Genomic DNA, 54,893 nt, shown 5'->3' with positions numbered 1-54,893 from the left:
ATCTCTGGAGCTTTTAATGTTTTCGGTGTTCGTTCCCTCCGAGACCTCCCTCAAGAAGGCGGTTATCGAGGATCTCACAGCACTGCCGGAGAACGCAGTGTGGATCGACCTCGTCAACCCCTCGGCTGCTGAGGACAAAGCCGTGGAGCGGCTGGCGGGTATCGCCATCCCGACCCGGGAAGACATGCAGGAGATCGAGATCTCCAGCCGGCTCTATATGGAGAACGGCGCGCGCTACATGACCGCGACCCTGATGTGCCACTCCGATACCGACATGCCGCGGACCACGGCGGTGACCTTCATCCTTGGCGACCACCGCCTGGTTACGGTCCGCTACGACCTGCCCAAGCCCTTCGCGCTAGTCGAGGCCAAGCTCGCCCGCTCCTGCACCCCGTCGATCACCGGCGAGATGGTGCTGATGGAGCTCCTGGACGCCGTGATCGACCGCTGCGCCGACATTCTGGAGCGCTGCGGCGCCGAGATCGACCAGGTCTCCCACGAGATCTTCGAGCCGGAGAGCGAGCGCCACGGCCACGCCAAGCGATATTCCCAAATCCTGATCTCGATCGGCCGCAAGGGCGATTTGACCTCGAAGGTTCGCGAGAGCCTGGTCTCGATCGGCCGTGTCGTGACGTTCCTCTCCGCGGTGGTCGAGGGCGTGAAGTGGTCGAAGGACATGCGCGAGCAGCTCAAGACCATGCAGCGCGACGTCGCCTCACTGACCGATCACGCCTCCTATCTCTCCAGCAAGATCACCTTCGTGCTCGACGCCATGCTCGGCGTGGTCAATCTCGAGCAGAACAACATCATCAAGTTGTTCTCGGTGATGGCCGTCGTCTTGATGCCGCCGACGCTGATCGCCTCGGTCTACGGCATGAACTTCAAGGTGATGCCGGAACTCGAATGGGTGCACGGCTATCCGATGGCGCTGGTGATGATGCTGATCGCCGCCATCGTCCCGTACTGGATCTTCAAGTTCAAGAAGTGGCTGTAGGAACCGTGCGCGAGCAAAGATACCTACCGAGACCTTACGCCGCTCGCACAGACACGATGAATCGTGTCGCAGAATAGATCGGCATTGCGGCGACGCGGTGATGTCCGTGTCACGCCGCAATTCCTCCGGTAAAATTTGAGCGGTGGGCTGAACGTTTGCGCGAAACTTGTCTGCGATAAGCAGGGCGTAGCCGCGAGGAACAGCCATGGTTGAGAAACACATAACGTCGCCCCGCAACGTCATCGATCTGGCGAACTACCGTCAGGTCCTGGCGAGCGGCAAGGCGCCGTCGATGTCGGCACGCATGTGCCGGCACTGTGGTGCTCCGCTGCTCGATGGTGAGAACGACGACGACTGCTCGACTGCATTCAGCACGGCCGCTCCGCGGCCGCGCGAGCGGTCACGTCGGATTCGACTCGATTGAGGAACGGAAGGTAAGGGCGATCCAGGTCTTGCGGCGGCGTTGTCTGGATCGCCTTGCTTCCGTCATCACTTGTCTCCAATTCGTCATTGCGAGGAGCGAAGCGACGAAGCAATCCAGACTGTCTCCGTGGAGGCAGTCTGGATTGCTTCGCGGAGCCTGTCATCGGGCCGCGCTTCGCGCGGACCCGTTGGCTCGCAATGACGAGAAGAGAGAGCCTATACGTGCTGGCCGCCGTTGATGTGGATCTCGGCGCCGTTGACGTATGAGCTGGTGTCCGTGCACAGCACGTAGATGATCTTTGCCACCTCGTCGGGCGTGCCGAGGCGGTGCATCGGGATCTGCTGCTCGACGATCTTCTCGGTGCCCGGCGACAGGATCGAGGTGTCGATCTCGCCCGGGGCAATCGCGTTGACGCGCACGCCGATGCGGCCGAAGTCGGAGGCCATCTCGCGCGTCAGCGCGGCGAGCGCCGCCTTCGAGGTGGCATAGGCGGCGCCTGCGAAGGGGTGCACGCGCGAGCCCGCGATCGAGGTGACGTTCACGACCGACCCCTTGGCCGCCTTCAATTCCTCGATCAGCCCGCGCGCCATCATGATCGGCGCGAAGAAATTGACATGGAAGACGTGGGTCCAGGTGTCGAGGTCGGTGTCGACCGAGCCCAGCCGGGAGCCGCCCGGGCCCTTCGGCGAGATCGCGGCGTTGTTGACCAGCGCATGAAGCGTGCCGCCCTCGAGCCGGTTGCGGATCTCCGAGATCGCGCGCGCGGTGTCCTGGGGATCGCCGAGGTCGACCTGGATATGGTCCTCCGGCCCGGCGTCCCAGGGGCAGTCCTCGGGGAAAGCGTGCCGCGAGCAGGTGATGACGCGCCAGCCCGCCGAGGAGAAACGGATCACGGTGGCGTGGCCGATGCCGCGGCTGGCTCCGGTCAGGAGCAGCGTACGGCGCGGCGCATTGGACGAATGCGGCATGGACATCTTTCAGGTCGGCCCAAAGCTTACGGATACATCCGCGTCTTGGACCACGGTTGGCCGGCCGCGTCACGGCGAAATTCGATGCGGTCGTGCAGGCGGAACGGGCGGTCGTGCCAGAACTCGATGCGGAGCGGCGTGATGCGCCAGCCGCTCCAGCCCGGCGGCCGCGGCACTTCGCCGATGACGTATTTGGCCGCGACCTTGGCGATGGCCTGCTCGAACGCGAACCGGCTCTCCAGCTCTTGCGATTGCTTGCTCGCCCAGGCGCCGATCTGGGCCTGCTTCGGTCGCGTCGCGAAATAGGCATCGGCCTCGGCGTCCGTCACCGGCGTCACGTTGCCGCGGATGCGAACCTGACGGCGCAGCGACTTCCAGTGAAAAAGTAACGCGGCCTTAGGATTTGCGGCGAGTTCGCGGCCCTTCTGGCTGGCGATGTGGCTGTAGAAGACGAAACCGTCGGTATCGAAGCCCTTCATCAGCACCATGCGCACATCGGGCATCCCGTCGGGATCGACGGTTGCGAGCGCCATGGCGTTCGGATCGTTCGGCTCGCTCTTGACCGCTTCGTTCAGCCAGGCCTCGAACAACGCAAATGGCTCGTCGGCGGCGGTGAAATCACCGGATGTTAAGGGTGTCTGGTGTTTCATCGAGGTCGTGTCGGTCATGTCCGGAGTCCGAGTTGCGTCCCGCGGCCCAAAACGCGTTGTTGTCCGCTACCGCCCTATATAGGGCATGGGGACGCGTTGGCCTATCGGCGATCCGGCCGTCCGGGTTCGTCATGACGATGATTCTGATCGGGCTCGGTGCCGGCGGCTGCAGCTTTTCCCGAAACGACGGCAGCGCCTATGCCAAGGCCGAGGACAGCGACCTCACCGGTTCGATCGCGCGGCCGGCGAAGGACGCTCCCCCGACGGAGACCGATCTCGCCTTTACCCGCAACGCCGCCTCCGACGTCCTCAGCAAAGGCGACAAGGATTCCAGCCAGCATTGGGAGAATCCGGAGACCGGGGCGCGCGGCTCGGTGACGCCCATTGCCCAGTCCTACGCCGCCGAGGACGGGCGCAAATGCCGCGACTTCCTGGCGAGCTACGTCAACGGCAATACCGAAAGCTGGCTCCAGGGCGCCGGTTGCCAAAGCAGCCGTGGCCGTTGGGAGATTCATACGCTAAAGCCGTGGCGGAGCTGAGCCTGATCCGGACCCGAAGGGCCGCGTTCGCGAAAAGTGGGAACCGGTTTTCCGATAAGGCCATGCTCCAAACTGAGCTTCAGCTCGCGTTCCGAGTTGCAAAAATGCCACTCTCTTCCCACATCACCAGCAGGTGGGGCGGGGAGCCCTTTGAACAATTCGATTTCTTGAAGGAGACGTGACGAATGCGCGACCCCTATGAGGTCTTGGGGGTGCCGCGGAGCGCCAGCGCTGCCGCGATCAAGAGCGCCTATCGCAAGCTGGCTAAGAAGCACCATCCGGACAGCAACAAGGGTGATCCGAAGGCGGCCGAACGCTTCGCCGAGATCAACTCGGCCAACGAGATCCTCGGCGACGAGGACAAGCGCAAGCAGTTTGACCGCGGCGAGATCGACGCCGAGGGCAAGCCGCGCTTCCAGGGTTTTCCGGGCGGCGGCGGTCCTCGCGGCCGCGCGGGCCCTGGCGGGTTCGAAAGCTATACGTTCCGAAGCGGCGGTGCGGGCGGCCCGGGCGGCGGCGCGTTCGAGGACATCCTCAACAGCATGTTCGGCGGCGGGATGCGCGGCGCGCGGCCCGGAGCCGGCGGCGGTGCCCAGTTCGAGTTCGACACCGGCGGTATCGGGCTCGATCTCGACGTCAACGTCGCCATGAGCGTCTCGCTGGAAGAGGCGGTCAAGGGCGGCGAGAAGCGTGTCCGGCTGCCGACGGGCAAGGAGCTCAACGTCAAGATTCCGGCCGGGGTCACCGAGGGCCAGCAGATCAGGCTGCGGGGGCAGGGGGAAAGCGCGCAGGGCCATCCGCCCGGCGATCTCCTGATCACCATCAACATCGCGCCGCACCCGTTCTTCAAGGTCGAGGGCTCCGACCTCAGGATCGACCTGCCGGTCACGCTCTACGAGGCGGTGCTCGGCGGCAAGGTCCGCGTGCCCACCCTCGGCAATGCCGTGGAACTCTCGGTCCCCAAGAACACCTCCAGCGGCCGGACCTTCCGCCTCAAGGGCAAGGGCCTGCCGAAAGCCGGCGGGACCGGGGATCTCTTCGTCATCATCAGGATTATGCTACCGGACGGGAACGACGCCGAGCTTGAAGCATTGATGGAGAAGTGGCGGGACCAACACCCCTACAATCCACGTAGCGGGCTTGGCTAAAGCATGATCCCGACCCGGAGAGTCCCGTGAGCGCAAAGTGTGTCGCGGTTTTCCGGAAAGATCATGCGCAAAACAAAGAGCTAAAGCGCGAGCCAACGCGCTTTAGGGCGCGATCGAATTGAAGGGGTTCTCCAAAAGGCCCAAGGCGTCATCCTCAATGCATCGTCCTGGAGATGATGCTGATCATATGCCTGAGGCGTGGTAGCGCTTCACGGCTTCGACGTGTCGGCTGCCCGGCGGGACAGCCGATAAAGAGGTGCGGCCTCGAGAGGGGGACCAGCGCGGTACCAAAAACCCCAATCGAGGCCGCCCGCGTCGATCGGCGGATCGAACGCCACTCATAATCGCGTGAGCACCCGGTGCGATAATGAGACGCGTCGATGTCTTGATTCCAAATTTTCGATGACGGAATCTGGGCACTGCGCTTGTATGGTTGTCTAGGTGCCGTTTTTCTCTGCTTGGTCGTAGACGGCCTGCGCCACCTTGGTCAGCCGCTCGCGATCGCTGCTGCCGCTGACGACGTAGCCGACGCCGCGCTCGGCCCAGAACAACGCGCCGTCCTTGTCCGTCTTGGCGTAGCGCATTTGCGTTGCACCATTCTCGGTCTTGGCGCTGTAGATCGTGTACCGCTCGCCCGAGGCGCCCTCGTACATCAGGAATGACGCCGGACCGTTTGGTCCCGGCAGAAGCCGGCCGCCGACCAGCTTCAGCCCGCTCGCCTCCAGGTTCGGCGCGAACACGGTCCAGCCGCAGCGCCGGGTCAGCCAAGCCTGCAAGTGATCGCGCTCGTTGCCGCCGACCTCCACGGGGTGGCGGACCTCGACGACATACAGGCGGTGCGCGTCGAGCGCGTCCGCCGTAAAGCTCCGGAAGGTCGAGGGCGCGTTGGCGGCGCCATGCGCCACCCAGCCGGCGGTGCCGCCGGCGACGAAGGCAACCAGCACGGCCGCGGCGGCACCATAGAGCCATTGCCGCGGGCGGCGCTCCAGCCGCTCGAGCTCGAGCCGTGCGGGCACCGGTTCATGGGCAACCGAATCGTAACGGGCGTGCAGCATCTCGGCCATGGTCCGCCAGGATTGCACCCGCTCGGCGTCCTCGGGGTGGGAGGCAAGAAACGCCTCGACGTCGGCGCGTCGCTCGGCCGGCAGCTCGCCGTCGACATAGGCGTGCAGTTCGTCCTCGGTCACGGGGATGTTGCGGTCGTTCATATTGATCGTCTCTGGCTCTGCGGCCCAAAATATCTTTTGCGAGTTAGCTTCGCGCAGCTCACCGTCAGGCTGCGGGCGGACATTATTCGATGCATGGATCCGGTCATCATTTCACTCGCCTGAGCGCCGTACGCTCGCCCTCCAGCGAGGCTTTGACGTGGGCTCTTGCGCGCGCCAGGCGCGACATCACGGTGCCGATCGGCACACCCTGGATGTCGGCAACCTCGCGGTAGCTCATGCCTTCCAGCATCACCAGGAGCAGCACCGAACGCTGCTCCTCGACGAGGGTGGCCAGCGCCTTCTCGATGTCGCGCCCCTCGGCCTCGGTCCCGCTGGCATCCGGGTTGTTCTCCGTCAGCGGCATGAATTGCGGTCGCCTTGCCAGCGAGCGCCGCCGGTTCTTGTTGAGGTTGGTCAGGATCGTATAGAGCCAGCTCCTGACGTCGCCTCCGAGAAACAGCCGCTCCGAACGTAGCGCGCGTACCAACGTGTCCTGGACCAGATCGTCGGCCGCATCCGCATCGCGTGTGAGCGCGCGGGCGTAGCGGCGCAACGCCGGGATCATGGCTTCCACACTCTGGCGAAACGCACTCATTGCAGTCCTGACATCCCTGGCGTTCGGCGCGCGCCTCAACGATCATAACACCCCACCGGAACGGCTATTCCGGCACTCGAAACAGCGTTAACGCCGCGGATTAGGGCTGTACCGCGGGGGAGGGCTGGTGTACCTCCAGACCTCAACGAGAGTTCGACGGGACGTGCAAAAATGGCGCAGAATTCGGGTCTGATGCAAGGAAAGCGCGGGGTCATCCTCGGCGTCGCCAACAACCGCTCGATCGCCTGGGGCATCGCCAAGGCATGCCACGCCGCGGGCGCCGAGCTCGCCTTCACCTATCAGGGCGATGCGCTGAAGAAGCGCGTCGAGCCGCTTGCCGCCGAGATCGGCGGCCTCGTGCTCGGCCATTGCGACGTCACCGATGCCGCGACCATCGATGCCGCCTTCGCTGTGCTGAAGGAGAAGTGGGGCAAGATCGACTTCCTGGTGCATGCGATCGCCTATGGCGAGCAGCTCGACGGCCGCTACGTCGACACCACGCAGGAGAATTTTTCGAAGTCGATGCTGATCTCCTGCTATTCGTTCACGGCGGTGGCGCAGCGCGCCGAGAAGCTGATGACGGATGGCGGCTCGCTGATCACGCTCTCCTATTACGGCGCCGAGAAGTGGATGCCGCACTACAACGTCATGGGCGTGGCCAAGGCGGCGCTGGAAGCCAGCGTGCGCTATCTCGCTGCCGATCTCGGCGAGAAGAACATTCGCGTCAACGCGATCTCGGCAGGTCCCATCAAGACGCTGGCGGCGTCCGGCATCGGCGACTTCCGCTATATCCTGAAGTGGAACGAGACCAACGCGCCGATGCGGCGCAACGTGTCCACCGAAGACGTCGGCGGCAGCGCGCTGTATTTCCTCTCCGACCTCTCGCGCGGCGTCACCGGCGAGGTGCACCACGTCGATTCCGGCTATCACGTGCTCGGCATGAAGCGGCCGGATGCGCCTGATATCTCGCTTGGCGGGAAGGACTAGCCTTGAGCTGAAATGCCCAAGCCTACGATCTACTATCTTCGCCACGGCGAGACCGAGTGGAATGCGCTCGGCAGGCTTCAGGGCACCAGGGACATTCCGCTGAACGCGCGCGGCTGCAGCCAGGCCGTGCAGGCCGGCGGCGTTCTCGCCGAACTGCTTAAGCGCGACGGGCGCGACAAGGCCGCGCTGGCTTACGTGTCGAGCCCGCTCTGCCGTGCGCGCCAGACCATGGAGCTCGCGCGCGGTAAGCTCGAATTGCCGCCTGCCGATTACGCGCTCGACGATCGGCTGCGCGAGATCGGCTACGGCACCTGGGAGGGGCTGACGCTGGCCGAGAGCGAGGCGAAGGATCCGGACATCTATGCAAGGCGCCTCGCCGACAAATGGACCGTGGCGCCTGCGGGCGGGGAGACCTACGCCGACGTGCAGGTCCGCGTGCGTGCCTGGTACGAGCAGCTCCGGGCCGACACCGTCGCGGTGGCCCATGGCGGGACCTGCCGGGCCCTGATGGTGTCCCTGGGGCTGGAGACCCCCGCCAGCGCCGCCGAGCTCTATATCGAGCAGGGCGCCGTCTACGTGTTCCGCGGCGGGTGGCTGGAGAAGTTTAGTTGAGCCGGAGCGCTGCCTCGCCCTCCGCCGTCATGCCCGGGCTGGTCCCGGGCATCCACGGACTTTCGTGCTCGCAGCCACTAAGAACGTGGATGGCCGGGACGAGCCCGGCCATGACGGCTTTGCGGATATTTGACCCCTATTTCAGGGCGAGTTAAGTCAGCGTTGACTTACGAACCCGCGAGCAGCGATGTCCTTCAACACTTTCGGCCACATGTTCCGCGTCACCACCTTCGGCGAGAGCCATGGGGTGGCGATCGGCTGCGTGGTTGACGGTTGCCCACCGATGATCCCGCTCACCGAGGCCGACATCCAGCGGGATCTCGACCGCCGCCGTCCCGGCCAGTCGCGCTTCACCACGCAGCGCCAGGAGCCGGACCAGGTGAAGATCCTCTCCGGCGTGATGGCCCATCCCGAGACCGGCGTTCAGGTGACGACGGGCACGCCGATCGGCCTTCTGATCGAGAACACCGACCAGCGCTCGAAGGATTATTCCGAGATCAAGGACAAGTTTCGTCCCGGTCACGCCGACTTCACCTATGAGGCGAAGTACGGCCTGCGCGACTATCGCGGTGGCGGGCGCTCCTCGGCGCGCGAGACGGCGATGCGCGTTGCCGCCGGCGCCATCGCCCGGAAAGTGCTGCCTGATGTCAGGGTGCGGGGCGCCTTGGTGCAGATCGGCCCGCACAAGATCGACCGCGACAAGTGGGACTGGGACGAGGTCGCCAGGAATCCGTTCTTCTGCCCGGACAAGGACAAGGCCGCGTTCTTCGAGACCTATCTCGACGGCATCCGCAAGAGCGGCTCCTCGATCGGCGCCGTGATCGAGGTCGTCGCCGAAGGCGTGCCGGCAGGTCTCGGCGCGCCGATCTACGCCAAGCTCGATTCCGATCTGGCGGGTGCGATGATGACCATCAACGCGGTGAAGGGCGTCGAGATCGGCGCCGGTTTTGGCGCGGCAGAACTGACGGGTGAGGAGAACGCCGACGAGATACGTTCCGGCAATGACGGCACGCGCTTCCTCTCCAACCACGCCGGCGGCGTGCTGGGCGGCATCTCCACCGGACAGCCCGTGGTGGTGCGTTTCGCGGTGAAGCCGACCTCGTCGATCCTGCAGCCGCGTCGCACCGTCGATCGGCAAGGCACCGAGACCGAGATCTTCACCAAGGGCCGCCACGACCCCTGCGTCGGCATCCGTGCCGTCCCCGTCGGCGAGGCCATGATGGCCTGCGTGCTGGCCGATCACTTCCTGCGCGATCGCGGGCAGGTAGGACGTTGACGTTTTCAGCTCTCCCTGGGGGAGAGGTGATCTTGTCGACGCGGCACTAGCTCTCCGCGCAGCTTGACGATTCCGCAACTTCGTCTGCAAATGCAGCCATGAACAGCTCCGAGCTTCGGCGCATCTGCAATTGGCTGATCGACGGCGCCTGGTCGGCTCAGGAGCCGGCGGTAGGGATTGCCGATTTCTGCGAACGTCTGGTCGCGGCCGGCTTGCCGCTGACGCGTTTCGGCATCTTCATCCGCACGCTGCATCCCGAAGTCTTCGGCCGCAACTTCATCTGGCGGCAAGGTCAGGAGGTCGAAGTCGGCAGCGTCGATTTCGAGATCCTGGACACGCCCGAATTCGCCCGCAGCCCGCTCCGCGTCGTGTTCGAGCAGGGGATCGAGGTCCGGGGCCGCGCAAGCGATCCCGACAGCAAGCGATTTCCGTTCCTCGAAGAGATACACGCCGAAGGCGCCACCGACTATATCGCGGTGCCGGTGCCTTTTCTTGATGGCTCCATTCACGCGACGAGCTGGATCACGCAGCAGCCCGGCGGTTTCAGCGACGACGACATCGCGGCGATCCAAGCTGTCATAGCGCCGCTCGGCCGCATCAGCGAGATCATCAGCCAGCGCCGTACCGCCGAGATGCTGCTCGACACCTATGTCGGCAACCGCGCCGGTGCGCGCATCCTCGGCGGCCAGATCCGCCGCGGTCATCACGACACCATGCAGGCGGCGATCTGGCTATCGGACCTGCGCGGCTTCACCGCGCTGTCGGACCGGCTGCCGGCCGAGACGGTGGTCGAGATCCTCAACCAATATTTCGACTGCCAGGTCGCTGCGATCCGCGGCCATGGCGGCGAGGTGCTTAAATTCATGGGCGACGGCCTGCTCGCGGTGTTTCCGATCGACGAATATGTCGGCGATGCCGCCCATGTCTGCGCGCGCGTGCTAGAGGCGGCACGCGAATCCCGCGCGAGCGTCGAAGCGCTCGCCTTTCCGGTCGGCGACGTCGTCGAGCGCTTCCGCTTCGGCGTCGCGCTGCATGTCGGCAACATCCTTTACGGCAATATCGGCGGCGGCAACCGTCTCGACTTCACCTGCATCGGCCCGGCCGTCAATCTCGCGGCAAGGCTGGAGAAGATCACGGGGCGCCTGGGGCGAACCGTCGTCGCCTCGGAAGGTTTTGCCAATGTCTGCCGCCATGATTGGCACCAGCTCGGCGAGTTTCCGATCGCGGGATTTTCCAAGGCGCAGCGCGTGTACGGGCTGGCGGAGGAGACGCACGCGCAAGTCGGCTGAGCCTCACTCCTCCGGCTCTGTCGTGAACAGCAGCGGATAGCCCTTGGCGCGGCCGGCGTCGGTGGCGCGCGTTGCCTTGGTTTCGGCGACGTCCTTGGTGAAGACAGCCACCACGCAGGCGCCCAGTCTGTGCGCGGTGATCATCACCTTGTAGGCCTGATCCTCGGTCATGCGGAATTCGGCCTTCAGCACCATGGTGACGAATTCACGCGGCGTGTAGTCGTCGTTGATCAGGATGACCTTGTGCAGCTTCGGCCGCTCGACCCTGGTCCTGGTCCTGGTTTTCGGTTTGGTGACGGTATCGTTCATTCCGCCTCCTGACACGGCGGCTTTGAGTTCCCTGCCGGAGCAATCAGCCCGCGGCCTTCGCACCATATTGCAGGACCTGCACTTTCTCCAAGGTGATCAGTCCGCTCGACATCATGCCGTCCAGGATGGGCAGGAATGCGTTGATGTTATCCTCGCTGTCGACGATCTCGATCACGAGCGGCAAGTCTTCCGAAAGCCGCAGGATCTTTGAGGTGTGCAGCCGGCTGGACTTGCCGAAGCCCATGGGACCGCGCAGCACGGTGGCACCGGCGAGATGTCGCTCTCGCGCGGTCATCACGATCGCCTCATAGAGCGGCTTGCCGTCATAATGGTCGCTCTCGCCGATGAAGATCCGGAGCGAAACTGCCTGATCGGGGATTTGCATGCTCAGCTCCTTGTCAACCGATTGTAGCGGCTTGCCATCATATGCCCGGCCCACACCGACACCAGCCAGCAGATCACGGACGCTGCGACATAGGCGAGCGCGGTGTACTTCATGCCGCCATGGAGCAGGCGGAAGGTCTCCAGGCTGAAGGCCGAGAAGGTGGTGTAGCCTCCGCAAAACCCGGTCATGACGAATTGTCGGTGCTCGGGCCGCGCCAGCACGCGGCCGTCCGGGCCGGTCAGCGTCGCGTAGAAGCCGATGATCAGGGAGCCCGTCGCGTTGATGAACAACGTCGCGAAGGGAAAGCCCGGCCCAGTGTCGAGCACAAGCCCGACCAGGTAGCGCGTCAGCCCGCCGACGATGCTGCCGGCGGCAACCCAGGCGTAGAGCACAAAGCTACGCCAGCGTTCGGCAAAAGGTGAGCTCATCAGCCTCTAGCCTCCCAGACGATCCGCAAGCAGGAAGCCGCAGCTGACGGCGGCGAGGCACAGCCCGACCGAGCACGCGACATTGCCGAGCGCCGAGAGCGGCTCGCCGCCACGCGCGAGTGTCAGCGTTTGCAGGCTGAACGAGGACACCGTGGTGTAGCAGCCAAGAAACCCGGTCACCGCGAACAGCCATGGTGTGGGTGAGGCGAAGACCGAGCCCGGATGCGTCGCCAGCGCGCCGAAAATGCCGATCAGGAAGGCGCCGGTGACGTTGATGGTCATGGTGCCCCACGGAAACGTTTCACCCAGCCGCCGCGCGATCGCACCGGAGACGAAATAGCGCGCGCAGCCGCCCAGCGCGCTGCCGATCACGATCGCAATTGCCCCGCTCAGCAAGACGAACAGTCCCCCGTCATCACTTGCTCCCTACCGCAAGATCCTTGCCGACGGCGAGCAGCCCCACCAGCGAAACCAGCGCGAATCCAAGACCGGCAAGAAACGTTCCCGCGGGTCCATAGGCGTCCCACAGCGCACCCGCGATCACGCTCGCGGCCAGCAAGGCAAGCCCGGTGAACAGGTTGAAATAGCCGAAGGCGGTACCGCGCAGGGCGGGCGGCGCGGCGTCGGCGACGAGGGCGGAGAGCAGGCCTTGCGTCAGTCCCATATGCAGTCCCCACAGCACGACGCCGAGCGCGAGGCCCGCAAGGCTCGGCAGCAGTGCCAGGGCAAGGTCGGCGCAGGCCAGGAAGGCGAGGCCGAGGGCGAGCAGGCCGGTCCGGTTGATCCGGTCCGACAGCACGCCGGCCGGATAGGCCGAGAGGGCATAGGCGATGTTCATCAGCACCAGCACAGCCGGTACCCACATCGCATTGAGTCCGATGTTCTGCGCGCGCAGGATCAGGAAGGCCTCGCTGAAGCGCGCGAGCGTGAACACGACGCCCACGGCGACGACGCGCCAATAGACCGCTCCGAGCTGGCGCATCGCGGCGAGATTGAGGGGATTTTCCGCGGGTTTCCGGCTCGGATCGGGCTGCGGCTCCTTCACCGCGAACGCGATCAATCCAAAGGACAGGAAGGCCGGCGGCACCGCCACCCAGAACACGAGGGCAAAATTGTCTGCTGTCCACCACATCAGGCCGATTGCCACGAGCGGCCCGACGAAGGCGCCGATCGTGTCGAGCGATTGCCGCAGGCCAAAGCTCGCGCCGCGCAGGCCGACCGGGGCGATATCGGCGATCAGCGCATCGCGCGGAGCGCCGCGGATGCCCTTGCCGACACGATCGACGAAGCGCGCCGCCACCAGCCATCCGACGCTGGGCGCGAGCGGGAACAGCGGCTTGGTGAAGGCGGCCAGCCCATAGCCGAGCGCGGCGAGCAGCTTGCGGCGGCCGAGCCAGTCCGACAGCGCACCGGAGAAGATCTTGGTGATCGAGGCTGTCGCCTCGGCAATGCCCTCGATGAAGCCGACGGTGAGGGTGGAAGCGCCGAGCACGGTGACGAGATAGAGCGGCAGCAGGGCGTGGATCATCTCGGAGGAGATGTCCATCAGCATCGAGACAAAGCCGAGCACCCAGACCCCCCTGGGCAGCGCGGCACGTACGGCATTCGGTGTCGTCATCGTCACGTCTTCGTCGTCCCCTCGCATTCGCCCGCCGGCCGCCATCAGGCAACAAAAAACCCGCCATCGGCGGGTATCTCCATGCTCCCGCCAAAGGCAGAGGCCCAAGATTGCCTCTCCTCAAGCAGGAGTCATCAGCCCATGAGGTCATCGACCGGCGGGCGGTTGTCGGGGGACTCCATCCCCATCTGTGCGAGCAACCCTAGCATGGAAATCGTGCCGGACAAGTGGGCGGGGTGGTCTCCACCGCCGGCTGTCATTCCGGGGCGATGCGCAGCATCGAACCCGGAATCTCGAGATTCCGGGTCCTCGCTTCGCGAGTCCCGGAATGACGGCTTATTGGGATCGCGCCTGTTCCAGTCTGTCAGCGCTATGGCCAAACGACGGCAACACGCAGCAGCGATGCACTCGATTGTGAAGCACAAGCGATCTTCGGCCTTTGCGGCAAGCCGATTGCATGTCACCATCGCGTCATACGACGGGAGACTGCGATGCGATTGCTGTTCTCGATCGGGGCTGTGCTGGTGGCCGGCATGTTTGCCGGAGGGGACGTCGCGGGCATCGCGGCACCAGGACCCAAATTCGAATCGCCCAGGACTCAACCGCAGCGGCTTGCGGCCGACAAGGACGCGCAGAGCGTCGATGTCGAGCTGGTCCTCGCGGTCGACGTGTCCTACTCGATGGACATGGACGAACTCGCGATCCAGCGCGAGGGCTATGCACAGGCGATCCAGTCGAAGGAGTTCCTGCAGGCGCTGAAGCTCGGCCCGAACGGCCGCATCGCGGTGACCTATTTCGAGTGGGCCGCCTCCAGCGACCAGAAGATCATCATTCCCTGGCGGCTGATCGATGGTCCGGAGACGGCGGACGCGGTTGCCGCCGAGATCATGAAGACGCCGATCCGGCGCGCTTCGCGCACCTCGATCTCCGGCGCGATCAACTTCGCGATGCCGCTGTTCGACGAGGATCCCTATCGCGGCCTGCGCCGTGTCATCGACGTTTCCGGCGACGGTCCGAACAACAATGGCGGCCCGGTCACGATGGCGCGTGACGCCGCGCTGGAGAAAGGCATCGTCATCAACGGCCTGCCCATCATGGTCAAGGAGCCGTCCTATTCGACCATGGATATCGACAATCTCGATCTTTATTACGAGGACTGCGTCATCGGGGGGCCGGGGTCCTTCGTCATCACGATCAAGGAGCGCGACAAGTTCAAGGAAGCGATCCGCACCAAGTTGCTGATGGAAGTCGCCGGCCGCACGCCGGAGCGCCCGGTGATGCGTGTCGCGGACAAGGAGCCGCGCGTCAATTGCCTCATCGGCGAGAAGATCTGGTCCGATCGCTGGGGACGGTGAGGGAGACGGGTTTTCCGGCGAGATCATGCCCGCTGGTTCCGGCTGAGACCTTTTGCCCGCCCGGCCGATGCGCGCGCTTAACGGCTCGTTAACGGGTGCGTGGCCCTAATCACATGGTTTCCGTTCGTTCCAGCCGGCATCCTGACCTGCCTAAGCCAGCGAAAGCGGGTTTGTCAGGCCCGTCCGAGCAATCCAATGGCCATCGTCACATCGAGCACCAGCCAGATTTCGCCCGCCAACGAGCGGCTGTATCGCCAGAGCGCTCTGCTCGGTGACTGGAAGGGCAATTGGGTGGGCAACAACCAGCCCGTCGGCTTCAAGGTCGTCAACATCCGCGGGGCGCGGGCGCAGGTCGAGTACACCCACAACGGACGCACCGAGCGCGGCTTCGGCGAAGTCAGGGGTACGCTGATCACTTTTGGGGGCGTTACGGTCGGCACCAAGGACGGCAAGAACATGGTGCTGCTGTTCTCTGTGGGCGGCGCCGGCAAGCAGACCGCGAACCTCGAAAAGCAGCAGCCGCCCGCTTCCGACAGCCGCCTCATGGGAAGCTGGGGCGGCTATTCCAGCGAGAACGGCAAGAGCGCGAGCTTCAAGGTGCTGTCCGTCAATGGCAAGGAAGCCGAGGTCAGCGTCACCACCGACGGCGTCACCCGCAAGGGTACCGGCTTCGTCTACAAGAACGTCATCATGTTCGGACAGGCGCAGATCGCAAGCGACGACGGGCAGAACGGCAAGATCATCTACCAGGTGGGCACCAAATCCTTCATGGTGCCGGTGACGAAATATCCGCCGGCGGATTCGTCGTCGTCCGTCGATAGGACGGCATAGCGTTCACGGTGCGGTCCCGTCGGGTCGCGTCAGCGTCATCAATTGCTGGTCGACTTGCCGCAGCACTGCGCAGGCTTGTGCGAAGCCGCCCTCGGCGACGAGTTGCCAGATCCGGTCGGACTGCTCCACCAGGTGCGGAATCGTCAGCGGCATGCCGGCTGCCTCCTGCAGCGCCCCCTTCTCGTTGATCAGATAGCGCTCGTTCAATGCAAACAGCACCTGCGCGACGCAGGCGAGCGATCGGTACAGGCATCCCGCGACATGGGTCCGCTCGTTGCGTGCAGCCGCGAGCTCGGCATTTTCGATGCTGAACAGGACTTCCCATTGAAAGCGCCGGATCAGGGCGCTGCGCAGAGCCTCCGGATAGGGAAGTGCGATCGACTTGAGCCGGGCGATCACGCCGTTCGGATCGTGCAGCGGCTGACAATATGCGATCTCGCCCATCCAGATCGCCGAGCAGAAGCCATGCGGATGGCCGGGCTGGTAGTCCACGGTGACCACGCCGGCGCCGCAGGATTCCATGACGGCCTCGACCGCCTCGGCGTTGCGGTAGAGCAGGTCGACCTTGCGGCCTCCCACCGAAAGCCAGGCGCCGCCGACGATCCACGGGCCCCATTCTCCGACGGGCGTCACCGTCGTGGCGGCGGGATCGTCCGCGACCGTCTGAGCGGCGGCCAGCAACCGTTCGGTGTCCAGCGCCGACTTGAAATAGAGTCCGATATCGTAGTCCGAGGTCGCGTGCGCGCGCCCTCTCGCGCGAGAGCCGCCGAGCACGACAGCTTGAACGCCAGGTACATCGGCAACAACGGATGTCAGGCGGGTGAGCAGCGGATCGTCCGGCATCAGGCGCGGTTCCCTGAAAGACCTGCGGCCGCAAGGACCGGCGCGGTCGCTCCGCTGGCATTGATGATGGTCGAGGAGTATAGTTTTACAGGGTTTTAGACGGTAGCCAGAATGTTCGAACTTGGACGCTCATGCGCTCTTGCAGCTCTCGCCGTGCTCTGCCTTGGCGGAGCGCCGGTTCATGCGCAAGTGGCGCCGCTGCGATATTGGATTCCCGGTGGGCCTTTCGGCCTTGGCGGCGCTGCCGGCCTGAGCTCCGACACCTATGGCAACTTTGCGAGCTTCAACGCCGGAGAGGCCGATTGGCGTACGAGCTCTGCGAACGGCTTCTTCATCGGTCGCGAACGCGGCGCTTTCGGATTGAGCGGCTTCAACCAGGCGGGCTCGCTCGGCAATTTCAGCGCGCTTTCTTATGACAGCACACAATTCGGCTATCAGATGAAGACCGCGGGCGGCATGCCCGTCACCTTCTTTGCCGGCTTTGACACGCTGAAATACGGCAACGGCATCGGCAGCTCGCTGGCGCCGCTCACCTCCAGCGCCGGGCCCGGCTATGGCGGGTTTGCGGGTGTCGAATTCAAGCCGACATCAAATCTCAGCCTGTCGTTTGGCGTCGGCTACACCCAGCAGGATTCGGGCCGCATGGACAGTGACATCAGATCGAACATGTTGCCCGGCGAATCGCCGGCGCTGAGTGGCCTGCGGCGCTAGCGTCTAAATTTCGCCACCAGCTCGACATGCGGCGTGTGGCGAAACTGGTCCACCGGCACTACGGCCTCCAGCCGATAGCCCCCGTCGATCAGGAGCCGCGCGTCGCGGGCAAAGGTCGCGGCGTTGCAGGACACGCCAATCACGACCGGCACCTTGCTCGCCGCAAGCTTCAGCGCCTGCGCCTGCGCGCCCTGGCGCGGCGGGTCGAACACCACGGCGTCGAAGTCCCGAAGCTCCTGCGGCACCAGCGGGCGGCGGAACAGGTCGCGCGGCTCGCACTTGATCGGCTTCAGGCTTGGTGTGCGCGCAGCTTTCGCCAGCGCCGCGACGGCGCCGGCGTCGCTGTCAAAGGCGGTGACGCGCGCCTTCTCGGCGAGCCTGAGCGCGAACGGGCCGACGCCGCAGAAGAGGTCGAGCACCTCCTTGGCCTTGCCGATGCACTCGGCGACGAGTGCCGCAAGCGTCTCCTCGCCCGCCACCGTCGCTTGCAGGAACGAGCCCGGCGGCAGTATCACCTCGGCGCGGCCCATCCTTACCGTCGGCGGCCGACGTTGCAGCACCAGCTCGCCATGCCGGGTCAGCCGCGCCAGGCGGTGCTGCTCGGCGACGCGCGACAGCGCGGTGACCAGCGCCGTCGGCAACGGGCCGGAGCCGCGCACGTCGACATCGAGGCCGCCTGCGGTCGCGGTGACCTGGATGTCCAATGGCTTGGTCACCGGCATCTTGGACGTCAGCGGCTCGGCGAGTGCCCAGGCGGCATCGAGTGCGCCCTCGAGCGCGGGATCGAGGATCGGACAACGATGAATCGGGATGACATCATGCGAGCTCGCAGCCGAGAAGCCGACCTTGAGGATATCGTGCGTGCCGAACCGGCCGTGCAGCGTGATGCGCCGGCGCCCGGCGCCGTGGGCATCGACCAGCGGCGCCACCTCGCAATCGATGCCGGCCTGCGCCAGCGTTTCGATCACGACCTTGCGCTTCCAGGCCCGATAGGGCTGGGTCGCCCAATGCTGGATCGCGCAGCCGCCACACACGCCGAAATGCGGGCAGAATGGTTCGACGCGTTCGGGGCTTGCGACCTCCACCGCCAGCAGCTTGCGGCGGTCGGGATGATGGCCTGCGACGTGATCGACCTCGACGGTCTCGCCGCCGAGCGTGTAAGGCACATAGATTGCTTCGCCGGCATCGAGGCAGACGCCGTCGCCGCGATGGCCGACATGATCGATCTTGATGCGCTCAACCACGGCGCGCGCCCAGGAAGAATTCGATATTGCCGTCACCGCCGGTGATCGGCGACGGGAATATTTCGATCTCGGTACAGCCGAGCGACGCCGCAAAGGCCGCGATGTCGTCGCAGATCTCCCGATGCACGGCGGCATCGCGGATGATGCCCTTCTTGTTGTGTTTCCGCTCCGCCTCGAATTGCGGCTTGATCAGCGCCAGCAGGCTCATCGGCGCCGCCGCCAGCGACAGCGCCACCGGCAGCACGATCTTCAGCGAGATGAAGCTGACGTCGATGACGACGACATCGGGGCGCGCCGGCAGGCGCTTGCCCTCATAGCTGCGGATGTCGGTCTCCTCCATCGACACGATCTTGGGATGATCGCGCAGCGAGGGATGCAGCTGGCTCGTGCCGACATCGATGGCGAACACCAGCGCCGCGCCGTTCGCCAGCAGCACCTCGGTGAAGCCGCCGGTGGAGGCGCCCACGTCGAGGCAGACATGGTCCTCGATGTCGATCGGGTACCGCTCCAGCGCGCCGGCGAGCTTGACGCCGCCGCGGGAGACGTAGGGATGCGCGGGCTCGGCCCGGATCACCGCGTCCTCGGCGATCGTCTCCGACGGCTTCGAGACCTGCTTGTCGTCGGCCGTGACGAGGCCGGCTTCGACGGCCGCGCGGGCCCGCGCCCGGCTCTCGAACAGGCCGCGCTCGACCAGCAATACATCCGCGCGCTTGCGGGCAGGGGGCATTACGCTCTCATGGCCACGACTGAGGTGCTTATGTAGCGATCAATCGCGCGGCCGCCATCCGGACGCAAGTCTCGAACGCGGTGAGGTCGTGCCAGACGTCGATCGGCATCGCGGCCGGTGTCACCAGTGGGCAGCCGTGCAGCTCCAGCGCATGGATCATCATGAGGTTGTCGGCGAGGCCGAAATCTTCGACCGTCAGCCCCTGGGCATCGACCAGCCGTCCGTTCTCGGGGGTGATCTCCATGAAGCGCGAGACGCGGTCGGCATAGGCGGCGCCGTCGTTGGAATAGGCGAGACAGAACTTGCCCCGCCCGGCCATGTAGCCGAGCTCGTAGACGGCGCCGGGATCGGCGCCGGCGCCGCGGAACGGCGTCAGATTGGCGATGATGGCATCGGCCGCGTCCATCATCGCCTCGTTGCCGCAGAAAATCTGCCGCGAAGCGTCGGCGGCGGTGAGATCGATCGCGTTGTCGAGGGGGTAGAGCCCGGTGAGGCCATGAACGGCGCAGATATCGACCTTGCGCCGGCCGATCTCGACGGCATCCGGCAGGAACACGTCGGGGCCTGCCAGATAGATTTTCATGGAGTTCGGACCGGAAAATTTGGGCCGGGTGCTAGCCACAGCACGTGCTCTGCTCCCTCCCCCGCCTGCGGGGGAGGGCTGGGGAGAGGGTATCTCCGCGATCGAGAACCCCCAAGAGGCGAAAGCCCTCACCCGACGCTTCGCGTCGACCTCTCCCGCAAGCGGGAGAGGTGAACCAACTCAAGCCAGCTTGACCGTCTCGGTCTTCACATCCTTGCCGAGTGCCTCGAACACCTTGGCGACGATGCCCTTGGCGTCGAGGCCGGCGCGGGCGTACATCGCGGCCGGGGTGTCGTGATCCTGGAACACGTCGGGCAGCACCATCGAGCGGAACTTGACCATGCCGGTGTCGAGCACGCCCTGGTCGGTCAGGTACTGCGCGACATGCGAGCCGAAGCCGCCGATCGAGCCTTCCTCGATCGTGATCAGGATCTCATGGTCGCGGGCGAGCTTGAGCACCAGCTCGGTGTCGAGCGGCTTCATGAAGCGCGCATCGGCGATCGTGGTCGACAGGCCGTGGGCCGCGAGCTCGTCGGCCGCCTTCTCGCATTCGGCGAGGCGGGTGCCGAAGGAGAGCAGGGCGATCTTGCTGCCCTGACGAATCATGCGGCCCTTGCCGATCTCGAGCGGAATGCCGACCTCGGGCATCTCGACGCCGCGGCCTTCGCCGCGCGGATAGCGCAGCGAGCTCGGACGGTCGTTGATCGCAACCTGTGTCGCCACCATGTGCACGAGCTCTGCTTCATCGCTAGCTGCCATGATCACCATGTTGGGCAGGCAGCCGAGATAGGCGTTGTCGAACGAGCCGGCATGGGTCGCGCCGTCGGCGCCGACGAGGCCGGCGCGGTCGATGGCGAAGCGGACGGGCAGACTCTGGATCGCGACGTCGTGGACGATCTGGTCATAGCCGCGCTGCAGGAAGGTCGAGTAGATCGCGCAGAACGGCTTGTAGCCTTCGGTCGCTAGGCCCGCGGCAAAGGTCACCGCGTGCTGCTCGGCGATGCCGACGTCGAAGGTGCGGTCGGGAAAGGCCTTGTTGAAGATGTCGACACCGGTGCCCGACGGCATCGCCGCGGTGATGGCGACGATTTTGTCGTCCTTCTGCGCTTCCTTGACGAGGCTCTGGCCGAACACGTTCTGATAGGCCGGCGCGTTTGGCTTGGCCTTGGCCTGCGTGCCGGTCGCGACGTCGAACTTGACGACCGCGTGATACTTGTCGGCGGAGGCTTCCGCCGGGCCGTAGCCCTTGCCCTTCTGCGTCACGACGTGGACCAGGATCGGGCCGGTCTCCATGTCGCGGACGTTCTTCAGCACGGGCAGCAGATGGTCGAGGTTGTGGCCGTCGATCGGGCCGACATAGTAGAAGCCGAGCTCCTCGAACAGCGTGCCGCCGTCCATCATGAAGCCGCGGGAATATTCCTCGACGCGATTGGCGCGATTGGCAAGGATCTTGGGCAGGCGCTTGTTGATCTGCTTGGCCGCATCGCGCAACGTGCGATAGGTCTTGCCGGAGTAGAGGCGCGACAGATAGGCGCTCATGGCGCCGACCGGCGGCGCGATCGACATGTCGTTGTCGTTGAGAATGACGATCAGGCGCGAGTTCATCGCACCCGCATTGTTCATGGCCTCATAGGCCATGCCGGCCGACATCGCGCCGTCACCGATCACGGCGATAACGTTGTTCTTGCCGCCGGAGAGGTCGCGCGCCACGGCCATGCCGAGGCCGGCGGAGATCGAGGTCGAGGAATGCGCCGCGCCGAACGGATCGTAGTCGCTCTCGCTGCGCTTGGTGAAGCCGGACAGGCCGCCGCCGGTACGCAGCGTGCGGATGCGGTCGCGCCGGCCGGTGAGGATCTTGTGCGGATAGGCTTGGTGGCCGACGTCCCAGATCAACCGGTCGCGCGGCGTATCGAAGACGTAATGGATCGCGGTGGTGAGCTCGACCACGCCGAGGCCCGCGCCGAAGTGACCGCCGGTCACCGAGACGGCATCGATGGTCTCCTGCCGCAGCTCGTCGGCAACCTGGCGAATCTGCTCGACCTTGAGCTTGCGCAGATCTTCCGGCGTCCGGATGGTGTCGAGAAGCGGCGTCTTACTGTATGCGTTCACGGCGATTTCCAATTTGTCAGCGCCGGAAGGTCATTCCGGTGCGCGATGGGTTTGCACAATATCGGCGCAGCGCGAGTCCTATAACCGTCGGAGCCACCTGCACGGGGCAAGGCCCCGCCTTCAAGCTTAGGTAAGCTTAAGTGTGCTCCGGTTCAGTCTCTGTGATCCCTGTCACTTAGATCGGCTTCGTCCGTCCCAAGCCAATTTCATAGCAGTTTGAAGCACTTGTCGTTGGTAATCGGTGCCCACGCAAGGCTTGCAAAAAGCCACACTCCGCGCAGCTTTACACCAAAGCTTGGGCCAAAGCCAACCCGCTGGGCCGATTAGGGGTATGCAGGTGCAACTCGCGGGCCAGAGTGGTTAACCTTGGCCCGGGTGAGTGGGTTCCGCCTTGCTCGGTTCCTTGGAAGGCTTTTTTGCCTCAACTGGAGCGTTTTTCGCTTTCAACGCCCGATTCTGGCGCGGGACGTATCCATCCTCCGCCACGGAACCGATGCCTGCCGGAACTGCGCCGTGCGATCCGGACATCGATCCGGCGACACGCGCCCCACGAAGATGTCTTGCGCGGACCTTGCGTCTTGCGCGGCCCTGCGGGGGGCAGCGGGAAAGCACTCTTTACTGGACGTCGAGCGGCGCAGTGCCGGTGGCCTGGCCGCTGGCATCGGTGGTGATCTTGTCGACGCGGGCCTCAGCTTGGCGTAGCAGTTCCTCGCAGCGCCGCTTCAGGGCCTCGCCGCGCTCGTAGATCGTCACGGATTCCTCGAGCGGCACCTTGCCGTCCTCGAGCCGCTTCACGATCGTTTCGAGTTCCTCGATCGCGCGCTCGAAGGTGAGCCTGGAGACGTCGACTTGCGTATTTTCGGCCATATCCGTTTCCGATTGCCCGATTCACTTCACCTTGGAGAAAGCAGAGTTTTGCGGGCGTAATGTGGCGAGTGGGTCAAGCGCCCATCAGGGCGCCGACATGCGCCGTAACAGATTCTTTCAGTCCTTGCAGGTCATAGCCGCCCTCGAGCACCGAAACAATGCGGCCGCCGGCGGTCTTGTCGGCGAGATCCATCAGCTTGCGCGTCACCCAGGCATAGTCCTCCGCGCGCAGGTTCAGCGAAGCCAGGGGATCGCGATAATGCGCGTCGAAGCCGGCCGAGACGATCAAGAGCTCGGGGCTGAATTTCTCGAGCTGCGGCAGGATCAGGTTCTCGAACGCGACGCGGAATTCCGGGCCGCCGTCCTCGGAGGCGAGCGGCGCATTGACGATGGTGTCGTGATCGCCGCGCTCGCTTCTAGCGCCGGTGCCCGGAAACAGCGGCATCTGGTGCGTCGAGCAGTACATCACGGTCGGGTCCGACCAGAAGATGTCCTGCGTGCCGTTGCCGTGATGCACGTCGAAGTCGACGATGGCCGCGCGCTTGATGCCGTATTTGCGCTGGGCGTGGCGCGCGGCGATCGCGACGTTGTCGAAGAAGCAGAAGCCCATCGGCTTGCCGATCTCGGCATGATGTCCGGGCGGGCGGACCGCGACGAAGGCGTTGCGATGCTCGCCGGCCATCACCGCTTCGGTCGCCGCAACCGCGCCGCCGACGCCGCGCATCACCGCCTCCCACGTGCCCGGGGACATCGAAGTGTCGCCGTCGATATAGACCTGACCGCTGGTCGGGGCGATGTGGCGCAGCTCGGTCACGTAATGCTCGTTGTGGCAAAGCGTGACGAGATCGAGATCGCCCTCCGGTGCCTCCTCGCGCGCCAGGAACTGGAAGCGCTCATGCGACAAAGCTTCTTCCACCGCGCGCAGGCGATCGGGCCTTTCAGGGTGTCCCGGCGGCGTGACATGGTCGAGGCAGGCCTTGTGGGAAAGGAGAAGCGTGCTCATCAGGTCGGCCTCACGGAAAACGGGCTTTCGGCGTCGTTGGCGCATCCGGCGCCAAAACGCAATGCAACATCCAATCTAGGCGCTTGGCCGGAAATGGCAAAGGGCTGCCCGATTGATCCGGATCAATTCACCCGCAGGATGCGGGTGGGCGGCAGCGGGCCGACCGGCCCGTGCGCCCGGAAGAACGCGAACAGCGCGTCCGCATCGTAGCCGCCATATTGCGGCGCCGTGCCCTGTTTGGCGACGGTAAACCCGTCTCCGCCGACGGCGAGGTAATCGTTGAGCGTGATGCGGTAGCTGCTTCCCGGCTCGATCGGCCTGCCGTTGAGTGTCATCCGTTCGAGGCTGACGCGCTCGCCGAACGGCTTTGAAGCATCCCAAGTATAGCTGAAGCCGTTCGACACCTGGAGAATCCGCGGCCGCTTCGGGTCGAGCCATTGCTGCTCGAGCATGTCCTTGAGCTGGCTACCCGTCAGCGTCACGGTGACGAGACGGTTGCGGAACGGCTGGCTGGCGAAGACGTCGCCGTACGTGATCGCGCCATTCTCCTTCGGAACGATGTCGGTGCGGATGCCGCCGGGATTGGTGAGCGCGATGACAGCGCTGCCATCCTTCGCCTCGCGGGTTGCGAGCAATTGCGCGTCGGCAATGATATCGCCGAGCGCGCTTTCGCCGGCCTCGTTCGGCACGCGCGACAAGGTCTGCGTCACCGAGCCGGCGGGCCGGTTGGCGATCGGCGCGGAGACCTTGTCGTAGGCCTCGATCAATGCGGTCTGCTCGGGATCCCTGGCCAGCGAAGCATTGGCGACGATGACGTTCTCGGCTTTGGCGCCGACGATGTCGCGCGTTGCGGGATCGAGCTTGAGGTCGATCGCGGTGACAAGAGTGCCGTATTTGTCGCCGCTGGTGACGAGCCGCCCGTCGATATCGCAGACATAGGCGCGGTGGGTGTGGCCGCTGACGACGACGTCGACGGCGGGATCGAACTTCCTGGCGATGTCGACGATCGGCCCCGTGATCGCAGGGCATTCGTTGTAGTCGCCGGCAGGCTCGCCGCCCTGGTGGATCAGCACCACGATGGCCTCGACGCCGCGCGCCTTCAGTTGCGGCACCAGCGCGTTCACCGTCTCGGCCTCGTCGCGGAATTCGAGGCCGGCGATGCCCGCTGGCGAGACGATGCCGGCGGTCTCCTTCAATGTCAGGCCGATGAAGCCGACGGGAATGCCGTCGAACTCCCGGATCTCGTAGGGCGGCAGCACGCTCTTGCCGGTCGCGGTCTCGACGGTGGAGGCCGCGAGATAATGGAATTTGGCGCCCGTAAAGGGATGCGGTCCTTGGCAGCCATCGACGGGATGGCAGCCGCCGTTCTGCATGCGCAGAAGCTCGGCCTTGCCCTCGTCGAACTCGTGATTGCCGACCGAGCTGATCGCAAGGCCCATCATCGAGAGCGCTTCGATCGAGGGCTCGTCGTGAAACATCGCCGACAGAAACGGGCTCGCGCCGATCAGGTCGCCCGCGGCGACGAAAATGGTGTTCTTGTGCCCTTCGCGCAGCTGCTTCACCAGCGTCGCCATGTACTCGGCGCCACCGGCCGCCACCGTCACCTTCTTGGATTTGTCCTCGGGCTCATTGATGCGGATGCCGCCCGGCGGCGGTCGCAGATTGCCGTGGAAATCGTTGATGGCGAGAATGCGCAGCTCGACGGGGGTTGCGGTCTGGGCAGAAGCGGGCAGGGCGCAGGTCAGCGCGAGCGCGGCAAGGATGGATCGGTAATGCATGGAATTGAGACTAGTCGTTTCGCGCAAAGATTTCACGAAAGTTGTCACTGTCATTCCGGGGCGACGCGCAGCGTCGAGCCCGGAATCCATTCATCCACCAGCTCTGCTGCTTGATGGATTCCGGGTTCGCGCTTCGCGCGCCCCGGAATGACGGCGTGGATGGGGGATGCTCGCCTCACCGCTTCTTCCTGTTCGCGAACGCATTGAACGCGGCAATCGCCTCTTCCGACTTGAGCCGATCGCCGAACAGATGGCCTTCCTGGTCGATGCGGCGGGTCAGCTCTTCGGGCGGGGTGCGCAGCAGCTTGCGCGAGGTCGCGACCGCCTCGGCCGGCAACCGGCAGATTTCGCGCGCCACCTTGCGCGCCTCGACCTCGGTATGTCCCGGCGAGACCACGCTGTTGACGAAGCCCGCGGCATGGGCTTCCGCGGCCGTGAAGCTCCGCCCCATCACCAGCATTGCGAAGGCGCGCTGGTATCCCATTGTGTTCGGCATCAACAGGCTGGCCGCGCCGACCGGCACGAGCCCGAGCTGGATGTAGGGCGCGGAGAAGGTCGCCGCTGTCGAGGCCAGCACGTAGTCGCAATGAAACAGCATCACCGTGCCTATGCCGATCGAGGCGCCGTCGACCGCGGCGATGATCGGCTTGGCGTTGAGGGCGAGCGAATAGAGGAATTTGACACCGTTCGACAGCATCTCGGGCCGCGCGGCGTCGGCGTGCAGAAAATCGTCGATGTCGTCCCCCGCGGTGAAGACGCCCGAGCCGCCGGTGATGATCATGCAGCGGATGTCCGGGTTGTTCTGGGCAGTGTCGATCGCGTGGCTCATCTCCCGGTACATGTTCTGCGTGATCGCGTTCTTCTTGCCCGGACGGCGCAGGGTGATCACGCGCGTTCCGCGCTCTTCGGTGACGACGATGTTGCCATTCGGCATGAGAGCCCCCTTGCGCTCGCCGCTTCGCGAGTCTCGGCAGGGCATCAGCCTACATCATCCCGCAGGCGTGCCAATGCGCTGGCTCAACTTTTCGGCGGTATTCCCGGATCGCAGGGGTCGCGCATAGCAATCCGGGATTCGTCCCGCGGGCGAGGCCGGCCCGGATGACGCTGCCGCTCCATCCGCCCCAGCGGCTTTCTCACCCCAGCAACGCCGCATCCGCCGCTGCGACCGACTCCGCGCTCTCTGTCACGGTGCGCTCGAGCGCGCCGGCCTGAACCGCGATGTTCTCGGCGAAGAAGCGCGCCAGCGCGACGTAGCGCGGCGCATCGCCAAGGCCTTCGGCCTTGGCAGCGAGCGCCTCGGAGGCGAGCAGGCAGCCACCGAGCGTCGCGCCGAATTGCTGCAGATAGGGCGTCGCGCCTGCAAGCGCGTCGTTTGGAGCGGAGGCAACGCGCTCCAACAGCCATTTGCTGGTGCGCGTGAGCGCCTCCAGCGCCTCGCGCAGCTTGGTGCCGGTGGTGCCGAAGGCGGGATCGTTGGAGGCCTCCACCTGCTTGACGGTTGCCGAGAGCTCGTCGAGCAGCGCCCACACTGACGCGCCGCCATTGGCAGCTAACTTGCGCGTGACGAGATCGATCGCCTGGATGCCGTTGGTGCCCTCGTAGATCGCGGTGATGCGGGCATCGCGGTAGTGCTGGGCCGCGCCGGTCTCCTCGATGAAGCCCATGCCGCCATGGACCTGCACGCCGAGATAGGCAACCTCATTGCCGATATCGGTGGAATAGGCCTTGGCCATCGGGGTCAGCAGCGCCGCGCGTGCGGCGGCATCAGCGCGCACCTTCGGATCCTTGGCGCGGGTCGAGACGTCGATCGCAACAGCCGTCGCATAGCAGATGGTGCGCGCGGCCGCAGTCTGCGCCCGCATCCGCATCAGCATGCGCTTGACGTCGGGATGCACGAAGATCGGATCCGAGCCATCGCCTGTCTTGCCCACCGCGCGGCCTTGGCGGCGCTCCTGCGCATACGACAGGGCCTGCTGGTAGGCGCGGTCGGCGACGCCGACGCCCTCCAGGCCGACGCCGAGGCGGGCCTGGTTCATCATCGTGAACATGCAGCGCATGCCCTGGTTCTCTTCGCCGATCAAATAGCCGATCGCGCCGCCATGGTCGCCCATGGTCATGGTGCAGGTTGGCGAAGCATGCATGCCGAGCTTGTGCTCGACCCCGCTCGCATAGATGTCGTTGCGCTGCCCCAGCGAGCCGTCCGCGTTCACCATGAACTTCGGCACCAGGAACAGCGAGATGCCTTTGGTGCCGGCGGGCGCATCCGGCAGACGCGCCAGCACGAAATGCACGATGTTGTCGGTCATGTCGTGCTCGCCATAGGTGATGAAGATCTTCGTCCCCTTGATGCGATAGGTGCCGTCCGCCTGCTTTTCGGCGCGGGTACGCAGCGCGCCGACGTCGGAGCCGGCCTGCGGCTCGGTCAGTTGCATCGTGCCGGTCCATTCGCCGGAGACGAGCTTTTCGAGATAGATCTGCTTCAGCTCGTCACTGCCGTGGGCGTCCAGCGCCTCGATCGCCGAGGCCGTCAGCAACGGGCAGAGGCCGAAGGCGACGTTGGCGGCGCTCCAGATCTCGGTGCAGGCGGCATTGATCGCGAGCGGCAGGCCCTGGCCGCCGAAATCTTCGGGGCCGGACACCGCGTTCCAGCCGCCCTCGGTCCAGCGCTTGTAGGCGTCGGGCCAGCCCGGCGCGGTCGTGACCTTGCCGCCCTCGAGCTTGATGCCGTGCTCGTCGCCGACCTTGTTGAGCGGCGCCAGCACGTCGGATGCGAACTTGCCGGCTTCCTCCAGCACGGCGGCCGCGAGGTCGGCGTCGAAATCGCCGTAATGGCCGGCCTCCACGGCGGCCTTGAGGCCCGCGCCATGGTTGAGCGACAGCAGCATGTCAGAAATGGGCGCGCGGTAGGTCATGGCTCACTCCCCGAGAACAGATATTGGCGCCGTATTCCCATGAAACGGGGGCGGTCTCAACTGCCGGGATGCCGATGGCCTGGCCGGAGCGGGGAGGGCCATTGGGGCCCAGAATAGAGTGTCGGCCGCCCGGCCCTTTTTGCCCCTCCAAGCGGTTGAAATGCCGCGCTGCTCCCTATAGACCGGCTGCGACCGACTGGAATCTCCGGGGGCGGTTCTACCCCGTTCCGTTCGTCGTCAGTTGGGGCGTAGCCAAGCGGTAAGGCAGCGGATTTTGATTCCGCCATTCGGAGGTTCGATCCCTCCCGCCCCAGCCAGTGTTTAAGCTGTTGAGTTCATTCGTTAAGCCGTTCGGTCTCAGTCAGGTCCTTTGGGCGCGTTTGGAAAGAGACTCAGTCCAGAATCGAACGAAACGGCGTGGCCTATCTCCGAGGCTTCCATCCCAACATATGCCGCGAAGCTGCTCGGGCAGGTCTGTCTTGCCCTCATCGTAGAAGAGGGTGCGACGGCGCGCGAAGCGGACAACCGGTCGAGATGTGGTTGTGCGGAATTGCAGCCGTGCCGCAGTCCCAGCCGGCGGCTCCGGGGGCGGTCGTTGCCCCGCTATCGGGACCACTACGACTGCAAATCGCGTGGCCTTCGTTTTCTTGGCCGACCGGAACGATGCAGGCCCCGCACGTCCTGCTGTTGAAAAAGCTCCCCGCATAAATCACGCAACCATTGGCTTGCCGGGTCGTGATGGAAGCGGGCGTGCCAATATTGCTTGACCGTGAAGCCGGCGATCGCCAGCGGGCAATCCAGCACGCGCAGGCCGTAATAGTGAGCCAAGGTTTCGCCGATGTGCCTTGGCAGGGTGGCGATCAGGTCGGTCGTCCCGACGATTGCGGGTAACCCCAAAAAGCCGGGGAGTTCAAGCGCAACATCAAGAACGATCTGCTGCTCCCTCAGCGCGTCCGCGAGCAATTGATGTCCGGTGCCCGAGCGAATGAGGACGTGCGCCTCACGCCGGAAATCCTTCGCGGTGATGCGGTCGCGGATCCGGGCATGTCCTGCGTTCGCCAGGCAGACCCAATCCTGAGGGAAGAGTGTCTGCTGGAAGTGTCCGGCGTCGAGATCCGAGATGTAACCGAGCGCCAGATCGGCCTCGCCAGACTGCAGCATTCGTGGCGTATCGCTGCCGATCTGCGCTGCTTCGATGCGGATGCCCGGCGCAGCGCGGCGAACGTGGGCGAGTATGGCGGGAAGCAGCGTGATGTGGCTCGCATCCGTCATGCAGATGACGAAGCGGCGTTTTGCAGTCGCTGGATCAAACTCGGTGCGAAGCTCGGCCAGACGTCGCAGCATCTCCAACGCCTGTCTGGCGGTGCCGATGAGAGCCTCCGCGCGCGGCGTCGGCAGCATTCCCTCCGCAGACCGGATGAAGAGCGGATCGTCCAGTTCCTTTCGCAGGCGCGCTAGCCAGATCGAAATGGTCGGCTGACTTTGACCGAGCTTCTCGGCTGTTTTGGTGACGCTGCCAGTGGTGAACAAGACGTCGAACAGCCGGAGCAGGCGCGGCTCCAGCAGGCCCGTCTCGGAGATGTCGCGGTGCTTCATTGCGATCTGCAATAATGGATATAGGATCCATAGGATATCCAAATATTCGTTGGCCTGCTAGCACGCTTCGAACCCCAAAACGGGCGAGGGAAGCGTTCGGATGAGGATCTGCTTTATCGGAGCGGGAGCCCTGGGCTCGACCATCGGTGGCGCGCTGGCGCGCGGTGGTGCCGAGGTTTGGTTGATCGATCCCTTTCAAGCTCATGTCGACGCGATCAATGCGGGTGGCCTACGGATGCTCGAAGGTGAAGCCGAGACCGTCGTGAAGGTCTCTGCCTGCACCTCAGCGACCCAGGTCGGCAGCGTGGCGGACCTCGTCGTCGTTCTCGTCAAATCCTACCACACGCGGGATGCGATCCGGTCGGCAGCGCCGATCATCGGGCCGCAGACGGTTGTGATGTCGCTCCAAAATGGTCTTGGTCACGAGGACATTCTTTCGGAGGAAGTCGGTCGTGACCGGGTCATGGCAGGCAAGACCTACGTTGGCGGCGTGCTGCTCGGTCCTGGCCGTGTTCGCTCCGGGGTCGTCGGCAAGGAAACCATCATCGGCGAACTTGATGGAGGCTTGACGGAACGCGCACGGCGAATTTCCGAGACGTTCAATCAGGCCGGCATTCTCACACGGCTCAGCGACAACATCCTGGGCACGATGTGGGACAAGCTGTTCATCAACGTCGCCGGAGGTGGAATTACCGCCGTTACCGGTCTCACCTATGGCGGCCTCTATTCGCTACCGATCCTGGAAGATTGCGCGCTGGCCGCGATCTCTGAGGGCATCGCGGTCGCGCGAGCGGCCGGCGTCAAGATCTCGATTACCGAACCGCGGCGCGCCTGGACGATGGCGTCTGCCGGATTGCCGCCCGAGTTCAAGACGTCGATGCTGCAGAGCTTGCAGTCCGGCAACCTGACCGAGGTCGATTACATTCACGGCTCCGTCGTGCGTTGGGGCGCCAAGCTCAAAGTGCCGACACCGGTCAACGCGACCCTCGTCGCGTTGGTCAAAGGGCTTGAATACGCCCGCACTGACTATCCGGGAAAGGCCTGAGACGATGTCGTTGCCCCGCGCTTATGTCGAGCACGTCGCGATCCGTGTGCCGGACGTTGATCGTCACGTCGACTTCTTTCGTGAGGTGCTTGGTCTTGCCATTCGCGACGAGCAGCCCGCCGATGGTGCGCGCCCGCGTCAGGTATGGGTGCTCGGAAGCGTGCAGCTCATCGAAGACCCGAATTTCGTCGGACCGGAGGGGCGCCTCGCCCATCTCGGCATCATGGTCGACGATTACGAAGGTGTGCTCGCCCGTGCCGCCGCCTGGGGCGCCAAGGCATTGCCCGCCGGCCCGAACTGGCTCGAGCTGCCGGGCGGCCTGAACGTCGAGATCTTGCAAGCCAGCGCAGGCGCCGTGGAAGCGGCCCTCGCGATCAATCCACGAGCCTAAGGAAGACGCGATATGACCGTCGAGCGCTATTGGGACGATGCCAAGGTCGGTGACGAATGCGTCACCCCTTCGGTGACGGTCACTGAAGCGATGGTAAATGCCTATGCCGAACTGACGGGTGATTTCACGCCGGTCCACGTCGACGAGGAATACGCCAGGACCACACCATTCGGCACGCGCGTCGCGCACGGGCTGTTTGGTCTGTCGCTGGCCGACGGTTTGAAGACCCGTGCCGACTACCGCTTCATTCCGGGAATGTCGCTGGGCTGGACCTGGGATTTCAAGCTGCCGATCAAGCTCGGGGATACCGTGCACGTGAAGTTCCGCGTCGGCTCAATGCGCACGACGAAGCGTGATGGGTGGGGCATCGTTGTGTTGCCCTCGGAGCTGATCAATCAGCGCGGCGAAGTGGTGCAGCTCGGCGAGCATCGGCTGATGATTCCGATGCGCCCAAAGACCTCCTCCGCAGGAGAGCAGGCATGACCGCACAAGATCTGCCGCTCAAAGGCATTCGCGTCATCGACTACAGCCATTTTCTGGCAGGCCCGTTCATGGGCCGTTGCCTCGCCGCGATGGGTGCGGAAGTCATCAAGGTGGAGCGTCCGAAGGCAGGCGATGCGGGCCGCGCCCATGGCTATTTCAAGGACGGACAATCCGGCTACTTCCTGCAGCAGAACATGGGCAAGCAGGGATTGTGCATCGACCTGCGCGATACGCGCGGTCTCGACATGATGATGAAGCTCATCGACACGGCCGATGTCTTCATCGAGAACTACCGCCCTGGGGCACTCGAACGTCTCGGGCTTGGCTACAAGGCGCTGTCGGCGCGGAATCGCAGGTTGATCTACTGCTCGGTCTCCGCCTATGGCCACACCGGTCCTTATGCCGAACGTCCGGGCTTCGGCCTGATCGCAGAGGCAATGTCGGGCGCCCTGGCGCAGCTGGGCAATCCCGGTGAAGCGCCGCCGCTGCTGCGGATGCCGCTGGCCGATATGTATACCGGCATTCATGGCGTGGCTGCCATCAATGCCGCGCTGGTCGGCCGCGCGTCCTCCGGACGCGGCCAGCATATCGATCTCGCGCTATACGACTGCATGGTCTCGATGCACGATTATGCGGTGCAGCGCTATTTCCTCTCCGGTGGTACCGACCTGCCGAAGCAGACCGGCAGCGGGCAGCCGGACTCGACCGTCTACGGGATCTTTCCGGCCAGGGACGGCAATCTTGTCATCGCAGCGCAAGTCGACGATGCGTGGCGGCGATTGGCGACGCTGATTGGGGGAAGCCGCTTGGCATCCGACGAACGCTTCACCACGCCTGCGGAGCGCAACGCCCATTATGCCGAAGCGATGGACATCGTGCGCAATTGGACGCTGTCGCAGCCGTCCCGGGATGCCTGCCTCGCGGCACTCGACGAAGCGGGTGTGCCGTCGGCTCCCGTGCAGACGATCGAAGAGGTCGTGAAGGATCCGCAGATCCACGCGCGTGGCATGCTGGTCGAGCAGGAGCATCCTGTCCTCGGCAAGGTGACGCTGCCGAACCTGCCGTTCCGCTTCTCCGATTGCGACACCACGGTGCGCACTCCGGCGCCGCTGCTCGGCCAGGACAATCGCCGCCTTGCAAAGTCGCTGGGACTATCGGCCGAGCTCGTCGAGGCAATGGTGCGCGACGGTGTCCTCTACAACGAAGTCGCGGTGCAGGAGTGAGCCATGAGCGATCGCTATGCGGTGATTGGCAACCCCATCGGCTTCAGCAAATCACCCCTCATCCATGGCACTTTCGCCAGAATGACGGGACAGGATCTTGTCTATGAGGCGATCGAGGCACCACTCGATGGCTTCAACGAACGGGTTGATCAATTCCGGACAGAGGGCGCCAAGGGGCTGAACATCACCGCTCCGTTCAAGCTCGATGCCTTCGAATACGCCAACGAGCTTTCAGAAAGCGCGGAGCGAGCTGGCGCCGCAAACTGCCTGAAGTTCGTCGGTGATCGGATCATCGGCGAGAATTTCGACGGGGTCGGCCTCGTGCGTGACATCACTGTCAATCTCGGCCGCAAACTGGCCGGCCGCCGCGTCCTGATGCTCGGCGCCGGAGGAGCGGCGCGCGGCGCGCTGCTGCCGTTCCTGCGCCAGGAGCCATCCGAGCTGGTTCTGGTCAACCGAACGCTGTCGAAAGCGGTGGCATTGGCTGAAGAGTTTGCCGGCTGTGGTCCCCTGATCGTCAGCGGCTATGCCGAGCTGGCCGATCTTGCCGAAGGCTATGACGTCGTGGTCAACGCGACGTCGGCCAGCCTGCGCGGTGAAATGCCGCCGCTTCCAGGCAATGTCTTCCGCGGTGCGGAGCTGGCCTACGAACTCGCCTATGGCAAAGGGCTGACTCCCTTTCTGCAAGCGGCCCGCGCCGAAGGTGTCGTCAGGCTGGCCGATGGCGTCGGCATGCTGGTGGAGCAGGCGGCCGAAGCTTTTGCCTGGTGGCGCGGTATTCGACCGAGCACGGCTCAGGTCATCGCCGAACTGACCGTGCCATTGAGCTGAACGACGATGCCGAGCATCCATCCGAGATCCAGCTTTCTCGTCGGCCTGATCGGCAGCGGCATCGCGGCGTCCCGCACCCCGCCCATGCACGAAGCGGCCGCTGATGCTGCCGGCATCCGCTATCTCTACAAGAAGATCGATCTGGCCGAGTTGAAGCTCGGCGTGGAGGCATTGCCGGAATTGCTCACCGCGGCAAGGCGGATGGGCTTTGTCGGGTTGAACGTGACCCATCCCTGCAAGCAAGCGATCCTCCCGCTCTTGGACGAGCTTTCGCCTGACGCGGAGGCGCTTGGTGCCGTGAACACCGTGGTCATCAGGAATGGTCGAATGACCGGCCACAACACCGACTGGTTCGGCTTCGCCGAGAACTTTCGCCGCAACATGCAAGGTGCATCGCTCGGTCGCGTCGTCCAATTCGGCGCCGGCGGCGCAGGCGCGGCGGTCGCTTTCGCGCTGATGAAGCTCGGCGTGCAGGAATTGACCATTGTCGACGTCGACTTGGCCAAAGCGCAGAGTTTGGTGGATAGCTTGTCGCCCCGATTTGCAGAAGGGCGCTTGAGGGCCGGCCAGGATGTTGCAGCCGCCGTTGCTGCCGCGGACGGAATTGTCAACGCCACGCCGATCGGCATGGACAAATATCCGGGCACACCGCTGCCGACGGCGCTGCTGCGTCCTGATCTATGGGTCGCTGAGATCGTCTACTTCCCGCTGGAAACCGCATTGCTGCGTACGGCGCGTGCCCTCGGCTGCCGCACCGTCGATGGTGGCGGCATGGCGATCTTCCAGGGCACCGAAGCATTCCGCCTGTTCACGGGCATCTCGCCCGATCCGGACGTTTTCTTCGCCACTTTTGCATCCCTGGGAGGGTGACACCCGGCCGATGGGCGAGCGGCACGTACAACGCCCGAGAGGAAACGCAAGATGGGCTATACGCTCGATTTCTCGGTGGTTTGGCATGCCATGCCCGCGCTGCTGTGGGGGTGCGTGGGTACGTTGGGCCTGGCGCTTGCCGGCATGACGCTCGCGATGATGATCGGTGTCGCCGGCGTCGCGGCACGCGATTCGAAGGCGGCCTGGTTGCGTGCTCTCGTGATCGGCTTCGTCGAGGTCGTGCGCAATACGCCCTTCCTGGTGCAGATCTTCTTTCTGTTCTTTGCCCTGCCGCTCGTCGGATTGAAGCTCAATCCGACAGTCACCGCCATCATCGCGCTCGGGGTCAATGGCGGCGCCTATGCCATCGAGATCATCCGCGGCGGCGTGCAATCCCTCCATAAGGGACAAATAGAAGCCGGCTACGCGCTCGGCCTGCACAAAGGGCAGGTGTTCCGGTTCATCGTGCTCAAGCCCGCGCTTCGTGCGATCTATCCCTCGCTCACGGGGCAGTTCATCATGCTGACGTTGACCTCATCGATCTGTTCGGCGGTGTCGGCCTACGAACTGACGTCGGTTGCGCAGCGAATCGAAAGCGACACGTTCCGCAGCTTCGAGGTCTATTTCTCCGTCACCTTCCTCTACCTCGCGATCTCCTGGCTGTTGATGCTGGGCTTTGCGGTCATCTCTCACCGCTTCTTCTCATATCCGACGCGCTGAGGGAGAGATCATCATGGCACCGCATTTTGGTCTTGCCGAGTTCGGCTTCCTGCTGCGTGGGCTGCAATGGACGATGCTGTTGACGCTGGTCGCGTTCGTGGGCGGCTGCACGGCGGGGCTGGCCGTCGCATTGCTGCGCACCTGTGGTCACAAGGGCGTGGAATGGGTCATCCGCATTTACATCGGGATATTCCAGGGCACTCCGCTGCTGCTGCAGCTTTTCGTCGTGTACTACGGATTGGCGCTGACCGGGCTGAAGCTCGACGCGTTCGTCGCGGTGGCGATCGGTTTTACCGTGAATGCCTCCGCCTTTCTTGGAGAGATCTGGCGCGGAGCGATCCAGGCCGTGCCGCGCGGCCAGACCGAGGGGGCGATGGCGCTTGGATTGCACTATTCGTCGCGCATGCGCGACATCGTGCTGCCGCAGGCGATCCGCATCTCGCTGCCGGCAACCATCGGCTATCTCGTTCAGCTCATCAAGGGCACGTCGCTCGCCGCCATCGTCGGCTTCATCGAGCTCGCTCGGGCCGGCCAGATCGTATCGAACCAGACCTTCCAGCCGTTGCTCGTCTTCGGGGTGGTCGGCGCAATGTATTTCATCCTCTGCTGGCCACTCTCGTGGTGGGGCAGTCGGATGGAAGCCAGGCTCGCCCTGGCCAGTCAGAGGTAGGAACGGCGCACCTGCTCAATCAATACAGCCATCACAAGGAGGAGGAATTTCATGTTGTTTTCACTCAGTCGTCGCCAGCTCGGCATTGCGCTGCTGACGCTCGGGGCAATCGCCATGGCAGACAAGTCGCAGGCGGGCACTCTGGAAGACGTCAAGAAGAAGGGCGTCGTCGTCATCGGCATTCAGGGCGACAATCCACCGTGGGGCTATGTCGATAGCTCGGGAAAGCAGGATGGCATCGATGCGGACATGGGCCGCGCTTTCGCTGAATATCTCGGCGTGAAGGCCGAGTTCGTCCCGCTGGCGGTGGCCAATCGTATTCCCGCGCTGACCACAGGCCGCGTCGACATTCTGTTCGCCACCATGGCCATGCTGCCCGAGCGCGCAAAGGCGGTGCAGTATTCCAAACCCTATGTCGCCAACGAGATCACGCTGGTCGCCGCCCAGGCAACGCCGATCAACAGCAATGCCGACATGAGGAAATTCGTCATCGGCGTTCCCAGGTCCTCCACGCAGGATACTCAGGTGACCAACAACGCCCCGTCCGGGACCGAGATCCGCAGGTTCGACGATGACGCGGCTACCATCCAGGCGCTGCTCTCCGGCCAGGTCCAGGCGGTCGGCGCGAACTTGTTTTATCCCCAGCGTCTCAACGCCGCAAAGCCCGAACTCGGGTTCGAGCCCAAGCTTCACTTCACCGCCTTGTACAACGGAGCCTGCACGCGCCTGGGCGACAAGGAGTGGAACGAGACGGCCAACAAGTTCATCGACCAGATCAAGTCGAACGGCAAGTTGGCCGCTTTCTACGCCAAATGGATGAAGGTCCCGGTGCCAGTCTTCCCCGATTCTGTCCCCGGCGTTCCCTTCACCGTCCAGTAGCCACTGCGCGGCCGACGCGATCTGCGTTGGCCGCCGCCCAACGGCGGAGACCAGCATGCAGGACCAGATCCTGATCGAAATGAAGGGCGTGCAGAAGTGGTACGGCGGGTACCAAGCCCTCCGCAACGTCGATCTCACCGTGCGCAGAGGTGAAAAGATCGTGCTCTGCGGTCCGTCCGGTTCAGGCAAGTCGACGCTGATCCGCTGTATCAACCGCCTGGAGCCGATCCAGCAGGGCAGCATCGTGGTGAACGGCCATCGGCTGGACGACAGCATCAAGGCTATCGATGTCGTACGTCAGGACGTCGGCATGGTCTTTCAGAGCTTCAACCTTTTTCCGCATATGACGGTGTTGCAGAACTGTACACTCGCCCCTATTCGCGCGCGTCGTGCCAGCAAGAGTGAGGCGGAAGCGACCGCGCGAAAATATCTCGAGCGCGTACGCATCGGTGATCAGGCCGAGAAGTATCCGGCTCAACTTTCCGGCGGTCAACAACAGCGTGTCGCGATCGCGCGTGCGCTCTGCATGCAGCCCAAGGTGATGCTGTTCGACGAGCCGACCTCGGCGCTCGATCCTGAGATGGTCAAGGAGGTGCTCGATACGATGATAGGCCTCGCCAATGACGGCATGACCATGATTTGCGTCACCCACGAGATGGGCTTTGCCCGCCAGGTTGCCGACCGGGTCATCTTCATGGCCGAAGGCCAGATCATCGAAGAAGGCGCGCCCGAGGCTTTCTTCCGCAATCCCCAGCACGCCCGCACCAGGCAGTTCCTTGGCGAAATCCTTGCCCATCACTGAACGGAGTACGTCCATGAGCCGTCTTGTCTACGTCCTGAACGGGCCAAATCTCAACCTGCTCGGCAAGCGCCAGCCCCACATCTACGGTCACGAGACACTTGCGGACGTGGAGCGGGATTGCCGGGCGCTAGCCAGGGAGCTTGGCCTGGAGATTCGTTTCCATCAATCCAACAGAGAATACGAGCTGATCGACTGGATCCACGAGGCGCGCGAGACGGCTGCCGGCATCGTGATGAATCCCGCGGCTTTCACCCATACGTCGGTCGCCATCCTGGATGCTTTGAATACGTTCGAGGGCACAGTGATCGAGGTGCACATTTCCAACGTGCACAAGCGCGAGGAATTCCGCCACCACTCGTTTGTCTCCAAACGAGCTGATGGAGTCATCGCAGGCTTCGGCACCCAGGGTTATCTGCTCGGCCTGCGTCGTGTGGCCAAGCTGCTGGATGAGTAAACGCGGTTTGAAATCATTGAACAGACCGCAAGGCCGGTCGACTGGATTCGGGCTCTCCCATTCGCCGCAGCCCGCCGGACCGGACTTGATCCGGATCAAGTTCGAGGTGGACAAGACCGCTAACATACGATTTGCGTAACTCGGCCCACGGTTACGTTGCCAAGTCGCTGCCGAGATCCAAGCCCCTGCATCTCGGCAGCTCCCTTCTTCATGACCTTACCGTGGGAAGGAGCCGATGCCCACCTATTACTTCGATATCAGGGACGGCGTGCCGGTCCGGGACAAGGAGGGGCTGGAGCTTGCGACGGACGGCGCCGCCATCGCTCACAGCAAGGGCCTTGCCGACCAGGTGCGCCGAGACAAGCCGCAGGGTCATCCCAGACTTCAGATCGTCGTCATCGACGAGAGCGGCCGCGAAGTTCATCGCGAGCCGGTCTATCCCGGCGCGGCCGCACCACCCTGAAGGCCGAACCGGCGGCCCGGCTGCGCGGCGAAGGGCGACATTCAAATGGCAACTTCGAACTGCTCCCTTGCCGCAAAGCGCCCAAGGATGCGCCTAAGCGCTGTCAGTTCGGCCTTCCAAGCAGCCTTCGGATGATCTTCCGCAAATTCTCGGCGTACTCGTCGACGACCTGACGCCTCTCGGCCGATGACGGCAGCTGACATTCGTCGTCCCCGTCCGGCGACGGAGTATCGGTCTTGGATCTCCCGCGCATGATGGAGGCGATCGGCTTTGTCACTTTCACGGGAATTCCGACCTCTGATGCACGACGCGTGTCGTTCAGGCTAGGTGCCAATTCCATCTGCGGCCTTCACACAAGTTAAGCCGCCGGAGCGGGTCGAACTGCACTGGCTCGTCCCCGACGCGTGGCGCCGCCGCAAAATCCGGCAAATCGCGGCGCGCTAGGTGCAAGAGGCCGTCGGATCGCACTTCGGGCAGCGGCCGTCGGCGGCTGCGCCGAGCTGACGGCCGAGCTCGGCCCTGAGAGCCTCCTTGTCCCATTCCGTGCCGTCGCATCTGACGATTCGCTTGGCGCGCTCGAAGGCGTGACTCTCGGCGGCGTCATCTCCGATGCGGATGATCACGTCCCAATGGAACGGGCAGGCTGTCGTCGCACGGGTCGTCTCCAGGGCGTAGCGCACGACCTCGGTGAGGTCGGCGGTTTGGATGTCGGCAAGCATGTCGGTTCTCCTGATTGGCGTCCTCCCTTGTCCAGACCATGCTCTGGCTTCGACGAAAATCGGCCCCGGGCTCGATGGGAGCGCCGAGGCCGATTGTTCGCGTGGCTCTTCCATCCAGGGTCTGAACTCGTCCAGCAAACCCGCGCTGCCGATCTTCGTTCCATCGAACTCTCCGGCGGAGCCGCTCTCCGGCCTGCTCCATGTTCGCGGTCTTCTGCACTCATCCGTGAAAGCGGCGCCGGGAAGGCCTCGAATCCAAACGTCGCTCGCTCCGGCAAAGGGGACCTCGAAAAAGCGTTCCCGATGCCGACACAAGGCTAGCGTCAGCGTTACAAACATGTCTTGATCCAGCTCAAAGGCGGCGGCGTTCGACCGAACGCTTCTCGATTGGCAACCCGCTCACAAGCGCTGCGCGATGTCTTGGCGGCTTCCCGCGCCAATCCGTTCAGGACATCTGCGTAAGTATTGGCCCGCAATTTCTTGGTCGCCGCGCCGGGCCCATATCTACAGCATGGAGCGCAACGTCGTCTTCAAATGCCCCCGCACGGGCATGAACGTGCAGCACTGGCTTCCTGGCACAGCCTCCGACGCCGCGGACACGCACGTCCCGGTCCTCTGTCCGGCTTGCGCCTCGCTGCACTTCGTCAATGTCGCCAGCGGCAAGACGTTGAGCGAGGGCATCGGTCGGCCTCGCGCGACCACGGCGCCAGCCGCTCTCGACCACCGCCCGGATCCATCGCGTCCTTGACCTCGTGAGCTTCGCGCGGCCGCGTCCGGATGAGATTTTCCGACTGATCCTCAAGGCATCTCAGACCCAGCCACCATCGACGATGTAGTGCTGCGCGGTGCAGGCGGAAGCCTCGTCGGAGGCGAGGAAGACGGTGAACTTCGCAACTTCGTCCGGCATGAGCCTGCGCTTCAGGCATTGTCGCTGCTGCAGCTCGATCTCGCCGGCCGGCGTCATCCATTTCTCGAGCTGCCGCTCGGTCATGATCCAGCCTGGTGCGATCGCATTGACGCGAATGTTGTAGGGGCCGTAGTCGCGCGCGAGCGAGCGCGTCAGTCCGATCACGCCTGACTTGCTAGCGGTGTAGGCGGCCATACCGCCTTGTCCTGCGATCCAGGACACCGAGCCGAAATTCACGATGGCGCCGGCATTGGCCGCCTTCATGTCCGGCAACACGGCTTGTGATGCGAAGAACTGGTGCTTCAGATTCACCGCGATGCGGTCGTCCCAATAGTCCGGCGTCATCTCCTCGGTGTTGTGCCGCTCGTCATGCGCGGCATTGTTGATCAGGATGTTGATCGGGCCATGAGCCTCGCGTGCCGCGACGACGCCGGCTCGCAGCGCGGGGATGTCGGTGAGATCGACGTGCTGGAAATGGGCGGCCAGTCCCTGGTCGGACAGCTCCCGCGCCAGGCGCTGTCCCTCGTCGATCTTGATGTCGAAGAACACCACCTTGGACTTCTGCTGCGCAAAGCGCCGCACGATCGCAGCGCCAATTCCGGCTGCGCCACCGGTGACGAGCACGACCTTGCCGGCGAGGTCGGAATAGATGGCAGCCATTGGGCACCTCGTTCGTTGCGGCCGGCGCGGTGGGCCGCGGCCGACTCTTTTTTCAAACCTTAGCGATTCCCCTGGTGAGGTGCATAGATCAGATTTTGTGTTGCGTACCTCAAAAATTGAGGGCAGGATTGCGTCAAAGAATAAAAGTCGGTTGGGAGGATGTGATGAGATTGCTCGGGAAACTGGGACTCGCTGCTGTCGCATGCCTGCTTTGGGCCAGTTCCGCGTCAGCCGACACCACGGTGAAATGGCTCCATATCGAGGTCAACCCGGCCCAGGTGAAGATCTGGGAGGAGGTCGCACGCAACTATGAGGCGTCGCACCCCGGTGTGAAGGTCGAGATGCAGTTCCTCGAGAACGAGGCCTACAAGGCCAAGCTGCCGACCATCCTGCAATCCAAGGATCGTCCACACATCATCTACAGCTGGGCCGGCGGGGTGTTGAAGACGCAGGTCGAGGCGGGCGTCCTGGAAGACATCACCGATTCAGTGAAGAGCGGCGGCTACAGCGACACGATCGCACCGGCGGCGCTTGCCGCCTTCACCCAGAACGGCCGCGTCTTTGGACTTCCGATCGCGCTATCGCAGGTCGGCTTCCTCTACAACAAGGATTTGATGGCCAAGGGCAATGTCGATGCAAGCAAGATCAAGACATGGGACGATCTGCTCGGCGCGGTGAAAACGCTGAAGGCCGCGGGTGTTACGCCGATTGTGGTTGGCGGTGCCGACAAATGGCCGCTGCATTTCTACTGGACGCATCTCGCAGTGCGCATCGGCGGCAAGCCGGCCTTCGATGCAGCACTGAAGGGTGAGAATGGCGGCTTCGCCGGCGAGACCTTCCAGAAATCCGGCGAGCTGTTCAAGCAGCTGGTCGATCTCCAGCCGTTCCAGAACGGCTTCCTCGGCTTCAAGAACCCGCAGGCCGTCGGCTATTTCGGTGACGGCAAGGCCGCGATGATCCTGGCCATCTCGTCCTTCTACCACACCCAGCGCGCGCTCGCCGCCGATAAGGTCGGTCTCAGCGACGACAAGCTCGGCTGGTTCGATTTTCCTGTCGTACCCGGCGGCAAGGGTGCGCCGTCAGACACGCTCGGCGGCATCACCGGCTGGCTGATCACCAAGGGGGCGCCCAAGGAAGCCACCGACTTCCTGAAATTCTTTATCTCCAAGGACGTGCAGGCACGGCTTGCCGCCGGCAACTTCATCGTTCCCGTCGTCAAAGGTGGCGAGGCCGGCCTCAACAGCGCCTTCATGAAGCAGATCGCGGCCAACCTGGCGAAGTCCAACTATCACCAGAACTTCTACGATCAGAGCCTCGGCCCCTCGGTCGGCCGCGTCGTCAACGACGTCACGGCCGAGATCGCCGGCGGCAGCATGAGCCCGCAGAACGCGGCGAAAGCCATCGAAGCGGCGTACAAGCAAGGTAACTGATTGTGGCGCGACGGATCGCGATCACCTCGCCGATCGGCGTTGCCGGTGAGGCGGCCCCCCAGGTCGCGGTTCGTGGCCCAGGCTGGGACGGACGCTTCACGGTCCTGATCCTGTTCCTGCCGCCCGCGCTGCTGCTGTTCACGCTGTTCGTGGTGCTGCCGATCGGCGAGGCCGCCTGGTACTCGGCCTTCAACTGGAACGGCTTCGGCAGGCCGACCAACTGGATCGGCCTCGACAATTACCGCTTCGTGCTGGAAACCCGCGCGTTCTGGCTCGCGCTGCGCAACAACGCTCTGATCATCGCCGTCTCGCTCGCAATCCAGCTGCCGCTCGCGCTGACCTTGGCCTTGATGCTGGCCGAAAAGTTTCGCGGCGCGGTGGCGCTGCGCATGCTGTTCTTCATGCCCTATATCCTCGCCGAGATTGCGACGGGGCTGATTTTCAGCTTCGTCTATGATGGCGACTACGGCCTCGTCGCCTCGATCTGGCGCACGTTCGGCGCCGAGCCTCCGCATCTTCTGGCCTCGACCGACACGGCAATGCTGGCGGTGCTGATCGTGGTGGTCTGGAAATATTTCGGCTTCCACATGATGCTGTTCATCGCGGCGCTCCAAAGCCTCGACAAGACCCTGGTCGAGGCCGCGCGGATCGACGGCGCGACGCGGACGCAGACGCTGCGCCACGTCGTGATCCCCTTGCTCTATCCGACGATCCGTCTGTCCGTGTTCTTCGCCATCATCGGATCCCTGCAGCTGTTCGATCTCGTCATGCCGCTGACGCGCGGCGGACCGGCCGACTCCTCGAACACGATGGTGAGCTTTCTCTACAACAACGGCATCTCGCGCATGCGGGTCGGCTATGGCAGCGCCATCGGCGTCATCCTGTTCGCGATCTGCGTGACCTTTGCCTTCACCTACAAGCGATGGTTCATGCGCGATGAATAGCGCCGGTGCCAGAAACGCGTTCGATCCCGCCGTGCTGTTCAAGGCGCTGTTCCTCGGCCTGGTCGCGATCTTCGTCCTGGTGCCGCTGCTCGCGACCCTGCTCGGCGGCTTCAAGTCGCTCGGAGAACTCCGCGTCAATCCGTTCGGCTTGCCCGCACAATGGGAATGGCAGAACTACGCCGACATCCTGTTCTCGGCGCGCTATTGGCAGCTCCTGCGCAATTCGCTTGTTATCTCGACACTGTCGGTGACGCTGACCCTGATCACGGCGTCGATGGCCGCGTTCACCTTCGCCCATATCAGGTTCTTCGGCTCATCGATGCTGCTCAGCTATCTGACGCTCGGCCTGCTGTTCCCGGCCGCGACCGCCGTGCTGCCTCTGTTCATCAAGGTGCGGGATCTCGGCCTGCTCGATACCTATTTCGGCGTCGCGCTGCCGCAGGTGGCCTTCAGCCTCGCCATGAGCGTGCTGCTGCTACGCCGCTTCTTCAAGGACATTCCGTACGAGCTGCTCGAGGCCGCGCTGGTCGACGGCTGCAGCTACATCAAGTTCTTCCGCTATGTGACGCTGCCCTTGTCGCGTCCGATCCTGGCGACCGTCGGCACCATCACCTTCGTCAACAGCTGGAACGCCTATCTGCTGCCGCTGGTGATGCTGAACACCGATGCGCTGTATCCCTGGCCGCTCGGCATCATGGTCTACCAGGGCGAATATTCGTCCGAATGGCACCTGATCCTGGCCTTCATCATGCTCACCATCCTGCCCACGATCATTCTGTTCCTGCTGGCGCAGAAGCACATCGTGGCCGGCCTCACCGCAGGCGCGGTCAAGGGATGAGCCATCTGAGGAGATCATAATGAGAAAAGTCGGCATCGGGATCATAGGCTGTGGTGTGATCAGCACCGCCTACCTCAAGGCGGCCCAGCGCTTTCCCGTCATGGAGGTCAGGGCGCTCGCCGACATGCGCAGCGAGGTTGCCGAGCGCCAGGGCGCGGCATTCGGCTTGCCGGGAATGCGGGTCGACCAATTGCTGAAGCGCGACGATGTCGAAATAATCGTCAACCTCACGGTGCCGCTCGCCCACACCGACGTCAGCCTAGCGGTGCTGAACGCCGGCAAGCACGTTCATTCGGAGAAGCCGCTCGGCATCAACGTCACTGAGGCGCGCAAGGTCATGGAGCTCGCCGCACAGAAGAACCTGCGCGTCGGCTGCGCGCCCGATACGTTCCTCGGCGGCGGCCATCAGACCGCGCGCAAGCTGATCGACGACGGTGCGATCGGCACGCCCGTCGCGGGCAGCGTTTTCTTCGGCTGCCCCGGCCACGAGCGCTGGCATCCGGCGCCGGGCTTCTATTACCTGCGCGGCGGCGGACCGATGCTCGACATGGGGCCGTATTACATCACCGACCTCGTGCAATTGCTCGGCCCGGTCGCCAGCGTGATGGGCTCGATCGCCCGTCCGAGGACCGAGCGCCTCGTCACCAGCCAGCCGATGAACGGCGCGCTGATTCCGGTCGAGGTCGCGACCCACGTCGCGGGGACGCTGGAGTTCGAGAGCGGGGCGGTCGTGTCGATCACCATGAGCTTCGACGTGCCGAAACATCGGCATGCGCCGATCGAGATCTACGGCGACAAGGGCAGCATGCTGGTGCCCGATCCAAATCGCTTCGGCGGCGAGGTGCAGGTGGCCAAGACCGGCGGCGAATGGGAAGCGGTGCCGCTGACGCACGGCCACGTCGAGGGCGAGTTCCGCTCCATCGGCGTCGCCGACATGGCTGGCGCGATCCTGAATGACCGGCCACATCGCGCCAGCGGCGCGCTCGCCTTCCACGTGCTGGAGGTGATGGAGGCGTTCCAGACCTCCGCCGACGAGGGCCGCCGCGTCAAGATCGAGAGCCGCGTCGAGCGGCCGGCGATGCTGCCCACGGGGCGTGAAACCGGACAGATCGATTGAGGGAATGACCATGCGCAAGGCAATGATTGTATGGGGTGGCTGGCCGGGACACGATCCCGATCTCTGCGCTTCGATGATCCGCGGCTGGCTGAAGGCGGAAGGCTTCGAGGTGCGGATCGAAACCACGACGGCAGCCTTTGCCGATCCCGCGATCCATGATCTGTCGCTGATCATACCGATCTACACGATGTCGAAGATCGAGAAGGCGGAAGCACTCAATCTCTGCGAAGCGGTGCGCAACGGCGTTGGGCTTGCCGGGCATCATGGCGGCATGTGCGATGCTTTCCGCGAATCGGTCGATTACCAATTCCTGTGCGGCGGGCAGTGGGTCGCCCATCCCGGCAACATCATCGACTACAAGGTCGACTTGACGAAACCGGACGATCCGATCATGACGGGTTTGAAGAGCTTCGAGCATCGTTCCGAGCAATATTACATGCATGTCGATCCCGCCATCGAGGTCTTGGCAACGACGACTTTCAGCGGTGAGCACGCGCCCTGGATCGAGGGCGTGGTGATGCCCGTGGTGTGGAAGAAGCGCTATGGCGCGGGGAGGGTGTTCTATTCCTCGCTGGGCCACCGCGCCTACGAGCTCGACGTGCCGGAGATCCGGACGTTGATGACCCGCGGTATGCTGTGGGCCGCGCGCGAATGACGGCTGGCGCGACCCAGCCGGTGACCCGGGCCACGCTCGAGGACGTCGCGCGCGCGGCGGGCGTTTCGCTCGCCACCGTCGATCGCGTCGTCAACCGGCGCGAGGGTGTCCGCGCCAAGACCGTCGCGCGCGTCGAGGCTGCGGTGGCAAAGCTCGGCTATCGCGCCGATCTTGCCGCGGCGCGGCTCGCCCGCGGGCAGACCTTCCGCTTTGCTTTCGTGCTGCCGACCGGCAGCAACAGCTTCATGACCAACCTCACCGAGCAGGTCGCGCGCACCGCCGACTGGCTCGCCGGCCATCGCGGCTTCATCGACATCCACCATGTCGACGTGTTCGACCCCGACGTGCTTGCCGGTGCGCTGGAGAACCTCTCGCCGGCCTATCAGGGCGTCGCCGTCATCGCGCTCGATCATCCCCGGGTTCGCGCCGCGATCGACGAGCTCGTCGCGCGCGGGGTTGCCGTGGTGACCCTGGTGTCGGACGCGCCGAGCTCGTCCCGGGTGCATTATGTCGGGATCGACAATCCGGCCGCGGGCCGCACCGCCGCCACGCTGATGGGGCGCTTCCTTGCCGGGCGCGAGGGCACCGTCGCCGTGATTGCGGGATCGTTGTCGCTGCGCGATCACACCGAACGGCAGTTCGGCTTCCACCAGATCCTGTCGAGTGAGTATGCGAACCTGTCCGCACTGCCTGTCATCGAGGGGCGCGACGACAGCGACCGCACGAGGGAGCTTACGGCGGCGCTGCTCGCGCGCCATGCCGATCTCCGCGGCATCTATTGTTGCGGCGCCGGCAACCGCGGCATCGCCGATGCACTCGAGGCCTCGGGCCGCGCGCGCGAGGTGGTCTGGATCACCCATGAGCTGACCGAGCACACGAGACGATTCCTGGTGCGCGGCACGCTCGACGCCATCATCAACCAGGATGCCGGCCATGAGGCGCGGTCTGCGGCGCGCGTCCTGCTCGCGCATTGTTCGGGCGAGCCGATCAGCCCCGACCAGGAGCGCATCCGCATCGACATCTTCCTGCGGGACAATCTGCCCTAGAGCATGATCCGGAAAAGTGTGCAGCGGTTTTCCGGAAAGATCATGCTCAAACAATAACCTAGAGCGCGATGACGATTCATCCCAATCGCATCGCGCTTTAGCGTGACCTGCGCAGCCGCGGCGTGAGGATCACCCCTCGTACTGGTCCGGCCCCATCGCCCAGGACGACTCGTCGTGGCCGAAGGCGTAATTGCGGTTGTTGAGCGCCGGATTGCGGTTGACCATCGGACGCATGAACATGGGGTGGGTCGCCGAGCGCACCTCGTGCTCGACCGTGAACAGCGGCTTGCCGCTGTCGAGGTCGACGATGTCGCAGAACCGGTATTGGTATTGATTGTCCTCGCGGGAGATCAGCTTGCGCGCAAGCAGCTTGCGATAGGGACCGGAGAAGTCGGTGATGTACATCTGCACATGGTGACCGTCATAGTCGGCGTGCGGCCGGTCGGTCTCGCGGAACAGCAGATGCTGGTTGCGGCCCGTCTGCACGGCGGCAACTTTGGCCTCGCCGTTCCGCAAGCTCGCGGGCATGCCCATGATCTCGGGATAGAAGGCGCAGATGCCGGCCGCCGACCCTACCGGCACGTCGAACTCGACATAGGGAATGCCGAGTGCGATCCGGCCGAACCGCGCGGCGTCGGGCTCGTAGCAGCGCACGCGGTTACCCCAGGGGCAAACCGCCTCGACATGGTCGTTGTGCTCCCTGAATGCGAACGCCGTGCCCTCGAGCTTCATCGCGACCGATGCAAGCCGCGCCAGCAGCGCCTCGCGGCCTGCGATGACGAGGCCAATGTGTCCGCGCAGCACCTGCGGCCGGCCGCTCGGCAGATGAAACTGGCTCCGCCCGGCGTTGATCCACATGTTGGTGTCGGACACCATCAGGTAGGGATCGCGGGTGAGCCCGAGCCCGGCGACATAGAACAGCGTGGCGAGGCGCTGGTCCGGGACCTGGATGTTGACGTGCTCGAAATGGATGGCGTTGCCGAGATCTTCTGCGGACCGGTCGAATTGTTGCGGCATGGTCGTTTCTCGCTGGGGGGACGGACCAGTACATCTTAACGCATGGTTTCTGGCCGTCGAAGTCTTCCGCCCCTCCAGCCGCTCCCTTCGCACAGGCGCTCTTAAGGGACGAAAATTTTTTTGCCGAGACCCTTGAACCGGAAGAGGCTTGTTCCTAGGTCGTTTGCCGCCCGGGGGCCGGTTCCGGACCCGGATTTTGGACATCGCTGAACCTACCCAAGGAGGATGTGCATGCATTTCCGCCCGTTGCACGACCGTGTGCTCGTGCGCCGCATCGATGCCGAGGAGAAGACCGCCGGGGGCATCATCATTCCCGACACCGCCAAGGAGAAGCCGCAGCAGGGCGAGGTCATCGCCGTGGGACCGGGTGGACGAAACGAGCAGGGCCAACTCGTGCCGCTCGACGTCAAGGTCGGCGACCGGGTGCTGTTCGGCAAGTGGTCGGGCACCGAGGTCAAGATCGACGGCGAGGAGCTCTTGATCATGAAGGAAAGCGATCTTCTCGGCGTGGCCGAGCAGGCCGGCACGCTGAAGAAGGCGGCGTAACGCTGACAGTCATCGAACGGAAAGGAGTTTAGCAACATGGCTGCCAAGGACGTGAAGTTCGCGACCGAGGCCCGCGAGCGCATGCTGCGGGGCGTCGACACACTGGCGAATGCGGTGAAGGTCACGCTCGGTCCGAAGGGACGCAATGTCGTCATCGAGAAATCGTTCGGCGCTCCCCGCATCACCAAGGACGGCGTCACCGTCGCCAAGGAGATCGAGCTGGAGGACAAGTTCGAGAACATGGGCGCGCAGATGGTGCGCGAGGTCGCCTCGAAGACCAACGATCTCGCCGGCGACGGCACCACCACGGCGACCGTGCTGGCGCAGGCCATCGTCAAGGAAGGCGCCAAGTCCGTCGCGGCCGGCATGAATCCGATGGACCTCAAGCGCGGCATCGATCTTGCCGTGGACGCGATCGTGGCCGACCTCAAGTCGCACGCCAAGAAGATCACCTCCAACGACGAGATCGCCCAGGTCGGCACCATCTCCGCCAACGGCGACACCGAGATCGGCCGCTTCCTGGCGGACGCGATGCAGAAGGTCGGCAACGAGGGCGTGATCACGGTCGAGGAAGCCAAGAGCCTGCACACCGAGCTCGAAGTGGTCGAGGGCATGCAGTTCGACCGCGGCTATATCTCGCCCTATTTCGTCACTAACGCCGAGAAGATGAGGGTCGAGCTCGAAGATCCCTATGTGCTGATCCACGAGAAGAAGCTGTCGGGCCTGCAGACCATGCTGCCGCTGCTCGAGCAGGTCGTGCAATCCGGCAAGCCGCTCCTGATCATCGCGGAGGAGGTCGAGGGCGAGGCGCTGGCGACGTTGGTCGTCAACCGCCTGCGCGGCGGCCTGAAGGTTGCCGCCGTCAAGGCACCGGGCTTCGGCGACCGCCGCAAGGCGATGCTGGAGGATATCGCGATCCTCACCGGCGGCACCATGATCTCCGAAGATCTCGGCATCAAGCTCGAGAACGTCACCGTGAAGATGCTGGGCCGCGCCAAGAAGGTGGTGATCGACAAGGAGAACACCACGATCGTCGATGGCGCCGGCGCCAAGAAGGATATCGAGGCCCGCAGCCAGCAGATCAGGACGCAGATCGAGGAGACCACCTCGGACTACGACCGCGAGAAGCTGCAGGAGCGTCTCGCCAAGCTCGCCGGCGGCGTTGCGGTGATCCGGGTCGGCGGCGCGACCGAGGTCGAGGTCAAGGAGCGCAAGGATCGCGTCGATGACGCCCTTCATGCGACCCGGGCCGCGGTCGAGGAAGGCATCCTGCCGGGCGGCGGCGTGGCACTGCTGCGCGCGCTCAAGGCGCTCGACGGCGTCAAGACCGCCAATCCCGACCAGAAGGCCGGCGTCGACATCGTGCGCCGCGCCATCCAGGTGCCGGCGCGGCAGATCGTGCAGAATGCAGGCGAGGACGGCTCCGTCGTCGTCGGCAAGCTGCTCGAGAGCCAGACCTACACCTGGGGCTTCAACGCCGCGACCGGCGAGTACCAGGACATGGTGCAGGCCGGCGTGATCGATCCTGCCAAGGTGGTGCGCACCGCCTTGCAGGACGCGGCCTCGGTGGCTTCGCTGCTCATCACGACCGAAGCTTTGGTGGCCGACAAGCCGAAGAAGACGGAAGCGGCAAGCGCTCCGGCGATGGACTTCTAAAAGACGAGCGAGCCCGGCCGAACGGCCGGGCTCGTTTGCCATGAACTCATGATCGATTGGATCTGTTTCGACACGAAAGGAGGATGAAATGATCAAGGATCGTGCTTTCTCCGCTCGCGGGGAAACCACCCAGAAAACGTTGCGCCGGCTCGCCGCCTTGGCCGTTGGCGCCGGCCTCTCGCTGGTGCCCTTTGCCGCCTTCGGCGCCGAAAGCGCTGGCGGCGCTGTCGCCAAGACGACGGACACTTTCGAACGGCTCGCCTTGCCGCCGATCCCGTACCTGGACACGATGCCGTGGTCGAGCTGGGATCGGGGCAGCCCGACCATGAAGGTCGACACATTGCTGTCGCCGGTGCTCGGGCCATCCGGGATCCGACTCGACCTCACACCGCCTGATCGCGACAGGCCTGAGCCTGCCACCAGCTGATACGGAGGAGCGGCCGGCGAGGCCGCTCCTCGTCCTTGCACCTTAAAACACGTCGCTATGCCCGGCCGGAATAGAGGTCGGCAAAGCGTTCGCGCAAGACGTTCTTCTGAACCTTTCCCATCGTGTTGCGCGGCAGGCCGTCGACGAACACGACCCGCTTTGGCTGTTTGAATTTTGCCAATCGTCCGGACAGCGCGGCGAGAATGGCGCGCTCGTCGACCGACGAGCCCGGCGAGCGAACCACCGCCGCGGTGACACCCTCGCCAAAATCGGCGTGCGGCACGCCGACGACAGCGCTCTCGGCGACGCCCGGGATCGCGTCGATTTCGGTTTCGATCTCCTTGGGGTACACGTTGAACCCGCCGGTGATGATGAGGTCCTTGCCGCGCCCGACGATGTGCAGATAGCCGTTCGCGTCGAGTTTGCCGAGATCGCCCGTGATGAAGAAGCCGTCGGCACGAAATTCGGCCGCGGTCTTGTCCGGCATGTTCCAGTAGCCCGCGAACACGTTGGGCCCCTTCACCTCGATCATGCCGACGTCGCCGACCGGAAGCATTGCGCCGGTCTCCGGATCGGTGATGCGAACCTCGACCGCGGGAAGCGGCCGGCCGACTGAGCCTGCAATACGCGGCCCCTCGTAGGGATTGGAGGCGATCATCCCGGTCTCGGTCATGCCGTAGCGCTCCAGGATCGCATGCCCGGTCCGCGCCTTCCAGGCCCGGTGTGTCTCGGCCAGAAGCGGCGCCGAGCCGGCGACGAACAGCCTCATGTTGGCGGTGCTTCGCTCGTTCAGGTCAGGGCTCTCGAGCAGGCGGACATAGAAGGTCGGCACCCCCATCAGAACGGTGCTGCGCGCCATCATTGTCAGAATGCGCTCGGCGTCGAACTTCTGCATGAACAGGATGCGCGCGTGTGCGGCGAAAGAGACATTGCACGCCACGAAGAGCCCGTGGACATGATAGATCGGCAGGGCATGGATCAGCACGTCTTTGCCCGAATAGCGCCACTCCTGGACGAGTGTCAGGGCGTTCGAGGAGAGATTGCCGTGCGTCAGCATCGCTCCCTTCGAGCGGCCGGTCGTACCCGACGTGTAGAGGATGGCGGCGAGATCGTCATTCGCCCTGGCGATGCTGTCAAATCGCGCCGGAAAGTCTGCCACGGCCTGGACGAGCGAACCCTTGCCGCGCTGATCGAGCGTCTCGACCCGGCCGCCTGCCTTGGCGGCGATGGCCCGCAAATCGGCCTCTTCCCTGGGATCGCACACGATCAATGTCGGCTGGGCGTCGCGGATGAAATATTCGGTCTCGGCCGGCGTATAGGCGGTGTTGAGCGGCAGATAGACCGCGCCTGCGCGCAGCGTTGCGAGATAGAGCGCGACGGCCTCGACGGATTTCTCCACCTTGGCCGCGACACGGTGGTTCGGGCCGATGCCGATGCTGGCGAGGAAGTTCGCGAGCCTGCCGCTGAGGGCGGCGAGTTCGGCATAGCTCAACGTCGCGCCGTCGTCCTTCTCGATGCAGATGGACGGATCGGACTCCGCGCCGGCGAGCAGGCGGTCGTACAGGTTCGAGCTCATGACGAGATCTTCCGTTGCGGGTTGGTGTGATTGCTGGGAACGAGGTCGCGCGACGACAATTTCGCGCGAAGTGCCTTCTTCACGTTGTCGGACGCGACGACCGTGCCGGCTTCCGCAAAGGCCTCGTGGTTCGCCTCGATGTGCTCGAGCGCGTAGAGATAATTCACCATCAGCCCGTAGGATTGCTTCATGCCCTTGGCCGAGGCATCACCCAGGAAGTTCAGGCGCTCCAGGCGCGCGCCGTTGCCGAGGTGGAAGCGGGCGACCGGGTCCACCGGCTTGCCCGACGGCAGCTTCGCCTTCAGGAAGTAATAGGCGGCGAGCGCGGTGATGGCGTCTTTCGCCTGCGCGATGTCGCCGCCTTCATCGATCGCGGCCATCGCCCGGCGTGTGTCGTCGTCGATCGCCGCCGACGACTCGCTCTTGAGCTCGCGCCTCACCCAGCCAGCAAAGCCTGGCACCGGCGACAGCGTGACGAAGGTCTTCAGGTTCGGCAGCTCGCGGGCGAGGTCCTGCACCACCTGCTTGATCAGGAAATTGCCGAACGAGACCCCAGCGAGCCCCTTTTGCGTGTTCGAAATCGAGTAGAACACGGCGGTGGTCGCCTCATGCGCGGCAATCGCCTGGCGCGACTTGTCCAGCAGCGGTCCGATCGCGCCAGGAATCTCGCGTGTGAGCGCGACCTCGACGAAGATCAGCGGCTCGTCGACCAGCTGCGGATGGAAGAACGCGTAGCAGCGGCGGTCCGGCGGCTCGAGCCGGTTGCGCAAATCGTCCCAGTCCTGGATGGCGTGGACCGCTTCATATCTGATGATCTTCTCCAGGATGTTGGCCGAGGTGGTCCAGTCGATCGGTCGCAGCACCAGAAAACCCCTGTTGAACCAGGACGAGAACAGATGGACGAAATCGTCGTCGACGGCCTGCAGTTCGGGATGCTCGCGCAGCAGCCCGAGCAGCACCTCGCGCATCCGCACCAGCGACGCCGTTCCGCCGGGCGCGAGATTGAGGCGCCGGATCAGCTCCTGCCGGCGCGGCTCCGCGGCGGCATGGAGCGCCTCGAGCTTGCTGCCGTCGCCGCCCTCCTTGCGCTGGTAGGCGGCGATCGCGAGCTCGATCGCGCGGCGGTCCGGCCCGAACCGGTCGGCCAGCGAACAGAGGAACTTCAGCCGCTCCGGCTCGCCCGCCTGCTGGAAGGCCGCAAGCAGCGATTGCGCGATCGCAACGCCGGAGGCTTCACCGCGACGCGACAGCAGCGCCTCGCCCAGTAGCGCGAGATCGCGATTCTCGCGGACGTCGCGATCCGGCTTGATGCCGAGAACCGCGCGGCCGCGTTGTGTCAGCGTGTCGATCAGCCCTTGCAGGAATTCGGGCGCCGCGATGCGTCCGGATCGGATGTCGCTCAGCATGGTTCATGCCTCCTCGGTTAACGCGTCGGGGCGCCCATCACCAGATTGGGCAGAAAGGTGGAGATCGACGGGACCAGGCAGAGCAGGACCACCGCGAACGCCATCAGCACGACGAAGGGCAGCGTGCCCCAGATCACGTCCCGCAGCGGGATGTCGGGCGCGATATTCCTGATGACGAAGATGTTGAGCCCGACGGGCGGATGAATGAGGCCCATCTCCATCACGATCGTCATCACCACGCCGAACCAGATCAGGTCGAAGCCGGCGTCCTTGAGCGGCGGCAGGATGATCGGCGCGGTCATCAGGATGATCGAGACCGGCGGCAGGAAGAAGCCGAGCACGACCACCAGCACCAGGATCGCCCCCAGCAGCACCCAAGGCGACAGATGCATCGCCACGATCGCCTGCGCCGCGCCCTGGCTGATGTGGAGATAGCTCATGACATAGGAGTAGAGCAGCGACATGCCGATGATCAGCATCAGCATGGTCGATTCCTTCAGCGTCGATTCCAGGATCGGGCCGAGATCCCGCGGGCGCCACACGCCGTAGATCGAGGCGATCAGGACCAGCGCCAGGATCCCGCCGAGGCCGGCGGTCTCCGACGGCGTCGCGTAGCCGCCATAGAGCGCGATCATGACGCCGCTGAGCAGCACGACGAAGGGTAGCACGCGCGGCAGCGCGCCGAAGCGCATCGCCATGGTGAAGCGCTCGTTCGACAGGATCGGATGCTGTGCCGGACCGGCAGCATAGGCGCGCTGCGCCGCCTTGTACTCGGCCTTGAACCTCAGCACCGCATAGGTCGCAAACAGCAGCACCAGCAGAAGGCCCGGCCCGATGCCGGCGAGGAAGAGACGTCCGAGCGATTGCTCTGCTGCGACCGCGTAGAGGATCATCGTGATCGAAGGCGGCAGCAGGATGCCGAGCGTGCCGCCGGCAGCGATCACGCCGGCGGCGAAGCCGCCGGAATAGCCACGCTTGCGCATCTCGGGGATGCCGGCAGAGCCGATCGCCGAGCAGGTGGCCGGAGACGATCCGGCCATCGCTGCGAACAGCGCGCAGGCGAACACGTTGGCGATGCCGAGACCGCCGGGAATGCGGCCCATCCAGACATGCAGCGCGCTGTAGAGAT

At 64.4% G+C, this 54,893-nt stretch carries 58 protein-coding genes, 1 tRNA gene and 1 riboswitch (1 of these 60 running past the window's edge); of the genes, 33 read left to right on the top strand and 26 right to left on the bottom strand.

From position 1 onward, the window contains the following. The first annotated feature begins 16 nt into the window (after positions 1-16). A complete protein-coding gene (locus tag HZZ16_RS06170) occupies positions 17-994 on the top strand; it encodes a magnesium transporter CorA family protein (RefSeq protein ID WP_197947616.1) in 978 nt (325 codons plus the stop codon). Positions 995-1,199: 205 nt separating this feature from the next. Next, positions 1,200-1,418 carry a hypothetical protein gene (locus HZZ16_RS06165; protein ID WP_035696491.1) on the top strand — a complete coding sequence of 73 codons (219 nt, stop codon included), beginning with the start codon at positions 1,200-1,202 and terminating at the stop codon, positions 1,416-1,418. A 215-nt stretch (positions 1,419-1,633) separates the two neighbouring features. Here the strand turns inward: HZZ16_RS06165 and HZZ16_RS06160 are convergent, their stop codons facing one another. After that, the gene (locus HZZ16_RS06160) at positions 1,634-2,386 is read right to left on the bottom strand and encodes an SDR family NAD(P)-dependent oxidoreductase (protein WP_197947615.1); all 753 of its coding nucleotides are present in this window, start codon (positions 2,384-2,386) and stop codon (positions 1,634-1,636) included. A gap of 26 nt (positions 2,387-2,412) precedes the next feature. Next, positions 2,413-3,054 carry a pyridoxamine 5'-phosphate oxidase gene (pdxH, locus tag HZZ16_RS06155; RefSeq protein ID WP_197947614.1) on the bottom strand — a complete coding sequence of 214 codons (642 nt, stop codon included), beginning with the start codon at positions 3,052-3,054 and terminating at the stop codon, positions 2,413-2,415. 113 nt (positions 3,055-3,167) lie between these two features. On the opposite strand from pdxH, the gene HZZ16_RS06150 reads away from it, so the two are divergent. Then, positions 3,168-3,575 carry an RT0821/Lpp0805 family surface protein gene (locus tag HZZ16_RS06150; RefSeq protein WP_197947613.1) on the top strand — a complete coding sequence of 136 codons (408 nt, stop codon included), beginning with the start codon at positions 3,168-3,170 and terminating at the stop codon, positions 3,573-3,575. A 185-nt stretch (positions 3,576-3,760) separates the two neighbouring features. Further along, positions 3,761-4,723, top strand: a complete 963-nt coding sequence (locus tag HZZ16_RS06145) for a DnaJ C-terminal domain-containing protein (RefSeq protein ID WP_197947612.1) — start codon at positions 3,761-3,763, stop codon at positions 4,721-4,723. 437 nt (positions 4,724-5,160) lie between these two features. On the opposite strand, the gene HZZ16_RS06140 is transcribed toward HZZ16_RS06145, so the two are convergent. Then, positions 5,161-5,931: an anti-sigma factor family protein gene (locus HZZ16_RS06140; protein WP_197947611.1), complete on the bottom strand. Its 771-nt coding sequence runs from the start codon at positions 5,929-5,931 to the stop codon at positions 5,161-5,163. Positions 5,932-6,037: 106 nt separating this feature from the next. Further along, entirely contained in the window at positions 6,038-6,526 is a 489-nt protein-coding gene (locus HZZ16_RS06135; protein WP_197947610.1) for an RNA polymerase sigma factor, read from the bottom strand. Between the two features lie 171 nt (positions 6,527-6,697). Between HZZ16_RS06135 and fabI the strand changes: the two genes are divergently transcribed. From fabI to HZZ16_RS06115, 4 genes are all read left to right on the top strand, one after another. Next, complete coding sequence (gene fabI, locus HZZ16_RS06130; RefSeq protein WP_080135587.1) at positions 6,698-7,513, top strand: enoyl-ACP reductase FabI; 816 nt, start codon at positions 6,698-6,700, stop codon at positions 7,511-7,513. A gap of 12 nt (positions 7,514-7,525) precedes the next feature. Continuing rightward, positions 7,526-8,125, top strand: a complete 600-nt coding sequence (locus HZZ16_RS06125) for a histidine phosphatase family protein (RefSeq protein ID WP_197947609.1) — start codon at positions 7,526-7,528, stop codon at positions 8,123-8,125. Between the two features lie 187 nt (positions 8,126-8,312). Beyond that, positions 8,313-9,401 carry a chorismate synthase gene (aroC, locus tag HZZ16_RS06120; RefSeq protein ID WP_197947608.1) on the top strand — a complete coding sequence of 363 codons (1,089 nt, stop codon included), beginning with the start codon at positions 8,313-8,315 and terminating at the stop codon, positions 9,399-9,401. Between the two features lie 98 nt (positions 9,402-9,499). Then, positions 9,500-10,690 carry an adenylate/guanylate cyclase domain-containing protein gene (locus tag HZZ16_RS06115; protein WP_197947607.1) on the top strand — a complete coding sequence of 397 codons (1,191 nt, stop codon included), beginning with the start codon at positions 9,500-9,502 and terminating at the stop codon, positions 10,688-10,690. A 3-nt stretch (positions 10,691-10,693) separates the two neighbouring features. Here HZZ16_RS06115 and clpS read toward each other — a convergent pair whose 3' ends face one another. From clpS to HZZ16_RS06090, 5 genes are read right to left on the bottom strand one after another with little or no spacing between them, the layout of a single operon-like run. Further along, on the bottom strand, positions 10,694-10,999 hold the full coding sequence (gene clpS / locus HZZ16_RS06110) for an ATP-dependent Clp protease adapter ClpS (RefSeq protein ID WP_197947606.1): 306 nt from the start codon (positions 10,997-10,999) through the stop codon (positions 10,694-10,696). A 43-nt stretch (positions 11,000-11,042) separates the two neighbouring features. Beyond that, positions 11,043-11,384 (bottom strand): DUF190 domain-containing protein, encoded by a 342-nt coding sequence (locus tag HZZ16_RS06105; RefSeq protein ID WP_197947605.1) that lies wholly within the window; start codon positions 11,382-11,384, stop codon positions 11,043-11,045. A 2-nt stretch (positions 11,385-11,386) separates the two neighbouring features. Next, a complete protein-coding gene (gene crcB / locus HZZ16_RS06100; RefSeq protein WP_197947604.1) occupies positions 11,387-11,812 on the bottom strand; it encodes a fluoride efflux transporter CrcB in 426 nt (141 codons plus the stop codon). A gap of 6 nt (positions 11,813-11,818) precedes the next feature. Continuing rightward, positions 11,819-12,208, bottom strand: coding sequence for a fluoride efflux transporter CrcB (crcB, locus tag HZZ16_RS06095; protein WP_042336065.1), 390 nt, complete (start codon positions 12,206-12,208; stop codon positions 11,819-11,821). A 19-nt stretch (positions 12,209-12,227) separates the two neighbouring features. Then, positions 12,228-13,430 carry an MFS transporter gene (locus HZZ16_RS06090; RefSeq protein ID WP_197947603.1) on the bottom strand — a complete coding sequence of 401 codons (1,203 nt, stop codon included), beginning with the start codon at positions 13,428-13,430 and terminating at the stop codon, positions 12,228-12,230. A 118-nt stretch (positions 13,431-13,548) separates the two neighbouring features. After that, positions 13,549-13,625, bottom strand: a riboswitch (Fluoride riboswitch). Positions 13,626-13,921: 296 nt separating this feature from the next. Between HZZ16_RS06090 and HZZ16_RS06085 the strand changes: the two genes are divergently transcribed. Together HZZ16_RS06085 and HZZ16_RS06080 are read left to right on the top strand one after the other, a co-directional pair. Beyond that, a complete protein-coding gene (locus HZZ16_RS06085) occupies positions 13,922-14,785 on the top strand; it encodes a DUF1194 domain-containing protein (RefSeq protein ID WP_197947602.1) in 864 nt (287 codons plus the stop codon). 195 nt (positions 14,786-14,980) lie between these two features. Next, the gene (locus HZZ16_RS06080; RefSeq protein ID WP_197947601.1) at positions 14,981-15,616 is read left to right on the top strand and encodes a hypothetical protein; all 636 of its coding nucleotides are present in this window, start codon (positions 14,981-14,983) and stop codon (positions 15,614-15,616) included. Between the two features lie 3 nt (positions 15,617-15,619). Here the strand turns inward: HZZ16_RS06080 and HZZ16_RS06075 are convergent, their stop codons facing one another. Continuing rightward, a complete protein-coding gene (locus HZZ16_RS06075) occupies positions 15,620-16,459 on the bottom strand; it encodes a nucleotidyltransferase domain-containing protein (protein ID WP_197947600.1) in 840 nt (279 codons plus the stop codon). 111 nt (positions 16,460-16,570) lie between these two features. Here HZZ16_RS06075 and HZZ16_RS06070 point away from each other — a divergent pair, with 111 nt between their 5' ends. After that, positions 16,571-17,170, top strand: a complete 600-nt coding sequence (locus HZZ16_RS06070) for a hypothetical protein (protein WP_197947599.1) — start codon at positions 16,571-16,573, stop codon at positions 17,168-17,170. Here HZZ16_RS06070 and HZZ16_RS06065 read toward each other — a convergent pair. The 9 genes from HZZ16_RS06065 to HZZ16_RS06025 form a co-directional block, all read right to left on the bottom strand. Next, on the bottom strand, positions 17,167-18,414 hold the full coding sequence (locus tag HZZ16_RS06065; protein ID WP_197947598.1) for a class I SAM-dependent RNA methyltransferase: 1,248 nt from the start codon (positions 18,412-18,414) through the stop codon (positions 17,167-17,169). The genes HZZ16_RS06070 and HZZ16_RS06065 overlap by 4 nt on opposite strands. Next, positions 18,407-19,141 (bottom strand): TlyA family RNA methyltransferase, encoded by a 735-nt coding sequence (locus tag HZZ16_RS06060; protein WP_197947597.1) that lies wholly within the window; start codon positions 19,139-19,141, stop codon positions 18,407-18,409. The genes HZZ16_RS06065 and HZZ16_RS06060 overlap by 8 nt, the downstream gene beginning before the upstream one ends. 28 nt (positions 19,142-19,169) lie before the next feature. After that, positions 19,170-19,724: a nucleoside 2-deoxyribosyltransferase gene (locus HZZ16_RS06055; RefSeq protein ID WP_197947596.1), complete on the bottom strand. Its 555-nt coding sequence runs from the start codon at positions 19,722-19,724 to the stop codon at positions 19,170-19,172. Between the two features lie 180 nt (positions 19,725-19,904). Further along, complete coding sequence (gene dxs / locus HZZ16_RS06050; RefSeq protein WP_197947595.1) at positions 19,905-21,833, bottom strand: 1-deoxy-D-xylulose-5-phosphate synthase; 1,929 nt, start codon at positions 21,831-21,833, stop codon at positions 19,905-19,907. A gap of 615 nt (positions 21,834-22,448) precedes the next feature. After that, on the bottom strand, positions 22,449-22,700 hold the full coding sequence (locus HZZ16_RS06045) for an exodeoxyribonuclease VII small subunit (protein WP_008132970.1): 252 nt from the start codon (positions 22,698-22,700) through the stop codon (positions 22,449-22,451). A 73-nt stretch (positions 22,701-22,773) separates the two neighbouring features. Further along, the gene (locus HZZ16_RS06040; RefSeq protein WP_197947594.1) at positions 22,774-23,703 is read right to left on the bottom strand and encodes a histone deacetylase family protein; all 930 of its coding nucleotides are present in this window, start codon (positions 23,701-23,703) and stop codon (positions 22,774-22,776) included. A gap of 122 nt (positions 23,704-23,825) precedes the next feature. Then, complete coding sequence (locus HZZ16_RS06035) at positions 23,826-25,481, bottom strand: bifunctional metallophosphatase/5'-nucleotidase (RefSeq protein WP_197947593.1); 1,656 nt, start codon at positions 25,479-25,481, stop codon at positions 23,826-23,828. Between the two features lie 175 nt (positions 25,482-25,656). Continuing rightward, complete coding sequence (locus tag HZZ16_RS06030) at positions 25,657-26,415, bottom strand: enoyl-CoA hydratase-related protein (protein WP_197947592.1); 759 nt, start codon at positions 26,413-26,415, stop codon at positions 25,657-25,659. A gap of 199 nt (positions 26,416-26,614) precedes the next feature. Continuing rightward, positions 26,615-28,393 (bottom strand): acyl-CoA dehydrogenase family protein, encoded by a 1,779-nt coding sequence (locus tag HZZ16_RS06025; protein ID WP_197947591.1) that lies wholly within the window; start codon positions 28,391-28,393, stop codon positions 26,615-26,617. A 242-nt stretch (positions 28,394-28,635) separates the two neighbouring features. Here HZZ16_RS06025 and HZZ16_RS06020 point away from each other — a divergent pair. Next, positions 28,636-28,710, top strand: a tRNA-Gln gene (locus HZZ16_RS06020). Positions 28,711-29,008: 298 nt separating this feature from the next. Here the strand turns inward: HZZ16_RS06020 and HZZ16_RS06015 are convergent. Further along, complete coding sequence (locus HZZ16_RS06015) at positions 29,009-29,989, bottom strand: LysR family transcriptional regulator (protein WP_197947590.1); 981 nt, start codon at positions 29,987-29,989, stop codon at positions 29,009-29,011. 100 nt (positions 29,990-30,089) lie between these two features. Between HZZ16_RS06015 and HZZ16_RS06010 the strand changes: the two genes are divergently transcribed. The 12 genes from HZZ16_RS06010 to HZZ16_RS05955 all read left to right on the top strand — a co-directional run bounded on the left by HZZ16_RS06010 (position 30,090) and on the right by HZZ16_RS05955 (position 38,820). Further along, a complete protein-coding gene (locus tag HZZ16_RS06010; protein WP_197947589.1) occupies positions 30,090-31,034 on the top strand; it encodes a ketopantoate reductase family protein in 945 nt (314 codons plus the stop codon). Between the two features lie 4 nt (positions 31,035-31,038). Continuing rightward, positions 31,039-31,425 (top strand): VOC family protein, encoded by a 387-nt coding sequence (locus HZZ16_RS06005; protein ID WP_027571023.1) that lies wholly within the window; start codon positions 31,039-31,041, stop codon positions 31,423-31,425. A 12-nt stretch (positions 31,426-31,437) separates the two neighbouring features. Then, complete coding sequence (locus tag HZZ16_RS06000; RefSeq protein WP_197947588.1) at positions 31,438-31,908, top strand: MaoC family dehydratase; 471 nt, start codon at positions 31,438-31,440, stop codon at positions 31,906-31,908. Beyond that, a complete protein-coding gene (locus HZZ16_RS05995; RefSeq protein WP_197947587.1) occupies positions 31,905-33,131 on the top strand; it encodes a CaiB/BaiF CoA transferase family protein in 1,227 nt (408 codons plus the stop codon). Before HZZ16_RS06000 ends, HZZ16_RS05995 begins: the two co-directional genes overlap by 4 nt. Positions 33,132-33,134: 3 nt before the next feature. Continuing rightward, positions 33,135-33,962, top strand: coding sequence for a shikimate dehydrogenase (gene aroE, locus HZZ16_RS05990; RefSeq protein ID WP_197947586.1), 828 nt, complete (start codon positions 33,135-33,137; stop codon positions 33,960-33,962). 6 nt (positions 33,963-33,968) lie between these two features. Beyond that, positions 33,969-34,832, top strand: a complete 864-nt coding sequence (locus HZZ16_RS05985; RefSeq protein ID WP_197947585.1) for a shikimate dehydrogenase — start codon at positions 33,969-33,971, stop codon at positions 34,830-34,832. A 51-nt stretch (positions 34,833-34,883) separates the two neighbouring features. Next, positions 34,884-35,552 carry an amino acid ABC transporter permease gene (locus tag HZZ16_RS05980; protein ID WP_197947584.1) on the top strand — a complete coding sequence of 223 codons (669 nt, stop codon included), beginning with the start codon at positions 34,884-34,886 and terminating at the stop codon, positions 35,550-35,552. 13 nt (positions 35,553-35,565) lie between these two features. Next, on the top strand, positions 35,566-36,222 hold the full coding sequence (locus HZZ16_RS05975) for an amino acid ABC transporter permease (RefSeq protein ID WP_197947583.1): 657 nt from the start codon (positions 35,566-35,568) through the stop codon (positions 36,220-36,222). Positions 36,223-36,273: 51 nt separating this feature from the next. Then, positions 36,274-37,101 (top strand): transporter substrate-binding domain-containing protein, encoded by an 828-nt coding sequence (locus tag HZZ16_RS05970; RefSeq protein WP_197947582.1) that lies wholly within the window; start codon positions 36,274-36,276, stop codon positions 37,099-37,101. A gap of 55 nt (positions 37,102-37,156) precedes the next feature. After that, a complete protein-coding gene (locus tag HZZ16_RS05965; RefSeq protein WP_197947581.1) occupies positions 37,157-37,903 on the top strand; it encodes an amino acid ABC transporter ATP-binding protein in 747 nt (248 codons plus the stop codon). Positions 37,904-37,916: 13 nt separating this feature from the next. Further along, a complete protein-coding gene (aroQ, locus tag HZZ16_RS05960; protein ID WP_197947580.1) occupies positions 37,917-38,357 on the top strand; it encodes a type II 3-dehydroquinate dehydratase in 441 nt (146 codons plus the stop codon). A 235-nt stretch (positions 38,358-38,592) separates the two neighbouring features. Further along, the gene (locus HZZ16_RS05955) at positions 38,593-38,820 is read left to right on the top strand and encodes a DUF6894 family protein (protein WP_197947579.1); all 228 of its coding nucleotides are present in this window, start codon (positions 38,593-38,595) and stop codon (positions 38,818-38,820) included. A gap of 440 nt (positions 38,821-39,260) precedes the next feature. Here HZZ16_RS05955 and HZZ16_RS05950 read toward each other — a convergent pair whose 3' ends face one another. Together HZZ16_RS05950 and HZZ16_RS05945 are read right to left on the bottom strand one after the other, a co-directional pair. Next, a complete protein-coding gene (locus HZZ16_RS05950) occupies positions 39,261-39,539 on the bottom strand; it encodes a hypothetical protein (RefSeq protein ID WP_197947578.1) in 279 nt (92 codons plus the stop codon). An 808-nt stretch (positions 39,540-40,347) separates the two neighbouring features. Beyond that, positions 40,348-41,106, bottom strand: coding sequence for an SDR family NAD(P)-dependent oxidoreductase (locus tag HZZ16_RS05945; protein WP_197947577.1), 759 nt, complete (start codon positions 41,104-41,106; stop codon positions 40,348-40,350). A 164-nt stretch (positions 41,107-41,270) separates the two neighbouring features. Here HZZ16_RS05945 and HZZ16_RS05940 point away from each other — a divergent pair, with 164 nt between their 5' ends. From HZZ16_RS05940 to HZZ16_RS05915, 6 genes are read left to right on the top strand one after another with little or no spacing between them, the layout of a single operon-like run. Beyond that, complete coding sequence (locus HZZ16_RS05940; protein ID WP_197947576.1) at positions 41,271-42,536, top strand: extracellular solute-binding protein; 1,266 nt, start codon at positions 41,271-41,273, stop codon at positions 42,534-42,536. 2 nt (positions 42,537-42,538) lie between these two features. After that, positions 42,539-43,480, top strand: coding sequence for a carbohydrate ABC transporter permease (locus HZZ16_RS05935; RefSeq protein WP_197947575.1), 942 nt, complete (start codon positions 42,539-42,541; stop codon positions 43,478-43,480). After that, positions 43,473-44,318 carry a carbohydrate ABC transporter permease gene (locus HZZ16_RS05930; RefSeq protein WP_197947574.1) on the top strand — a complete coding sequence of 282 codons (846 nt, stop codon included), beginning with the start codon at positions 43,473-43,475 and terminating at the stop codon, positions 44,316-44,318. Before HZZ16_RS05935 ends, HZZ16_RS05930 begins: the two co-directional genes overlap by 8 nt. Before the next feature lie 19 nt (positions 44,319-44,337). Then, on the top strand, positions 44,338-45,435 hold the full coding sequence (locus HZZ16_RS05925) for a Gfo/Idh/MocA family protein (protein WP_197947573.1): 1,098 nt from the start codon (positions 44,338-44,340) through the stop codon (positions 45,433-45,435). A gap of 10 nt (positions 45,436-45,445) precedes the next feature. Continuing rightward, the gene (locus HZZ16_RS05920; RefSeq protein WP_197947572.1) at positions 45,446-46,090 is read left to right on the top strand and encodes a ThuA domain-containing protein; all 645 of its coding nucleotides are present in this window, start codon (positions 45,446-45,448) and stop codon (positions 46,088-46,090) included. After that, on the top strand, positions 46,087-47,136 hold the full coding sequence (locus HZZ16_RS05915) for a LacI family DNA-binding transcriptional regulator (protein ID WP_197947571.1): 1,050 nt from the start codon (positions 46,087-46,089) through the stop codon (positions 47,134-47,136). The genes HZZ16_RS05920 and HZZ16_RS05915 overlap by 4 nt, the downstream gene beginning before the upstream one ends. 129 nt (positions 47,137-47,265) lie before the next feature. On the opposite strand, the gene HZZ16_RS05910 is transcribed toward HZZ16_RS05915, so the two are convergent. Continuing rightward, the gene (locus HZZ16_RS05910; protein ID WP_197947570.1) at positions 47,266-48,153 is read right to left on the bottom strand and encodes a VOC family protein; all 888 of its coding nucleotides are present in this window, start codon (positions 48,151-48,153) and stop codon (positions 47,266-47,268) included. A 231-nt stretch (positions 48,154-48,384) separates the two neighbouring features. Between HZZ16_RS05910 and groES the strand changes: the two genes are divergently transcribed. The 3 genes from groES (at position 48,385) to HZZ16_RS05895 (ending at position 50,782) form a co-directional block, all read left to right on the top strand. Continuing rightward, positions 48,385-48,699, top strand: a complete 315-nt coding sequence (groES, locus tag HZZ16_RS05905; protein WP_036020204.1) for a co-chaperone GroES — start codon at positions 48,385-48,387, stop codon at positions 48,697-48,699. A gap of 36 nt (positions 48,700-48,735) precedes the next feature. After that, entirely contained in the window at positions 48,736-50,355 is a 1,620-nt protein-coding gene (groL, locus tag HZZ16_RS05900) for a chaperonin GroEL (RefSeq protein ID WP_197947569.1), read from the top strand. An 88-nt stretch (positions 50,356-50,443) separates the two neighbouring features. Beyond that, complete coding sequence (locus HZZ16_RS05895) at positions 50,444-50,782, top strand: hypothetical protein (protein WP_197947568.1); 339 nt, start codon at positions 50,444-50,446, stop codon at positions 50,780-50,782. Between the two features lie 55 nt (positions 50,783-50,837). On the opposite strand, the gene HZZ16_RS05890 is transcribed toward HZZ16_RS05895, so the two are convergent. The 3 genes in view from HZZ16_RS05890 to HZZ16_RS05880 are tightly spaced (at most 17 nt apart) and all read right to left on the bottom strand, a layout consistent with a single transcriptional unit that may run on beyond the window. Continuing rightward, on the bottom strand, positions 50,838-52,358 hold the full coding sequence (locus tag HZZ16_RS05890; RefSeq protein ID WP_197947567.1) for a malonate--CoA ligase: 1,521 nt from the start codon (positions 52,356-52,358) through the stop codon (positions 50,838-50,840). Further along, positions 52,355-53,764, bottom strand: a complete 1,410-nt coding sequence (locus HZZ16_RS05885) for a malonyl-CoA decarboxylase (RefSeq protein ID WP_197947566.1) — start codon at positions 53,762-53,764, stop codon at positions 52,355-52,357. The genes HZZ16_RS05890 and HZZ16_RS05885 overlap by 4 nt, the downstream gene beginning before the upstream one ends. Before the next feature lie 17 nt (positions 53,765-53,781). Continuing rightward, positions 53,782-54,893: the 3' portion of a TRAP transporter large permease gene (locus tag HZZ16_RS05880; protein WP_197947565.1), read on the bottom strand. 244 nt of this gene lie beyond the right edge of the window; the window shows 1,112 of its 1,356 coding nt (coding positions 245-1,356); its start codon lies beyond the right edge, outside the window; the stop codon is at positions 53,782-53,784.

Source organism: Bradyrhizobium glycinis, assembly GCF_016031655.1.
GTDB lineage: Bacteria > Pseudomonadota > Alphaproteobacteria > Rhizobiales > Xanthobacteraceae > Bradyrhizobium > Bradyrhizobium glycinis.
The sequence above is the reverse complement of the archived record's forward strand: the minus strand, read 5'-3'. Positions and strand labels throughout refer to the sequence as shown.

Coding starts and splice junctions, on each gene's coding strand:
- HZZ16_RS06085 (WP_197947602.1), top strand. CDS start 13,922: ATGCGATTGCTGTTCTCGATCGGGGCTGTGCTGGTGGCCGGCATGTTT.
- HZZ16_RS06035 (WP_197947593.1), bottom strand. CDS start 25,481: ATGCATTACCGATCCATCCTTGCCGCGCTCGCGCTGACCTGCGCCCTG.
- HZZ16_RS06135 (WP_197947610.1), bottom strand. CDS start 6,526: ATGAGTGCGTTTCGCCAGAGTGTGGAAGCCATGATCCCGGCGTTGCGC.
- clpS (WP_197947606.1), bottom strand. CDS start 10,999: ATGAACGATACCGTCACCAAACCGAAAACCAGGACCAGGACCAGGGTC.
- HZZ16_RS06025 (WP_197947591.1), bottom strand. CDS start 28,393: ATGACCTACCGCGCGCCCATTTCTGACATGCTGCTGTCGCTCAACCAT.
- HZZ16_RS06150 (WP_197947613.1), top strand. CDS start 3,168: ATGACGATGATTCTGATCGGGCTCGGTGCCGGCGGCTGCAGCTTTTCC.
- HZZ16_RS06010 (WP_197947589.1), top strand. CDS start 30,090: ATGAGGATCTGCTTTATCGGAGCGGGAGCCCTGGGCTCGACCATCGGT.
- HZZ16_RS05980 (WP_197947584.1), top strand. CDS start 34,884: ATGGGCTATACGCTCGATTTCTCGGTGGTTTGGCATGCCATGCCCGCG.
- HZZ16_RS06145 (WP_197947612.1), top strand. CDS start 3,761: ATGCGCGACCCCTATGAGGTCTTGGGGGTGCCGCGGAGCGCCAGCGCT.
- aroC (WP_197947608.1), top strand. CDS start 8,313: ATGTCCTTCAACACTTTCGGCCACATGTTCCGCGTCACCACCTTCGGC.
- HZZ16_RS06055 (WP_197947596.1), bottom strand. CDS start 19,724: ATGAAAATCTATCTGGCAGGCCCCGACGTGTTCCTGCCGGATGCCGTC.
- HZZ16_RS05995 (WP_197947587.1), top strand. CDS start 31,905: ATGACCGCACAAGATCTGCCGCTCAAAGGCATTCGCGTCATCGACTAC.
- HZZ16_RS05885 (WP_197947566.1), bottom strand. CDS start 53,764: ATGCTGAGCGACATCCGATCCGGACGCATCGCGGCGCCCGAATTCCTG.
- HZZ16_RS06045 (WP_008132970.1), bottom strand. CDS start 22,700: ATGGCCGAAAATACGCAAGTCGACGTCTCCAGGCTCACCTTCGAGCGC.
- groES (WP_036020204.1), top strand. CDS start 48,385: ATGCATTTCCGCCCGTTGCACGACCGTGTGCTCGTGCGCCGCATCGAT.
- fabI (WP_080135587.1), top strand. CDS start 6,698: ATGGCGCAGAATTCGGGTCTGATGCAAGGAAAGCGCGGGGTCATCCTC.
- HZZ16_RS06090 (WP_197947603.1), bottom strand. CDS start 13,430: ATGACGACACCGAATGCCGTACGTGCCGCGCTGCCCAGGGGGGTCTGG.
- HZZ16_RS06060 (WP_197947597.1), bottom strand. CDS start 19,141: ATGCCCCCTGCCCGCAAGCGCGCGGATGTATTGCTGGTCGAGCGCGGC.
- HZZ16_RS06140 (WP_197947611.1), bottom strand. CDS start 5,931: ATGAACGACCGCAACATCCCCGTGACCGAGGACGAACTGCACGCCTAT.
- HZZ16_RS06005 (WP_027571023.1), top strand. CDS start 31,039: ATGTCGTTGCCCCGCGCTTATGTCGAGCACGTCGCGATCCGTGTGCCG.
- HZZ16_RS06125 (WP_197947609.1), top strand. CDS start 7,526: ATGCCCAAGCCTACGATCTACTATCTTCGCCACGGCGAGACCGAGTGG.
- HZZ16_RS05940 (WP_197947576.1), top strand. CDS start 41,271: ATGAGATTGCTCGGGAAACTGGGACTCGCTGCTGTCGCATGCCTGCTT.
- HZZ16_RS06070 (WP_197947599.1), top strand. CDS start 16,571: ATGTTCGAACTTGGACGCTCATGCGCTCTTGCAGCTCTCGCCGTGCTC.
- HZZ16_RS05950 (WP_197947578.1), bottom strand. CDS start 39,539: ATGCTTGCCGACATCCAAACCGCCGACCTCACCGAGGTCGTGCGCTAC.
- HZZ16_RS05975 (WP_197947583.1), top strand. CDS start 35,566: ATGGCACCGCATTTTGGTCTTGCCGAGTTCGGCTTCCTGCTGCGTGGG.
- crcB (WP_197947604.1), bottom strand. CDS start 11,812: ATGAGCTCACCTTTTGCCGAACGCTGGCGTAGCTTTGTGCTCTACGCC.
- HZZ16_RS06030 (WP_197947592.1), bottom strand. CDS start 26,415: ATGCCGAATGGCAACATCGTCGTCACCGAAGAGCGCGGAACGCGCGTG.
- HZZ16_RS06160 (WP_197947615.1), bottom strand. CDS start 2,386: ATGCCGCATTCGTCCAATGCGCCGCGCCGTACGCTGCTCCTGACCGGA.
- HZZ16_RS05965 (WP_197947581.1), top strand. CDS start 37,157: ATGCAGGACCAGATCCTGATCGAAATGAAGGGCGTGCAGAAGTGGTAC.
- groL (WP_197947569.1), top strand. CDS start 48,736: ATGGCTGCCAAGGACGTGAAGTTCGCGACCGAGGCCCGCGAGCGCATG.
- HZZ16_RS05970 (WP_197947582.1), top strand. CDS start 36,274: ATGTTGTTTTCACTCAGTCGTCGCCAGCTCGGCATTGCGCTGCTGACG.
- HZZ16_RS06170 (WP_197947616.1), top strand. CDS start 17: ATGTTTTCGGTGTTCGTTCCCTCCGAGACCTCCCTCAAGAAGGCGGTT.
- HZZ16_RS06015 (WP_197947590.1), bottom strand. CDS start 29,989: ATGAAGCACCGCGACATCTCCGAGACGGGCCTGCTGGAGCCGCGCCTG.
- HZZ16_RS06075 (WP_197947600.1), bottom strand. CDS start 16,459: ATGCCGGACGATCCGCTGCTCACCCGCCTGACATCCGTTGTTGCCGAT.
- HZZ16_RS05925 (WP_197947573.1), top strand. CDS start 44,338: ATGAGAAAAGTCGGCATCGGGATCATAGGCTGTGGTGTGATCAGCACC.
- HZZ16_RS05945 (WP_197947577.1), bottom strand. CDS start 41,106: ATGGCTGCCATCTATTCCGACCTCGCCGGCAAGGTCGTGCTCGTCACC.
- HZZ16_RS05910 (WP_197947570.1), bottom strand. CDS start 48,153: ATGCCGCAACAATTCGACCGGTCCGCAGAAGATCTCGGCAACGCCATC.
- HZZ16_RS06000 (WP_197947588.1), top strand. CDS start 31,438: ATGACCGTCGAGCGCTATTGGGACGATGCCAAGGTCGGTGACGAATGC.
- HZZ16_RS06165 (WP_035696491.1), top strand. CDS start 1,200: ATGGTTGAGAAACACATAACGTCGCCCCGCAACGTCATCGATCTGGCG.
- HZZ16_RS05915 (WP_197947571.1), top strand. CDS start 46,087: ATGACGGCTGGCGCGACCCAGCCGGTGACCCGGGCCACGCTCGAGGAC.
- pdxH (WP_197947614.1), bottom strand. CDS start 3,054: ATGACCGACACGACCTCGATGAAACACCAGACACCCTTAACATCCGGT.
- HZZ16_RS05920 (WP_197947572.1), top strand. CDS start 45,446: ATGCGCAAGGCAATGATTGTATGGGGTGGCTGGCCGGGACACGATCCC.
- HZZ16_RS05890 (WP_197947567.1), bottom strand. CDS start 52,358: ATGAGCTCGAACCTGTACGACCGCCTGCTCGCCGGCGCGGAGTCCGAT.
- HZZ16_RS05895 (WP_197947568.1), top strand. CDS start 50,444: ATGATCAAGGATCGTGCTTTCTCCGCTCGCGGGGAAACCACCCAGAAA.
- HZZ16_RS05955 (WP_197947579.1), top strand. CDS start 38,593: ATGCCCACCTATTACTTCGATATCAGGGACGGCGTGCCGGTCCGGGAC.
- HZZ16_RS06080 (WP_197947601.1), top strand. CDS start 14,981: ATGGCCATCGTCACATCGAGCACCAGCCAGATTTCGCCCGCCAACGAG.
- HZZ16_RS05930 (WP_197947574.1), top strand. CDS start 43,473: ATGAATAGCGCCGGTGCCAGAAACGCGTTCGATCCCGCCGTGCTGTTC.
- aroE (WP_197947586.1), top strand. CDS start 33,135: ATGAGCGATCGCTATGCGGTGATTGGCAACCCCATCGGCTTCAGCAAA.
- HZZ16_RS06105 (WP_197947605.1), bottom strand. CDS start 11,384: ATGCAAATCCCCGATCAGGCAGTTTCGCTCCGGATCTTCATCGGCGAG.
- HZZ16_RS06040 (WP_197947594.1), bottom strand. CDS start 23,703: ATGAGCACGCTTCTCCTTTCCCACAAGGCCTGCCTCGACCATGTCACG.
- HZZ16_RS06115 (WP_197947607.1), top strand. CDS start 9,500: ATGAACAGCTCCGAGCTTCGGCGCATCTGCAATTGGCTGATCGACGGC.
- aroQ (WP_197947580.1), top strand. CDS start 37,917: ATGAGCCGTCTTGTCTACGTCCTGAACGGGCCAAATCTCAACCTGCTC.
- HZZ16_RS05985 (WP_197947585.1), top strand. CDS start 33,969: ATGCCGAGCATCCATCCGAGATCCAGCTTTCTCGTCGGCCTGATCGGC.